The sequence below is a fragment of the Acinetobacter sp. YH12052 genome, assembly GCF_013419835.1.
In the GTDB taxonomy this organism is placed as follows: Bacteria; Pseudomonadota; Gammaproteobacteria; order Pseudomonadales; family Moraxellaceae; genus Acinetobacter; species Acinetobacter amyesii.
Genome location: NZ_VOZI01000007.1, coordinates 115343 through 173013, shown reverse-complemented (window position 1 = coordinate 173013; position 57671 = coordinate 115343). Strand labels below are relative to the sequence as shown.

At 42.4% G+C, this 57671-nt stretch carries 56 protein-coding genes; 35 read left to right on the top strand and 21 right to left on the bottom strand.

Annotated features, from left to right (window positions below; translation table 11 throughout):
* The first annotated feature begins 116 nt into the window (after positions 1 to 116).
* Entirely contained in the window at positions 117 to 365 is a 249-nt protein-coding gene (locus FTU06_RS07195; RefSeq protein WP_180063054.1) for a hypothetical protein, read from the top strand.
* Positions 366 to 369: 4 nt separating this feature from the next.
* Here the strand turns inward: FTU06_RS07195 and nadC are convergent, their stop codons facing one another.
* Positions 370 to 1215 carry a carboxylating nicotinate-nucleotide diphosphorylase gene (nadC, locus tag FTU06_RS07190; protein ID WP_180073339.1) on the bottom strand — a complete coding sequence of 282 codons (846 nt, stop codon included), beginning with the start codon at positions 1213 to 1215 and terminating at the stop codon, positions 370 to 372.
* Between the two features lie 198 nt (positions 1216 to 1413).
* Between nadC and ampD the strand changes: the two genes are divergently transcribed.
* Positions 1414 to 1986, top strand: a complete 573-nt coding sequence (gene ampD, locus FTU06_RS07185) for a 1,6-anhydro-N-acetylmuramyl-L-alanine amidase AmpD (protein ID WP_180145772.1) — start codon at positions 1414 to 1416, stop codon at positions 1984 to 1986.
* 86 nt (positions 1987 to 2072) lie between these two features.
* Positions 2073 to 3614 carry a murein biosynthesis integral membrane protein MurJ gene (murJ, locus tag FTU06_RS07180; protein WP_180145769.1) on the top strand — a complete coding sequence of 514 codons (1542 nt, stop codon included), beginning with the start codon at positions 2073 to 2075 and terminating at the stop codon, positions 3612 to 3614.
* A 171-nt stretch (positions 3615 to 3785) separates the two neighbouring features.
* Here the strand turns inward: murJ and FTU06_RS07175 are convergent, their stop codons facing one another.
* Entirely contained in the window at positions 3786 to 3944 is a 159-nt protein-coding gene (locus FTU06_RS07175) for a DUF1328 domain-containing protein (protein ID WP_005006601.1), read from the bottom strand.
* Between the two features lie 167 nt (positions 3945 to 4111).
* Here FTU06_RS07175 and FTU06_RS07170 point away from each other — a divergent pair, with 167 nt between their 5' ends.
* Positions 4112 to 4564 carry a YcgN family cysteine cluster protein gene (locus FTU06_RS07170; protein ID WP_168379729.1) on the top strand — a complete coding sequence of 151 codons (453 nt, stop codon included), beginning with the start codon at positions 4112 to 4114 and terminating at the stop codon, positions 4562 to 4564.
* Positions 4565 to 4591: 27 nt separating this feature from the next.
* Here the strand turns inward: FTU06_RS07170 and FTU06_RS07165 are convergent, their stop codons facing one another.
* Positions 4592 to 5068, bottom strand: a complete 477-nt coding sequence (locus tag FTU06_RS07165; RefSeq protein ID WP_180108883.1) for a DUF523 domain-containing protein — start codon at positions 5066 to 5068, stop codon at positions 4592 to 4594.
* Positions 5069 to 5088: 20 nt separating this feature from the next.
* The gene (locus FTU06_RS07160) at positions 5089 to 6885 is read right to left on the bottom strand and encodes an EAL domain-containing protein (RefSeq protein WP_180145767.1); all 1797 of its coding nucleotides are present in this window, start codon (positions 6883 to 6885) and stop codon (positions 5089 to 5091) included.
* A gap of 252 nt (positions 6886 to 7137) precedes the next feature.
* Between FTU06_RS07160 and FTU06_RS07155 the strand changes: the two genes are divergently transcribed.
* Complete coding sequence (locus tag FTU06_RS07155; protein ID WP_180145764.1) at positions 7138 to 8409, top strand: replication-associated recombination protein A; 1272 nt, start codon at positions 7138 to 7140, stop codon at positions 8407 to 8409.
* A gap of 339 nt (positions 8410 to 8748) precedes the next feature.
* On the opposite strand, the gene purC is transcribed toward FTU06_RS07155, so the two are convergent.
* Genes purC through dapA form a run of 3 tightly spaced genes read right to left on the bottom strand, consistent with a single transcriptional unit; the run spans position 8749 to position 11025 of the window.
* Positions 8749 to 9468 carry a phosphoribosylaminoimidazolesuccinocarboxamide synthase gene (gene purC, locus FTU06_RS07150; protein WP_078190626.1) on the bottom strand — a complete coding sequence of 240 codons (720 nt, stop codon included), beginning with the start codon at positions 9466 to 9468 and terminating at the stop codon, positions 8749 to 8751.
* A 36-nt stretch (positions 9469 to 9504) separates the two neighbouring features.
* Complete coding sequence (locus FTU06_RS07145; RefSeq protein WP_078193263.1) at positions 9505 to 10110, bottom strand: lipoprotein-34 precursor (NlpB); 606 nt, start codon at positions 10108 to 10110, stop codon at positions 9505 to 9507.
* Positions 10111 to 10125: 15 nt separating this feature from the next.
* Positions 10126 to 11025 carry a 4-hydroxy-tetrahydrodipicolinate synthase gene (gene dapA, locus FTU06_RS07140; protein WP_180145761.1) on the bottom strand — a complete coding sequence of 300 codons (900 nt, stop codon included), beginning with the start codon at positions 11023 to 11025 and terminating at the stop codon, positions 10126 to 10128.
* Positions 11026 to 11748: 723 nt separating this feature from the next.
* On the opposite strand from dapA, the gene mhpT reads away from it, so the two are divergent.
* The 5 genes from mhpT to ppk1 all read left to right on the top strand — a co-directional run bounded on the left by mhpT (position 11749) and on the right by ppk1 (position 17533).
* Entirely contained in the window at positions 11749 to 12960 is a 1212-nt protein-coding gene (gene mhpT, locus FTU06_RS07135) for a 3-(3-hydroxy-phenyl)propionate transporter MhpT (protein ID WP_180004342.1), read from the top strand.
* 151 nt (positions 12961 to 13111) lie between these two features.
* Positions 13112 to 13501: a hypothetical protein gene (locus FTU06_RS07130; RefSeq protein WP_180145758.1), complete on the top strand. Its 390-nt coding sequence runs from the start codon at positions 13112 to 13114 to the stop codon at positions 13499 to 13501.
* Between the two features lie 70 nt (positions 13502 to 13571).
* Positions 13572 to 14222, top strand: coding sequence for a bifunctional nicotinamidase/pyrazinamidase (pncA, locus tag FTU06_RS07125; protein ID WP_180145795.1), 651 nt, complete (start codon positions 13572 to 13574; stop codon positions 14220 to 14222).
* 73 nt (positions 14223 to 14295) lie between these two features.
* Entirely contained in the window at positions 14296 to 15264 is a 969-nt protein-coding gene (locus FTU06_RS07120) for a bile acid:sodium symporter family protein (protein ID WP_180145755.1), read from the top strand.
* 205 nt (positions 15265 to 15469) lie between these two features.
* Positions 15470 to 17533: a polyphosphate kinase 1 gene (ppk1, locus tag FTU06_RS07115; protein WP_180145752.1), complete on the top strand. Its 2064-nt coding sequence runs from the start codon at positions 15470 to 15472 to the stop codon at positions 17531 to 17533.
* Between the two features lie 49 nt (positions 17534 to 17582).
* On the opposite strand, the gene FTU06_RS07110 is transcribed toward ppk1, so the two are convergent.
* Positions 17583 to 18839, bottom strand: coding sequence for a hypothetical protein (locus FTU06_RS07110; RefSeq protein ID WP_078190618.1), 1257 nt, complete (start codon positions 18837 to 18839; stop codon positions 17583 to 17585).
* A 77-nt stretch (positions 18840 to 18916) separates the two neighbouring features.
* Here FTU06_RS07110 and serB point away from each other — a divergent pair, with 77 nt between their 5' ends.
* From serB to FTU06_RS07095, 3 genes are all read left to right on the top strand, one after another.
* Positions 18917 to 20137, top strand: a complete 1221-nt coding sequence (gene serB / locus FTU06_RS07105) for a phosphoserine phosphatase SerB (RefSeq protein WP_078190617.1) — start codon at positions 18917 to 18919, stop codon at positions 20135 to 20137.
* A 413-nt stretch (positions 20138 to 20550) separates the two neighbouring features.
* Complete coding sequence (gene aciT, locus FTU06_RS07100; RefSeq protein WP_180145749.1) at positions 20551 to 20883, top strand: AciT family ciprofloxacin tolerance protein; 333 nt, start codon at positions 20551 to 20553, stop codon at positions 20881 to 20883.
* Between the two features lie 156 nt (positions 20884 to 21039).
* The gene (locus tag FTU06_RS07095) at positions 21040 to 21519 is read left to right on the top strand and encodes an SCP2 sterol-binding domain-containing protein (RefSeq protein WP_078190615.1); all 480 of its coding nucleotides are present in this window, start codon (positions 21040 to 21042) and stop codon (positions 21517 to 21519) included.
* A gap of 80 nt (positions 21520 to 21599) precedes the next feature.
* Here the strand turns inward: FTU06_RS07095 and dtd are convergent, their stop codons facing one another.
* On the bottom strand, positions 21600 to 22040 hold the full coding sequence (dtd, locus tag FTU06_RS07090) for a D-aminoacyl-tRNA deacylase (protein WP_180145746.1): 441 nt from the start codon (positions 22038 to 22040) through the stop codon (positions 21600 to 21602).
* A gap of 229 nt (positions 22041 to 22269) precedes the next feature.
* On the opposite strand from dtd, the gene FTU06_RS07085 reads away from it, so the two are divergent.
* The 5 genes from FTU06_RS07085 (at position 22270) to asd (ending at position 27677) form a co-directional block, all read left to right on the top strand.
* A complete protein-coding gene (locus tag FTU06_RS07085) occupies positions 22270 to 23787 on the top strand; it encodes a catalase (RefSeq protein ID WP_180145743.1) in 1518 nt (505 codons plus the stop codon).
* A gap of 184 nt (positions 23788 to 23971) precedes the next feature.
* A complete protein-coding gene (locus tag FTU06_RS07080) occupies positions 23972 to 24472 on the top strand; it encodes an ankyrin repeat domain-containing protein (protein WP_180025873.1) in 501 nt (166 codons plus the stop codon).
* Between the two features lie 146 nt (positions 24473 to 24618).
* Entirely contained in the window at positions 24619 to 25827 is a 1209-nt protein-coding gene (gene pncB, locus FTU06_RS07075; protein ID WP_180088689.1) for a nicotinate phosphoribosyltransferase, read from the top strand.
* A gap of 153 nt (positions 25828 to 25980) precedes the next feature.
* Complete coding sequence (locus FTU06_RS07070; protein WP_180145792.1) at positions 25981 to 26829, top strand: sulfurtransferase; 849 nt, start codon at positions 25981 to 25983, stop codon at positions 26827 to 26829.
* Positions 26826 to 27677 carry an archaetidylserine decarboxylase gene (gene asd, locus FTU06_RS07065; RefSeq protein WP_180145740.1) on the top strand — a complete coding sequence of 284 codons (852 nt, stop codon included), beginning with the start codon at positions 26826 to 26828 and terminating at the stop codon, positions 27675 to 27677. Before FTU06_RS07070 ends, asd begins: the two co-directional genes overlap by 4 nt.
* Before the next feature lie 146 nt (positions 27678 to 27823).
* Here asd and FTU06_RS07060 read toward each other — a convergent pair whose 3' ends face one another.
* Complete coding sequence (locus FTU06_RS07060; RefSeq protein ID WP_180145737.1) at positions 27824 to 28423, bottom strand: SPOR domain-containing protein; 600 nt, start codon at positions 28421 to 28423, stop codon at positions 27824 to 27826.
* A gap of 244 nt (positions 28424 to 28667) precedes the next feature.
* Positions 28668 to 30458 (bottom strand): arginine--tRNA ligase, encoded by a 1791-nt coding sequence (gene argS / locus FTU06_RS07055; RefSeq protein ID WP_180024652.1) that lies wholly within the window; start codon positions 30456 to 30458, stop codon positions 28668 to 28670.
* 177 nt (positions 30459 to 30635) lie between these two features.
* On the opposite strand from argS, the gene FTU06_RS07050 reads away from it, so the two are divergent.
* Entirely contained in the window at positions 30636 to 30923 is a 288-nt protein-coding gene (locus tag FTU06_RS07050; protein ID WP_372491143.1) for a DUF2798 domain-containing protein, read from the top strand.
* A 59-nt stretch (positions 30924 to 30982) separates the two neighbouring features.
* On the opposite strand, the gene FTU06_RS07045 is transcribed toward FTU06_RS07050, so the two are convergent.
* From FTU06_RS07045 to FTU06_RS07030, 4 genes are all read right to left on the bottom strand, one after another.
* Positions 30983 to 31576: a hypothetical protein gene (locus tag FTU06_RS07045; protein WP_180088693.1), complete on the bottom strand. Its 594-nt coding sequence runs from the start codon at positions 31574 to 31576 to the stop codon at positions 30983 to 30985.
* A gap of 106 nt (positions 31577 to 31682) precedes the next feature.
* Positions 31683 to 32993: a DUF445 domain-containing protein gene (locus tag FTU06_RS07040; protein WP_180145789.1), complete on the bottom strand. Its 1311-nt coding sequence runs from the start codon at positions 32991 to 32993 to the stop codon at positions 31683 to 31685.
* 26 nt (positions 32994 to 33019) lie between these two features.
* Complete coding sequence (locus FTU06_RS07035; RefSeq protein WP_180145734.1) at positions 33020 to 33577, bottom strand: hypothetical protein; 558 nt, start codon at positions 33575 to 33577, stop codon at positions 33020 to 33022.
* Between the two features lie 59 nt (positions 33578 to 33636).
* A complete protein-coding gene (locus tag FTU06_RS07030; RefSeq protein ID WP_180101683.1) occupies positions 33637 to 34176 on the bottom strand; it encodes a DUF924 family protein in 540 nt (179 codons plus the stop codon).
* A gap of 210 nt (positions 34177 to 34386) precedes the next feature.
* Here FTU06_RS07030 and gshA point away from each other — a divergent pair, with 210 nt between their 5' ends.
* Both gshA and FTU06_RS07020 read left to right on the top strand, forming a co-directional pair.
* Positions 34387 to 35964: a glutamate--cysteine ligase gene (gene gshA / locus FTU06_RS07025; RefSeq protein WP_168379700.1), complete on the top strand. Its 1578-nt coding sequence runs from the start codon at positions 34387 to 34389 to the stop codon at positions 35962 to 35964.
* Between the two features lie 21 nt (positions 35965 to 35985).
* Complete coding sequence (locus FTU06_RS07020; protein ID WP_078190602.1) at positions 35986 to 36513, top strand: disulfide bond formation protein B; 528 nt, start codon at positions 35986 to 35988, stop codon at positions 36511 to 36513.
* A 68-nt stretch (positions 36514 to 36581) separates the two neighbouring features.
* On the opposite strand, the gene FTU06_RS07015 is transcribed toward FTU06_RS07020, so the two are convergent.
* Complete coding sequence (locus FTU06_RS07015; protein WP_180025879.1) at positions 36582 to 37913, bottom strand: alpha/beta hydrolase; 1332 nt, start codon at positions 37911 to 37913, stop codon at positions 36582 to 36584.
* Positions 37914 to 38156: 243 nt separating this feature from the next.
* Between FTU06_RS07015 and FTU06_RS07010 the strand changes: the two genes are divergently transcribed.
* The 7 genes from FTU06_RS07010 to urtE all read left to right on the top strand — a co-directional run bounded on the left by FTU06_RS07010 (position 38157) and on the right by urtE (position 46821).
* On the top strand, positions 38157 to 38756 hold the full coding sequence (locus FTU06_RS07010; RefSeq protein ID WP_180049795.1) for a YqiA/YcfP family alpha/beta fold hydrolase: 600 nt from the start codon (positions 38157 to 38159) through the stop codon (positions 38754 to 38756).
* Between the two features lie 188 nt (positions 38757 to 38944).
* Entirely contained in the window at positions 38945 to 40825 is a 1881-nt protein-coding gene (parE, locus tag FTU06_RS07005; protein WP_180145731.1) for a DNA topoisomerase IV subunit B, read from the top strand.
* Between the two features lie 374 nt (positions 40826 to 41199).
* Entirely contained in the window at positions 41200 to 42486 is a 1287-nt protein-coding gene (gene urtA, locus FTU06_RS07000) for an urea ABC transporter substrate-binding protein (protein ID WP_180004371.1), read from the top strand.
* Positions 42487 to 42581: 95 nt separating this feature from the next.
* Positions 42582 to 44216, top strand: coding sequence for an urea ABC transporter permease subunit UrtB (gene urtB / locus FTU06_RS06995; RefSeq protein ID WP_180145728.1), 1635 nt, complete (start codon positions 42582 to 42584; stop codon positions 44214 to 44216).
* A gap of 4 nt (positions 44217 to 44220) precedes the next feature.
* Positions 44221 to 45294: an urea ABC transporter permease subunit UrtC gene (urtC, locus tag FTU06_RS06990; RefSeq protein ID WP_168379684.1), complete on the top strand. Its 1074-nt coding sequence runs from the start codon at positions 44221 to 44223 to the stop codon at positions 45292 to 45294.
* Positions 45291 to 46112, top strand: coding sequence for an urea ABC transporter ATP-binding protein UrtD (urtD, locus tag FTU06_RS06985; RefSeq protein ID WP_068532837.1), 822 nt, complete (start codon positions 45291 to 45293; stop codon positions 46110 to 46112). Before urtC ends, urtD begins: the two co-directional genes overlap by 4 nt.
* 10 nt (positions 46113 to 46122) lie before the next feature.
* Entirely contained in the window at positions 46123 to 46821 is a 699-nt protein-coding gene (gene urtE / locus FTU06_RS06980) for an urea ABC transporter ATP-binding subunit UrtE (RefSeq protein WP_068532840.1), read from the top strand.
* Between the two features lie 101 nt (positions 46822 to 46922).
* Here the strand turns inward: urtE and FTU06_RS06975 are convergent, their stop codons facing one another.
* A complete protein-coding gene (locus FTU06_RS06975; protein ID WP_180066482.1) occupies positions 46923 to 47624 on the bottom strand; it encodes a phospholipase D family protein in 702 nt (233 codons plus the stop codon).
* Positions 47625 to 47903: 279 nt separating this feature from the next.
* Between FTU06_RS06975 and FTU06_RS06970 the strand changes: the two genes are divergently transcribed.
* Positions 47904 to 48386: a DUF1877 family protein gene (locus tag FTU06_RS06970; RefSeq protein WP_180088705.1), complete on the top strand. Its 483-nt coding sequence runs from the start codon at positions 47904 to 47906 to the stop codon at positions 48384 to 48386.
* Positions 48387 to 48403: 17 nt separating this feature from the next.
* Here FTU06_RS06970 and FTU06_RS06965 read toward each other — a convergent pair whose 3' ends face one another.
* Both FTU06_RS06965 and FTU06_RS06960 read right to left on the bottom strand, forming a co-directional pair.
* Complete coding sequence (locus tag FTU06_RS06965) at positions 48404 to 48904, bottom strand: GNAT family N-acetyltransferase (RefSeq protein WP_180088707.1); 501 nt, start codon at positions 48902 to 48904, stop codon at positions 48404 to 48406.
* Positions 48905 to 49005: 101 nt separating this feature from the next.
* On the bottom strand, positions 49006 to 49767 hold the full coding sequence (locus FTU06_RS06960) for an outer membrane protein OmpK (RefSeq protein WP_168379688.1): 762 nt from the start codon (positions 49765 to 49767) through the stop codon (positions 49006 to 49008).
* Between the two features lie 494 nt (positions 49768 to 50261).
* On the opposite strand from FTU06_RS06960, the gene FTU06_RS06955 reads away from it, so the two are divergent.
* From FTU06_RS06955 to FTU06_RS06935, 5 genes are all read left to right on the top strand, one after another.
* Positions 50262 to 50627 carry an HPF/RaiA family ribosome-associated protein gene (locus FTU06_RS06955; protein WP_180088709.1) on the top strand — a complete coding sequence of 122 codons (366 nt, stop codon included), beginning with the start codon at positions 50262 to 50264 and terminating at the stop codon, positions 50625 to 50627.
* Between the two features lie 129 nt (positions 50628 to 50756).
* Positions 50757 to 51299 carry an ankyrin repeat domain-containing protein gene (locus FTU06_RS06950; RefSeq protein ID WP_180088711.1) on the top strand — a complete coding sequence of 181 codons (543 nt, stop codon included), beginning with the start codon at positions 50757 to 50759 and terminating at the stop codon, positions 51297 to 51299.
* A 14-nt stretch (positions 51300 to 51313) separates the two neighbouring features.
* Positions 51314 to 52084: a transporter gene (locus tag FTU06_RS06945; protein ID WP_180022329.1), complete on the top strand. Its 771-nt coding sequence runs from the start codon at positions 51314 to 51316 to the stop codon at positions 52082 to 52084.
* A gap of 53 nt (positions 52085 to 52137) precedes the next feature.
* Positions 52138 to 53934 carry a protein-disulfide reductase DsbD gene (dsbD, locus tag FTU06_RS06940; RefSeq protein ID WP_180088713.1) on the top strand — a complete coding sequence of 599 codons (1797 nt, stop codon included), beginning with the start codon at positions 52138 to 52140 and terminating at the stop codon, positions 53932 to 53934.
* Positions 53935 to 53936: 2 nt separating this feature from the next.
* Positions 53937 to 54605, top strand: coding sequence for a glutathione S-transferase family protein (locus tag FTU06_RS06935; protein WP_180145722.1), 669 nt, complete (start codon positions 53937 to 53939; stop codon positions 54603 to 54605).
* Between the two features lie 34 nt (positions 54606 to 54639).
* On the opposite strand, the gene FTU06_RS06930 is transcribed toward FTU06_RS06935, so the two are convergent.
* Positions 54640 to 55806, bottom strand: a complete 1167-nt coding sequence (locus tag FTU06_RS06930; RefSeq protein ID WP_228145159.1) for a GGDEF domain-containing protein — start codon at positions 55804 to 55806, stop codon at positions 54640 to 54642.
* Between the two features lie 281 nt (positions 55807 to 56087).
* Here FTU06_RS06930 and FTU06_RS06925 point away from each other — a divergent pair, with 281 nt between their 5' ends.
* A complete protein-coding gene (locus FTU06_RS06925; protein ID WP_180113669.1) occupies positions 56088 to 56657 on the top strand; it encodes an FMN-dependent NADH-azoreductase in 570 nt (189 codons plus the stop codon).
* A 73-nt stretch (positions 56658 to 56730) separates the two neighbouring features.
* On the opposite strand, the gene FTU06_RS06920 is transcribed toward FTU06_RS06925, so the two are convergent.
* A complete protein-coding gene (locus tag FTU06_RS06920) occupies positions 56731 to 57642 on the bottom strand; it encodes an alpha/beta hydrolase (protein ID WP_180145719.1) in 912 nt (303 codons plus the stop codon).
* Positions 57643 to 57671 lie beyond the last annotated feature (29 nt).

Below are 57671 nucleotides of genomic sequence, written 5' to 3'. Positions count from 1 at the left end.
GTAACGTGTCTTTGACTCAAATTAATAGAATCAGGATGCTTTGAAGGACTAAAAATGAAAAATTGGATGATGCATTTTTCTTTATTCAGCGTATTTTTGATCAGTGGTTGTGATTTTTGGGAAATCAGGTTCAAGAGCGTGAAGGTGGTCGTTTTTCTGAACAAAGTGAAAACTCAAAAGATCATGACGATGATCAAGATGAGCGCGAGCAGCATGAAGACGATGCGGAGCATGAAAAGGACTCTGAACATGAAGATGAAACTGAACGAGCTAAACAACAGCAAGATGATGATTACGTCATGCTAGAGGTTAAGCATCAAAAAGGGTGCAATAGCACCCTTTATTTATGTTTAGAGCAAGTCTAGAGCGTTAGGCATTAAAGCGCATAGATAAATCAATCGCTGTGACATCTTTGGTGAGCACACCCATCGAAATATAATCGACCCCTGTCGTTGCCACTTCACGTAAGTTTGCAATAGTGATATTGCCTGAGGCTTCAAGTTTGCAGCGACCATTGACGTGTTTAACGGCATCAATCATTTGTTGCTGACTAAAGTTATCCAACATCACAATATCCGCACCTGCTTCTAACGCTTGGTTGAGTTCATCCCAAGTTTCGACTTCAACTTCCACAGGTTTACCCGGAGCAATGGTATGCGCTTTAGCAATAGCTTGGCTAATGCCACCTGCTGCCATGATGTGATTTTCTTTAATTAAAAACGCATCAAATAAACCTAAGCGATGGTTTTGACCACCTCCGACAGCAACTGCATATTTTTGTGCAATACGTAGGCCTGGTAAGGTTTTACGGGTATCGAGTAAACGAGTATTCAAACCTTCAAGCTGCTGGACATAGGCAGCAGTTTTAGTCGCTACTGCAGATAATGTTTGTATAAAATTTAAGGCTGGACGCTCAACCGTGAGTAAACTACGCGCAGAACCTGCGAGTTTTAAAAAGGCTTCGCCTGCGGCAACACGGTCACCATCATGTTTCAACCAAGTGACTTGGACAGCGGCATCGTAAGCCTGAATGAGTGCATTAACCCAAGGCTGACCCGCCAAGATCATCTCTTCACGGCTGATAATCGTTGCAGTGGCTTGTTCATCTTCTGGAGTTAACAGGGCTGTAATATCGCCTTCGCCAATATCTTCTTGTAGTGCGTGTTGAATATTGATTTGGATTGATTGTTCAAGCAAAGATTGCGATATGCTCATAAGAAGTTCCGTATCTTTTTAACCCAGGAAAATGTGCGCGTTATATTAGCATTGTTCCTTAAAAATGAGCGATTTTTAACTCCTTTCACAGACTTGAATTGAGATTTCAATGTGAAAGTTTTAGCATTAAACCTTTCAAGTAGGGCTCGGCGTTTTGATCTGCAGCATTGCAGGCCGGCTTAGACACAGGATTTTTTTATGTCACAAGCAACAACATTTCAGGTGCAGGATGGGCAATTGCTAGGTGCGCGTCAAATTCCATCACCGAATTTTAACCAGCGTCCCGCAGATACCGAAATTCAGCTTGTCGTCATTCATAATATTAGTTTGCCACCTTCTCAGTTCGGCGGTGGTTATATCGAACAATTTTTCCAAAATCAGTTGGATTGGTCGAAACATCCTTATTTTCAAACCATTGAAGGTATGGAGGTTTCTACCCATTTATTGATCTTGCGTACAGGTGAAGTACTGCAATTTGTGAATTTTAACGATCGTGCTTGGCATGCAGGGCGTTCTACCTATTTAGCACAAAAAGAATGTAATGATTATTCGATTGGGATTGAGCTGGAGGGCAGTGATGACTTGCCTTTCGAACCTGTGCAATATGAGGTATTGACTCAAGTGGTGGCATGTTTGCAGCAGGTTTATCCAAAAATTCAACAACATATTGCAGGGCATTCAGATATTGCACCGGGACGTAAAACTGATCCGGGTCCATTTTTTGAGTGGAACGCTTTTCGTCAACAGCTGCATCATTTTAAAAACAAATAAACAATACATACTGCGTTTAATAAACCAATGAAATTCCTTGACGAGTTTCATTACAATAGGCGCACTTTCAAAAGTGAGAAATACCGATGGCGCTTTGGCGTTCGACAGTCATTGTCAGTGCAATGACTATGTTGTCCCGTGTATTGGGACTGGTACGGGATATTGTCCTGTTAAATGTATTTGGTGCAGGTAAAGACTTCGATACCTTCGTGGTTGCCTTTCGTATTCCTAACTTTTTTAGGCGCTTATTCGCAGAAGGGGCATTTTCACAAGCCTTTATTCCTGTATTGACTGAATATAAAACCAGTCGAACCCATGCCGAAGTCCAGATTCTGATTAGCCGTGTTTTTGGCTGTTTAGGTCTGGTGATGACTAGTTTGACGTTCATCGCGATGGTGGCGGCACCCGCGATTATTTATATCTATGCACCGGGTTTCCATGGTGATGCAGACAAGTTTAAGTTAGCTACCGATATGTTCCGCCTAACGATTCCTTACTTACTGTTTATGTCCCTAACGGCATTTGCCAGCAGTATTTTGAATAGTTATGGCTCATTCAGTACACCTGCGTTCGCTCCAGTGTTACTCAATGTCGCGATGATTGCCGGTGCGCTATGGTTAACCCCTTATATGGCCGAGCCAATTATGGCTTTAGGTTGGTCTGTTGTCGCTGCAGGCTTTTTACAATTGGCGATTCAGATTCCAGAGCTATGGCGTAAAAAATTACTGATTCCACCGAAAGTTGACTTCAAACATGAAGGTGTTGATCGCATCATGAAGTTGATGCTGCCAGCGCTGTTTGGTGTCTCAGTGACGCAGATCAACCTACTGTTGAACACCATTTGGGCGTCTTTCATGCAAGATGGTTCGGTGTCATGGTTATACAGTGCCGAACGGATGACCGAATTGCCATTGGGCTTAATTGGTGTCGCGATAGGTACCGTAATTTTACCTTCGTTGTCTGCGCGTCATGCTGAACAAGATCAAGAAAAATTCCGTCGTATGATTGATTGGGCAGCTAAGGTCATTATCTTGGTGGGTGTGCCTGCAAGTATTGCGCTGTTCATGCTTTCGACACCTATTATTCAGGCCTTATTTGAACGTGGTCAATTTAGCTTTGAAGATACACAGATGACCGCATTGGCATTGCAATGTATGAGTGCCGGTGTGATTTCATTCATGCTCATTAAAGTGTTTGCACCAGGGTTTTATGCGCAGCAAGATACCAAAACTCCAGTACGTGTAGGTTTAATGGCGGTCGCAGCCAATGCTATTCTGAACGTGGTGTTTATTGGGTTCTTTAAACTGATTGATTGGCATGCTGAGCATATGGCCTTGGCATTGGCATCATCAGGTTCCGCTTTAGTGAATGCAGGGATGCTGTACTTTTATTTACATAAGCGCAATATTTTCCGTTTTGGTGCGCATTGGAAAAAGTTGGTGATTCAGTTTGCGATTGCCAATGCTGTGATGATTGCTGCACTGTGGTATGGCTTAACATGGTACAACGGTGATGTGTCTGCGTGGATGCGTGTCGCGGAAGTGATCATCTTATGTGTGATTGGTGTTGCTGCTTATGGTATCGCCTTAATTGCAACAGGCTTTAGACCACGTCATTTAAAACCATAAAGCTAAAACCATACAACGTAGTAAGTTTACGTGGATGTAAAAAAATAAGAGCCCATAGGCTCTTATTTTTTTGATTGAGACTCAAGATGATAAAAACATAGGTTTCTGATTCATGAGTCTGAGGGGAGTAATTTGTAGTTTAAAACGACATTGAATCAGTCACTCAGTCGCCTAAACTTTTCCTCGAGAGAGGAAACCAACAATTGCGAGAATGACTGCAATAACCAAAAGAATAACAGCAAAGTCTTTGGATAAGCCTGCAACACCACCAAAACCTAGCAGACTCGCAATCAATGCAATTACAGCGAAAATAATAGCCCAGCGGAACATAGTTTTATCTCCATGTGATTTTTTATTCTGTCTCATCAGTATAGGAGTCACAGAAAGCATGCTATGTATTCTTTTGTTTATTTAATGTTCAATATTCGGTAACTTAAACAAGGAATTTATGTGCGGGTTCAGTTAATATGCCTGCCACCTTCGTTGCGAGCGAGAAGATGACCGATACTCTACGCCCACATTTTTGGAAAAAGCATGCTTTGACTGAACTCACTCATTTGGAGTGGGAGTCCCTCTGTGATGGTTGCGGGCTGTGTTGTTTAATCAAGCTTGAAGATGAAGATACGCAAGAGGTGGCATACACCAAAGTGGCATGCAAACTTTTAGATTGTGAAACTGCCAGTTGTTCCGATTATCCAAATCGCAAATCACACGTTGCAGACTGCATACAGCTGACACCTGAACAAATTCACCAATTTCATTGGCTACCGCCGAGCTGTGCTTATCGTAGAATTTCTGAAGGTAAAGATTTACCGCGTTGGCATCATCTCGTGACGGGAAGTCGTGACAGTATTTTGAAGGCACGAAAGTCTGCCGCAGGGCGTTGCATCAGTGAAGAAGACGTCAACCCTGATGATATTGAAGATTATATTGTGCGTTGGGTACGCTAAAGGACATAGATACGCTCTATCTTGGGGCTAGAGTTGATCTTGTATCATGGCCAGAAAGTCTTGTTCTGACAGAACCTGAAAACCATGCTGTTTGAGGAGTGCTGTGGTTACTCCATAGCCTTCAATTTTTGTACGCGTAAAGGTGCCATCATAAATATAATGACTGCCGCACGACGGGCTACGATCCTTCAAGACCACCACATCAACCTTATGCAATTGGGCCAATTCCAACATGCGGTGGGCACCCGCGATAAATTCAGCACTGACATCTGTCCCCAAAACATCTTTGACTTGGGCTGTGCCATTGAGCACATCACTGGCTTGACCATTTTGAATTTCTGCAGGAAAACGTGGACAGCTAAGGCCACCCATCATTTCAGGGCAGGCGGTAATGACTTGGTGGGTCTGCATGAGTTGGCAAATCGCAGCTTGTGTATTTGATTTGGCATCATAGCGAACCGGTTGGCCTGCAAGACAGGCACTGACTAAATACTTCAGTGTCATCGTGTCATGCTCCACAAGTTTTAGCGACTTAAAAGTTCCATCGCATGGTCATAACTGAGCGGGCGATAAAAGTAAAAACCTTGTCCAGTATGACAATTACATTCTTTTAAGGTATCGACCTGTTCAGGTTTCTCTATACCTTCGACCAGTATATTCAGGGAAACACTGGCACCAATTTGGGTAATCGCTTTGACAATGGCCAGTGCTGAACAGTCGGTATGCATGCGTTCCACAAAATTACGGTCGATTTTAATACAGTCGACAGGGTAATTACTCAAACGTGTTAATGATGAATGACCTGTACCAAAATCATCTAAAGAAATGTGTATGCCATGCTCTTTTAATAAATGGAGAGCGCGAATCACATAATTTGAGCCACGTTCTGACAGGCTTTGCTCGGTAATTTCGACCTCAATAATATCTGGTGATATACCAAACTGCTTTAAGCGATTCAGTAGTTTTTCCGCATAATCATCACGTAAAAATTCGACAGGTGCAGCATTTATTGAAATCGGTAGCGGTTGCAGTCCAAGTTCAATCCATTTTTGAATATCTTGAAGGATTTTAATTTGCATTGTTTCACTAATGCGTGAAGCCAATTCATAATCTTGAAATGCAGCAAAAATTTGAGAAGGTAATTGTAATTGTTGGTCTTTATCATACCAACGTAACAAGGCTTCAAAGCCGATAACTTGACTGTCAGAAAGACGAACTTTGGGCTGATAAAACGGAATAATTTGATTGGACTTAATCAAGCTGCGTGCAAGCGTTAATTGGCGAGTAGTATTTTCAAGGGTTTTTAACATAGTATGGTTGAACATTCGTACACCACCACGACCACTGCTTTTTAAATCATTTAGCGCAATATCAGCACATTTAAGTAAATTGGAGGTATTTTGTGCATCGCGTGGGTAGATCGCACAGCCAATACTCATACCAATATTGATACTTTGCCCATTATAGAAAATGGGCATGTCCATTTGCTGACAGGCGATGCTGGCAAAATTCTGTAATTGTTGTTGCGAATTTAAATTTGGAATAGAAATGGCAAATTCATCGCCACCTAAACGTGAAACTACAATATTTGTATCAAAACATTGCTGAAAACGCTGCCCAAGGGTATGCAGTAAATGGTCTCCTGCACTATGACCTAAGGTGTCGTTAATATGCTTAAAATAATCTAGATCGATTAATAACAAACCCAGTTGTTGCTGATGTTCTCGCGCCACTTTTAATTGGCTTTTAAATACTCGACTAAACGCACGGCGGTTTAATAAACCTGTTAAATCATCTCGTTCAATGATGCGTTGAAGTTTATTTTCTGCAAGTCGCTGTATCGTAATATCACGTGATACACAGAGGATTTCTTTGACTTGGCCATATTCGTTGAATACTGGGCTGAGCATATTATCCCAATAAGCCAAGGGTTCATCTGCTACTTGGCTCATGCCAACAAAGCGAGATATTTTACCTTCTTTGGCTTCGGCAAAAGCATTCAAACACGCGTCACGGACTTCTTCAGGTAGTAATTTATGCCAAGACATACCAAACTCAGTTTCAGTTAGAGGTACGCCCAGAGCTAAACATCCCGCGCGGTTCATATGCAGAACATGACCGTCTAGACTTAATAATTTTATACAGTCGACACTAGCATCTAACATTTGATTACGACTATTCAGTTTTTCTCGTAATTCAGCGCATTGATTATGTTGTAATTGTATATTCTTGGCTTGGGGCATTTTTTGAAATAAATTTATAGGTAGATCAATGCCTTGTTGAACTTGAACGATTCGCTTTTGCTTTGTTGATTGCTTCATACAATCTGTCCAATTGGGTCAGGCAAGTCTAAAATGGGATATCTTGCTGATGATACTTTAATTTGATCAATAAGGGCTAGGATGTCTTGTTACATTATAGTTAACATTCGCCTAAGCTTTTTTACATGCAAGATACTTAAATAACGACATTAAACCACCCTCCTAAATTGAATACCGAATAAAGCAAAGATTCTGCCAAGGCAGTGTTAGAATAGAAAAAACGTCCCCAATTGCCGGAAACGAAATAATAAGATGTCAGACAGCCAAATTCCTCTTCCTGAGCGCATGCGTCCTCATGATTTATCTCAAATTATTGGACAAGATCACCTTCTGGGTGAAGATGCACCGTTACGCCAGATGATTGACCAAGGGCATTTGCCATCGATTATTTTTTGGGGACCTCCGGGTGTAGGTAAAACCACAATTGCATTGTTGTTAGCGCAGGCCGTTGACCGACCATTTATTAGTTTATCTGCGCTCAATACTGGGGTGAAAGAGTTACGTGAAATCATCGCCGATGGTGGAGATTTATTGACACCTGTGGTGTTTATTGATGAAATTCATCGTTTTAATAAGTCACAACAAGATGCCTTACTGAATGCGGTTGAAAAGGGCAAAATTACTCTGATTGGTGCAACCACAGAAAACCCTTCATTTGAAGTTAATAATGCCTTATTGTCCCGTTGTCAGGTGTATACCTTAAATGCTCTGGATAATGACGCAATTCAGCGCTTACTGGATCAAGCCATTCAGCAAGATTCGTTTTTAAAAGAGCGTTATATTCAAATCGAAGAATATGAAGCTTTATTTCAATTTGCCGCAGGTGACGCTCGTAAAGCATTAAATCTTTTAGATTTAATCGCCAGTACGTTTGAGCCAGACTTAGAGAATATCATTAACAATGCGGTGGTAGTCAAAGTTGCGCAGCAAAATATTGCACGCTATGACAAATCGGGCGAACAGCATTATGATCTAGTTTCGGCTTTTATTAAGTCGATTCGAGGCAGTGATCCAGATGCCGCTTTGTATTGGATGGCTCGAATGCTCAAAGGTGGTGAAGATCCTGTTTTTATTGCCCGTCGTATGTTGATTGCGGCATCTGAAGATATTGGCAACTCAAATCCAAATGCTTTACTGTTGGCTGGAGAATGTTTCCGATCTGTGCAGGCAATTGGTATGCCTGAATGTCGAATCATTTTGGGGCAATGTGCGGTGTATTTGGCAACCAGTGCTAAAAGTAACAGTACTTATTTGGCCATCAACAAAGCCATAGATTTGGCAGAAAAAACATCGAATCTACCTGTGCCACTACATTTGAGAAATGCACCAACCAAATTGATGAAAGAGCAAGGCTATGGCGTGGACTATTTATATCCACATAATTATCCTGAGCATTTTGTCATGCAGGATTATATGCCGCCTGAACTGAAAGGCACTAAGCTGTATGAGTCTGCACGTAATAAACGTGAAGTTGAAGGTGAGCGTTTGCAGCAACGACGTTGGATGCAACAACAACAGCAGTAATAATTTGAATGATCATAATGGGAAGGCGCTTCGGCGCCCTTTTTTATGTCTATTTCATGCAAAAAAAAGCCCAACTCAAGGCGAGCTGGGCTGAAAAAATAGGATGTCTTTGGGGAAATATATCCTAGAGGGTAGATGGAAAATCTGGTCGGCATACACATTGGAAACTTATAGATCCTCGTGCTGCCTGGTATGTAGCTATCTTAGTGTGAACGTGGGTAAATGTGAAACAGAGGATTTTTATGGTTAACATTTGTTTTTTCGATCATGGATTAATCGAGTAATATTTAATTAAAAAAACCGAGCTAAAGAGCTCGGTTTTTTAAATCGATGAACGACTTAGATATCAGAAAGGTCGATACCTAAACGTGCAGCAACTTCTTCATACGCTTCAACTACACCGCCTAAACCTTGACGGAAACGGTCTTTGTCGAGTTTTTTCTTAGTGTCTTTGTCCCATAGACGGCAGCCGTCTGGAGAGAATTCGTCACCCAGTACGATACGGTCGTGGAACACACCAAATTCAAGTTTAAAGTCAACAAGCAGCATGTTGCCTGCATCGAATAGACCTTTAAGTACTTCGTTTACTTTATAAGTCAATTCTTTCATTTGAGCGAGTTGTTCAGCAGTCGCCCAACCTAATGCAATCGCTTGTGATTCATTCACCATTGGGTCGCCTAACGCATCGTCTTTGAAGAACAATTCGAAAGTTGGCGGAGTAAGTTCTTTACCTTCTTCAACGCCTAAACGACGGCAAAGTGAACCTGCTGCATAGTTACGAATTACGCACTCTACAGGAACCATGGTTAATTTTTTCACTAAAACTTCAGTTGGAGAAAGAAGTTTTTCGAAATGAGTTTCGATACCAGCCGCAGCCAATTTTTCCATGATAAAGGCGTTAAAACGGTTGTTCACCTTACCTTTGCGATCCAGTTGTTCAATTTTTTCACCGTTGAATGCAGAAGCATCGTCACGGAAAACTAGGATGAGGTGGTCAGAACTATCTGTTTCATAAACAGATTTCGCTTTACCAGTATAGAGCAAGGTTTGTTTTAACATGAGGGAACCTTTTTCGAGAAAAAATGCCTAGTACGACTAGGCTGGCCAATTTTGGTAAATCTGAGCTAACAGATCTGCAGCTTTTTCTTTGTCTGCAAAACTGTTATCGGCATTGAACACAGCGATGTTATTGCTTGAACCTACAGAAGAAAGTCTTAAAACATAGGTCTGCTGATCGACCTTGACGGTTACTTCGTAACGGTTTTTGCTCTGACCAACAATGGTATGGTTAAGGCTGCTGAGGGTAGCAAGTGTGTATTGCCAAATTGTAGCAGAATTTCCTTCAACTTTGATCAGTGGATTTTGATTTCCATCCACCAATAGTTGAGGGCGGCTAATATTTGTACTGTCTGTTGAGGAATCTGCAACGACATTATTTTTTTCCGCGGCTGGACGCGGAAGGGCATAGCGATTGCCGCGCTTATTTTCAAGCTTTGGTGCATGCTCAATTGCTAGTGGGTCAACAGATGGAGCAGGATACAAAGGCGTTGCAGGACGAACCATCGACCCTTCAGGGTATTTCAGCGGTTCAACATCTGTGGTTTGTTTATAGTCCAGTGTGCCATTATTAAAGGCAAGTGAACTACAACCGGCTAATGTAAATACTGAAAGTGCCAGGCTAAGTCCTAAACGTAATTGCATGATGTTTGCTCTTCTTTATTTGATAACGCCCGCAGTGATGAGTGCTTCACGAAGCGGAGTACGATATTGTTCTGCAAGGGGTGTTAATGGTAAGCGAATGCCTGTTTCAATCAGGTTCATCTCATAAAGTGCCCATTTCACAGGAATTGGGTTCGATTCGCAAAATAAAATTTGATGTAAATTTGCAACAGTATTGTTTTGTTGCTCGGCTTGGACTGCGTCACCCGCCAAAGCGCTTGCACACACTTCGCTCATTTCTTTTGGCGCCACGTTCGCAGTAACCGAAATGTTGCCTTTAGCACCTAAACCCATTAACTGATAAGCCGTTGCATCATCACCTGAGTACACCACCATATCTTTGCCTTTAAGGCCTTCAATGAGTTCTTGACCACGAGGAACATCGCCAGTGGCGTCTTTAATGCCCACGATTTGTGGAATATCAGCAAGACGGATCACGGTGTCGTTGTGCATGTCTACACCGGTTCGGCCAGGTACATTGTACAAAATTTGAGGTAAATCAACAGCTTCAGCAATCGCTTTGTAGTGTTGATACAGGCCTTCTTGGGTGGGTTTGTTATAGTATGGTGTAACTAATAATGCCGCATCTGCACCTAATTCTTTGGCTTCTTTGGTGAGTTCAATTGCTTCGTGGGTTGAGTTTGCACCTGTGCCGGCAATAATTGGAATGCGTTTGTTCGCCACACGTATGATTTCTTTGATCACCTGAGTGTGTTCGGCCATGCTCAAGGTAGAAGCTTCACCTGTAGTCCCTACAGCAACAATACTATTGGTGCCTTGCTTTATATGCCACTCAACCAGCTTCTCGAGGCTCTTCCAATCTACGCTGCCATCTTCAAACATTGGGGTGACGATTGCGACAATTGAACCTTGAATGGTCTGAGCTTGCTGAGTCATTTTGAAAAGCTATCCTATTTGTCCATCCGACAAGATGAAATATTGATTTCTGGATGGTTTCGAATTTTGATTTGTAGCATGTTCATTGGGCTATACCCAAATTGAATAATGCTTACGCAAATTATGACTGATCAAACGCATAAGAACAATATGCTTTGGTCAAAGCCATAAAATTCTTTATACAAATCAAACTTAAAACAATCAAGTGTAAAATAGCGGTTTTTTTGCAGCCTGAAAATTGTTCAGCAAGGGCTGAATCTTGAAAATGTTTTATTCAATCGAGAGGGTTGGCATGGTTGATGGGATTGATTAAATCATCAGCAAAAGGTTGATCTATGTGTATTCCGTGCTTTTTAATCAGAATTTAAGATTAAATAACAATGACTAAAGATTTAAAAACTATATCAATTCGCTCGGGTTTTATTACAAATGATTGTTAAAAACTTGGGTAATAATCTTTTTTATATCTAATAGAAATAGACATGTTTTTATGAGTGTTTAAAAAGATCGCTTGATTTGACTGTTCATTGCACGATTCATATTTTTTTATTTTAAATTTTTAATTGTTTTTACGACTTTGTGACTTAAAGCACAAAAACTATTACACCATGCACGTAATCCAATTTTGGACAAAAGGCTTCAACTTATTGGTAGTTATATCCTTTATAAGGCTCAGCGATGATGCGACTTAATTTGAACGCTGATGACAACAAGGATTCTCCAATGGAAAAGTCAGATAATAAGCATGCTATTGTCACGGTAGCAATCTGCTTCCTTATTGCCGTAATCGAAGGTCTGGATATTCAGGCTGCAGGTATTGCAGCAGCAGGGATTCGTGAATATTTCGGGCTGGATAGCTCGCAGCTAGGGGTGTTTTTTAGTGCCGGTATTTTAGGATTATTACCTGGTGCTTTGGTGGGTGGTCGGATTGCAGACCGAATGGGCCGTAAAAAAGTATTAATTTGGTCTACGGGGATGTTCGCCATCTTTACCTTATGTACGGTATGGGTAAATAGCTTCCATAGCTTACTCGCTGTACGTTTTCTTGCAGGTGCAGGTTTAGGTGCAGCAATGCCAATTTTAATTACCTTGGCATCTGAAGCGGTAACGCCACAAAATCGTGGTCGTGCAGTCGGTTTGATGTACTGTGGTATGCCTGTGGGTGCGGCAATCTTATCATTGGTCGCAATGACGGACTTCGGTGCAAACTGGAAAAATATTTTCTATTTAGGCGGTTTATTACCGATTGTTGTGATTCCATTGATGATTTGGTTCCTGCCCGAATCGCGTGAATTCTTGAAAGCCAAAGATCAAGCGGTTCAAGCGACCGCCAATGGCGAAGTGCAACAAGGTGCTTTCAAAAACCTCTTTAACACAGAAAACCGTTTACGTACTTTCTCAATTTGGGTGAGCTACTTCTTCACCTTGATGGTGGTGTACATCATGTTGAGCTGGTTACCGTCGTTGTTCACCGAACTCGGTTTCACTCGTAAAGATGGTGCAACTGCGCAGTTCTACTTCATGGTGAGTGCAACCATTGGTACGATCATTTTAGGTATGTTGACTGATCGTTGGAAGAAAGCTTATGTGATCATTTTGATGTACGGCGGTATTTTGGCAGGTCTATTTGCGCTGAATGGTGCAGGTTCATTGACTCAAATGTACATGGCGTCAGCTTTAGTCGGTGCATTCGTGATTGGTTGCCAAGGTGTATTGTATGCCTTCGGTGGTATCGTGTATCCGACACAGTTACGTGGTACGGGTGTTGGTGTAGCTTCAGCCGTTGGTCGTGTCGGTGCAATGTTAGGCCCTGCAATTGCGGGTCAGTTATTGGCAGCAGGTTTTGGTGCGGCAGGGGTGATTACCGCGGCAATTCCATGTATCGCAATCTCTGCAATATTTATGTTGTTATTGGTACGTCGTATTCCATCATAAGGAACATGCCATATCAAAAAAAGCCCGCATATTGCGGGCTTTTTTATGGCGACAATAGAAGTCGCACTAATGCTCTAAACCAATATAAATAAATGTATTTTATGTAAAAATACAGCAGAAAGAGAAAACAAAAAATCAACGTAGAGGGGCTATGTCAGCAAGAAAACTGGTCGCAATTTTTAAAGTTGATCAACGTGAATTCAGTTTGTATCTACATCAATACGAACTTATCTTGGAACTCAAACCTGTATTTCAAAGACATCGCCAACAGCCGAGACAAAATGCGTGGTTGGCCTTTGCCGATGAACCTACCCTAGAAGATGTTGCTGAAAAGATTAATGCGTTTGAGGTCATGCAGCAGACACGCAGCCATTTATTAAAATATATCTTTCAACATCAACCGCGATATTTTTATTTTCATGCTTCGACTCGGCGAAAAGCCCGTATTTACCCACGCTTTGCACAATGTTTGGTTGAGCATTTGCCCAAGTATCGGTATTGTCAGGAAGGACAGTCATTTTATTTTTATGCACAGGACTGAATACTAAGGCTTTTAAAATATGAGCGAATCAGTAGAGTCGCCGAAAATGCATGACAACGGATGGAGAGATATGCAAAAAAATACAGCGCTGATTGTGGTCGATGTACAAAATGGTTTTACCCCGGGTGGTCAGTTGGCTGTTGCCAATGCCGATCAAATTATTCCAGGGATTAATCAACTGGGGCAATACTTTACGAATATTGTGCTGACTCAAGATTGGCATCCAGCCGACCATATCTCTTTTGCTGAAAATCATCCTGAGCATGTACCTTATGACAGCATAGAGCTGAATTATGGAACGCAAGTATTGTGGCCGACGCATTGTGTACAAGGCACACAGGATGCCGAATTGCATCCTGATTTAAATTTACCAACGGCGCAGCTAATTATCCGTAAAGGTTTTCATCAGCATATCGACAGCTACTCTGCTTTTATGGAAGCAGATCAGAAAACTTCAACAGGTTTGGCGGGCTATTTGCGCGAACGTGGTATTGATGCAGTCTTTGTGGTGGGCATTGCCACGGATTTCTGTGTTGCATGGACGGCAATGGATGCACGTAAGCTTGGTTTTGAAACTTTTGTGATTGCTGATTTGACCAAAGGGATCGATTTACAGGGTTCGCTTCAGCATGCATGGCAAGACATGTTGGCGAATGGGGTGAAGCGTATTTACCTGAAAGATATTGTGCAGCAGCATGCACAGGCATTATCTTTGGCATGACCCAGTGGGCTCAGTTGAGAAAAGGCACAAGGGTGTGCCTTTTTTTGTCCCTGTTTTTAAATGGAAGATGCCTATGTCGGCTTTCTTAAAATTCACTCAATTTGTGCAGAAAACATTTGCGATTTGGGTGGTGCTGTTTGCAGCGCTCGCCATGTTTTTTCCCGATGTATTTGTTTGGTTAAAAGCATATATCCCATGGATGCTAGGCATCATTATGTTGGGTATGGGCATGACCATGACACTGCAAGATTTTAAAAGTGTATTGCAAAGTCCTAAAGCTGTGATGATCGGGGTTTTGGCACAGTTTATTGTGATGCCGGGATTGGCTTTTTTCTTGTGTAAATTATTACAACTGCCGGCAGAGATCGCGATCGGGGTCATTCTTGTCGGTTGCTGTCCGGGTGGAACGGCCTCTAATGTCATCACCTATATGGCAAAAGGCAATACCGCATTATCTGTTGCTTGTACCTCTGTTTCGACATTACTTGCACCGGTTTTAACCCCTGCGATTTTCTATTTGCTGGCAAGCCAATGGATTGAAATTAATGCGGCATCGATGTTGGTTTCAATTTTACAAGTGGTTTTATTTCCGATCATTGTGGGGTTAATGATTCGAACTGTCTTTAAGCATCGAGTGGATGCCTATATACAGGTCATGCCACTGGTTTCTGTTGTGGCAATTGTGGCGATTGTGGCGGCAATCATAGCGGGTAGCCGAACACAGATTTTGCAATCAGGTTTACTGATTCTGGGGGTAGTGGCCTTACATAATGGCTTGGGCTATCTATTGGGCTTTTGGGCCAGCCGCCTATTTAAATTGCCCTATGCAGACTGTAAAGCAGTGTCGATTGAAGTCGGGATGCAAAACTCAGGTCTGGGTGTGGCATTGGCAGCCACCCACTTTGCCGCTTCACCACTGACTGCTGTGCCGAGTGCGATTTTTAGTTTGTGGCACAATATCTCTGGGCCAGCATTGGCAACCTATTGGGCAGCACGGACGAGTGAGCCCAAAGCATCGGAACAAAACAAGCCTGTGCAATAAACAAAAAACAATTCAGTAAAATAGAGGGCAATGTCCCTCTTTTTTTATGTTGAAAATAAATTTTATGATTTGATGAACAGGGCTTTAGGGAATTGCATGCTTTTTTAATTGATTAATGCTATTTGTAACATAAGTGTCATATCCGCTGCCTAACATGCCGGCAAACACTTTAGATATAGACTGTTTCAAACAGCATTGAGAGGGTATGCAACATTTTCAGCATTCATCAGAGACCTATTATAATCGTGAATTGTCACTTTTAGATTTTAATCGGCGGGTCTTGGCTCAGGCACTCGATTCAAGTTTACCTTTACTTGAACGCTTGAATTTTCTCATCATTTTTTCACGCAATTTAGATGAATTCTTTGAAATTCGCATTGCGGGGCTAATGAAACAACGAGATTTGAATGCGATTGCACGGACGCCAGATGCCATTCCCACCGAAGTGGTCTTAGATGAACTTTCCCAAGTGATTCATGACACGGTTGCACAGCAATACCAAACCCTCAATCATGCTGTATTGCCTGCATTACAAAGTGAAGGCATTCGCTTTATTCAATTTAAAGATATTTTAGAAAAACATCGGGCGTGGATTAGCCATTATTTTAGTAAAGAAGTTCAACCTGTCTTAACGCCGATTAGCTTAGATCCATCTCATCCGTTTCCACGCTTGGTTAATAAAAGCCTCAACTTTATTGTGAGCCTAGAAGGCAAAGATGCCTTTGGTCGTGCCATTGAAATGGCGATCGTGCCTGCGCCACGTTCTTTGCCGCGTTTAATCAAAATGCCCGCTGAGGTTGAAGGCAGTTCAGAGACACAAATTTTCCTGACCGCCATTATTCAGCAACATATCAATGATTTATTTCCGGGGATGAAAGCGACAGGCTGTTATGCCTTTCGAGTGACACGCAATGCAGATTTGGTTCTGGCTGAAGATGTAGATGACTTGGCGGTGGCATTAAAAGATGAATTGTCTTCACGCCGTTTTGGTCGGGCAGTTCGCTTAGAAATTGAAGATGATTGTCCACAAAGCATTATTGATTATTTGTTAGATGAATTTGATTTGAGTGAGCAGGAGCTCTATCGCATTGAAGGCCCGATCAATTTATCACGTCTCAGTACTAGTTTTAATCGACCTGAACTGAAATATCCGGTCTATACACCGATTATTCCTAAAGTTTTTCGTAAACAAACCGCGATTTTTGATGTATTAAAAACACAAGATGTGTTGTTACATCATCCGTTTGACTCCTTTCAACCGGTCATCAACTTATTACGTGAAGCTGCAAAAGACCCTCAGGTATTAGCCATTAAGCAAACGCTCTATCGTAGTGGGCCAGATTCGGACATCGTACAAGTTTTGGCGGAGGCGGCACGCAACGGCAAGGAAGTAACCGCCGTCATCGAACTTCGGGCGCGGTTTGATGAAGAATCCAATATTACCGTGGCCAATATATTGCAAGAAGCGGGCGCTGTCGTGGTGTATGGCATTGTGGGCTATAAAACCCATGCCAAGATGATTTTGATTGTACGCCGTGAAAATAATCAGTTGTTACGCTACGCCCATTTGGGAACAGGTAATTACCACGCAGGCAATGCGCGGATGTATACCGATTATGGCCTGATGACGACGCATTCCGATATTTGCGAAGATGTGCATCGTATGTTTCAGGAACTGACCGGCATGGGCAAGATGGCGAAGCTGAAAGCCTTACTGCATGCACCATTTACCCTGCATACTGAATTACTGAAACTGATTGAACAGGAAATTGTTGCCGCACAAGCGGGAAAATACGCAAGAATTATTGTGAAGGTCAATGCACTCACGGAACCGCAACTGATTGCTGCTTTGTATCGTGCATCGCAAGCAGGGGTACGTGTAGATTTAATTATCCGTTCGATTTGTTGTTTGATTCCTCAGGTCAAAGGTATGTCTGAGAATATTCATGTGAGATCCATCGTTGGGCGCTTCTTAGAGCATACCCGAGTGTATTATTTTGAGCATGCAGGCGAAAAACGATTGTACTGTGCCAGTGCCGATTGGATGGGACGTAACTTATTTTCACGGGTCGAAACCTGTTTTCCAATTTTAGAAAGCCGTCTGAAAAAACGCATTATGAAAGATGGTTTACTTAACTATTTGGACGATAATCAAAATGCATGGGAAATGCAGTCGAATGGGCAATGGGAGAAAGTCGCGGTTGTAGCAGGTACCGAACCGCATAACGCGCAAAAATATTTGATTGCACAGAAAATTTCGACCGTTTAAGACAAAAAAATCCCGACTCAAGTCGGGATTTTTGATTGCGCTAAAACCTTTACGAGGCTTTTGACTGTTTGGATTTTAAAATTTCAGTTCTGAAGTTTTGAGCCAATTCAGCGGCATCACTGTCCATTCCATTGAGCATAAACGCATGACGCGTCAACACATTGGTCGGATTTGGCAAGCTGACCAATTGGAAATGATCTGAAATCTCTTTGAGCAAAGTTGTCGGCACATGAATGGCACTTTCTTTGGCAACCAATTGTTGGACTAAACGTTCAGCCGCTTGTACAGAAGACAATTGCATGGCTTCGACAGAGCTTGAAATTGCACTACGGGTTTGTAAAACGAAACGTTTTTCTTCACGGTAGCGTTTATATAAAACATCAGAAAGCAATTGGAATACTGAGCTGATCATGGTGAGGCAACGCAGCGCATCTGGAGTGTCAGCGGTCATGCTGATGGTTGCGCCATGTTCATCAAACTTATGTACCGTACTGATGTCAGAACTGTTCAATTTGTAATGTTGAACACAGAGTTCTGTGGTTTTATTTAAGAAAATTTGGCAGAGATTAAAATACGGCACAGACACGGTTTTGTTGACGCTATCGAGCAGCTGTTTCGGATCATAAAATTGAATATTTAATGCCAAGCTGTTGCTGTCGAGAACCACTGGTTTCATGTCTTTATGTTGTTTTGCTTTGGCTTGCGCATTTTGCTGTGCTTGAGCAATCGCCACAGCGGCATTATGTTTTTCTTGTTCTAAAGCCTGCGCTAGCGTTTGAATTTCATGTTTTAGACGTGATTCATTGTTGATTCGCGCTAAATATTCAGTACGACTTGGACGTGCAATTGCACGATACGCCAACCATAACAAGCCATGTAAGAATAATGAAAATAGAATCGCAGCCCATTGCGTACGTAAGATTTCACCAATACTTGGTTTAATTAAGGTGATTTCAACCGTTCCGACTTTCTTTTCGTTTTGCAGGGCATCTCGAACAAAGATTTCACCGTCACGGGTTTTGGTCAAACCGCCTGTGGCTAAAACTTGATTATTGGCATTTAAGATGCGGATGGAAGCCACGCTCGGGTTGGTTGCATAGCGGTCAGCAAGTAAGGCTAATGATACAGTATTGGCCGGCTCAAGCTCAGATAGGCTGTCTGTAACCAATTGACTGGTCATCAGTTGTCCCTGACTGGCACGGTTTTCGTTCAGTTGGTGGGTTGTTGCCAATACCAATAAAAAGGTATGCAAAGCAAAACAAACTACTAATAGGCTAGCAAATAGCCCTTGTCTAGGCGCATTCAACGTAAACTTCCAAGGCAATTCTATTCAATTTAGATTATGATTCTTACATTAGTTGTAGCTCAGACCCGAGTCAATTCATGCGAGAAATCATTCTTATATCACTTTTAGGACCTGACCAACCTAATCAATTTACACGATTAATGCAGGTTTTGTCCGCACATTCCTTACAGATTTTAGATGTCGGACAAGCAGTCATCCACAATCAACTGACTTTAGGTATTGTTGTTTCGTCGGAAGACCAAACTGCGACAGCATTAGCCATGAAGGAGATGTTGATTTTAGCACATGATATTGGCTTAACTGTGCGCTTTAAACCAATCTCTACAACAGAATATCAACAATGGGTAAATGAGGGAGGCCGCACACGCTATATCGTTACGGCACTTGCGCCAGAATTACAGGCGTCTCATTTACAGGCAGTTACAAATATTGTGTCGAGCCAAGGCTTTAATATTGAAACTGTGACTCGTTTATCTGGCCGTCCAGAATTAGATGGATCGAGCGAAGGTCCGCGCCGTGCCTGCGTTCAATTTGGTTTAAAAGGCCAAATGTTGGATGCCACTGCGATGCGTGCAGCATGTTTACGTCTATCTACCGAACTTGGAGTAGATGTTGCCGTTCAAGAGGACAATGCTTACCGTCGTAATCGTCGTTTAGTCTGCTTTGATATGGACTCGACGCTGATTGAGCAAGAAGTGATTGACGAATTGGCGATTGAAGCGGGTGTCGGCGCTCAAGTGGCTGAAATCACTGAACGTGCTATGCAAGGTGAACTCGATTTCCAACAAAGTTTCCGTGCACGTGTGGCACTGCTCAAAGGTATGGATGCTTCGGTATTGCCTAAGATTGCAGAACGTCTGACTGTCACAGAGGGTGCGGAACGTCTTATTTCAACGCTTAAATCATTGGGTTATCGCACGGCTATTTTGTCAGGTGGTTTTCAGTATTTTGCTGAATATCTACAAGCAAAACTGGGTATCGATGAAGTGCATGCCAATGTACTGGACGTCCAAGATGGCGCGGTAACCGGTGAAGTGAAAGGCCATATTGTCGATGGTGCCCGCAAAGCCTACTTGTTGACTCAAATCGCTGAAGAAATGGGGATTTCATTAGAACAAGCTATTGCAGTCGGTGATGGTGCGAATGACTTGCCAATGTTGTCTTTAGCCGGCTTAGGCGTTGCCTTCCGTGCGAAACCTTTGGTACGTCAAAATGCTAATCAAGCCATTTCAAGCGTGGGTCTAGATGGTGTTCTTTACCTGCTTGGGGTGCATGATAAAGATTTAAATCGTGCTTAAAAGCATTTAATTCATACTAAAAAACGTAGCCAAAAGGCTGCGTTTTTTATGCCAAGAATTCAGCCCATCCGATGAGCGGTAGAAGAAAATTGTCGATAAAAACAACAATTAACAGCATTCGAAAAATTAATTTTTTTAGCCTAAAACCAGCTGTTTTTTTTGTAATGACACTCGAAACGAGATGCCATCATTGTTCTAGAAATTCTTTAAAAAGAAAAAATGTAATGACAAAATAATGTTGCGACAAGGTGTGTCGCATGGACAAAAAACGAGACTTTTTTTATGCAAAAAACTCAGCATAATGCTTGCAAGAGATTGAGATCGACCAAATCTATTTACTGAAGATACAGTAGTGAAACGGCTCAGCATCCTGTAAGACAAGAGATGTCAGCTGTCAAATGACGGAGGTTTTTATGTTAACAGCGAATTTAGCAACAATCGTTGGCCTGAGCTTGGTATCGGCGGCTGTGATTGCTGTTTTCTTCTCGCCTTATCGTCGCTGGTTAAGTTTTATGCTGGCGGGGATGCTGGTGTGGGGACTCATTGAAGTGATTCGATTTTGCACACAAACCATGTTTGAATTATCAGTAACTTATAGTTATTTAACGGCATTAATGGCCGCAATGGTGGTATTCACTTTAGTATTGTTACGTGAAGACCGCCGTGCAGAGCGTGCGATGGCAAAGCGCCAATGTATAGAGCACACGCCTGTATATGATGAAGAACAGCAATGTTCGAGCCGATAAGTGCCAGAACAAAATTTCAATGAAAATGCGCCTAAGGGCGCATTTTTTTATGAACGCATTAGTCCGATTTGAGATACAAAGCCTTACTTCTCAAAAGCCAAGTTATGGTAGGATGAAGCCAGTCAATTTTCCAACAATTACAATAGGCTTTAAGTCATGAAACTATCATCAATTCCTGTCGTAAAACTACCTTTAGTTGATGTCAGTACGGATCCACTTGATTTACTCGTGGCAGGTTTAGCGCTTCGTATGAAACAGCTTGCACGTACTAGCCCTAAATTCATTGAATTAGTTCATGAACGTCAATTCCGTATTCAAATCGGCACGGATTTAGGTGTTGCACGTCAAATTATTGTAAATAACGGACAGATTGATACTGTTTCAGGCGATGCTGAAAAAGCAGACTTTATTTTGCAATTTGCGGACAGTGAACAGGGCGTGAAAACCCTAATGAAAGGTGACCCAACTGCATTCATGACGGGTATGCAAAATGGCAGTATTAAAATGGAAGGTGATTTTGGTCTACTGGTTTGGTTTAACCAAGTGGCGAAGTTAATTCCACCTAAACTTCCAAAACCGGTTAAAGAAAAAATCAAAATCGCACGTGCGTTTATTAAAGAAAAAACAGGTAAGTAAGATTTACGCCTTGTTCTCCTCCTTTAGGGGGGAGAATTTAAAAAAGCCCTCTTGTGAGGGCTTTTTTAATGCTTCAGTGGTTATTCAACTTCTAAATTAAAGGTCACTGGACCGTCATTGACCAAATGCACTTTCATGTCGGCAGAAAAGATGCCTGTTTGTACATGGTCATATTGGCTCTTGGTGTAATCGACCAGCTGTTCATACAGTGCTTTGGCATCGCTTGGCGGCATGGCAGGGCCAAAATCAGGGCGCAGGCCTTTTTGCGTTTGTGCCATCAGAGTAAATTGAGACACCAAGAGGATACCGCCGCCAGCTTGACTGACATTCCAGCCCATCTTGCCTTGTTCATCATCAAAAAAACGGTATTTCAAGATCTTATCGATCAGTTTTTTGCCCTTTTCTAAATCGTCAGCTTTACCAAGTCCTAAAAACACTAAAATACCGTGATTGATTTCACCCGTGATCTCACCATCGACCACCACTTTGGCTTCCAAAACACGTTGTAACAAGGCCCGCATAAATTCTTCCGAGTAGAAAATTGAACATAGGGCAGGGATTGTAGCAAAGACAGCATTCTTTCGAAGCGATGTTTAGAAAATTTTGGGCACAAACATTTGAAAATGAAATGTATATTTTTTATAAATCTAATAATACGATTGAATTTATGAAAATAATCTGTTTTGTCTATTTATTAAATATCAGTATCTTTGCGGGGCAGGAAAGGTATTTAACAGAGAGATTAAGACGATGTTTAAGCGTTCTTTATTGGTTGCGATGTTAGCAACAGCAACAGCGGCGACTCAAGCAGCGCCATTAACAAAAGACAATGGTGCACCAGTAGGCGATAACCAAAACTCGATTACTGCGGGTCCAAATGGTTCAGTTCTACTTCAAGACGTACAATTGGTTCAAAAATTACAACGTTTTGGTCGTGAGCGTATTCCTGAGCGTGTGGTACATGCCCGTGGTACAGGTGCGTATGGTGAATTCGTTGCAACTAAAGATTTATCTGATCTCACCATTGCTTCATTGTTCAAAGCAGGTACTAAGACTCCAGTTTTCTTACGTTTCTCGACTGTAATTCACGGTAAACATTCTCCAGAAACTCTACGTGACCCGCACGGTTTCGCGATCAAGTTCTATACGCAAGAAGGCAACTGGGATTTAGTGGGTAACCAAACTCCAGTCTTCTTCATTCGTGATGCAATTAAATTCCCTGACTTCATTCACGCAATGAAGCCAAGCCCAATTGACAACGTTCAAGACGCAAACCGCGTATTTGACTTCTTGTCTAGCCAACCATGGGCAACCAATATGTTGACTTATGTGTATGGTAACCAAGGCGTGCCTACCAGCTACCGCGAACAAGACGGCTTTGGTGTACATGCGTACAAGCTTTATAACGACAAAGGCGAATACAAATACGTTAAATTCAACTTCCGCTCTAAACAAGGCGTGAAAGGTCTGAACGTTAAAGAAGCTGCTGAGCAACAAGGTAAAGATTTTAATCACTTGACTAACGATCTTTATAACAACATCAACGCTGGTAAATTCCCGAAATGGGATCTTTATATCCAAGTGTTAGATCCTAAAGATTTAAACAGCTTTGATTTTGACCCGCTTGATCCAACAAAAATCTGGCCGACGAACCTAGTTCCAGAAACTAAAGTCGGTACGTTAACGCTGAACCGTATGCCGAAAAACTTCTTCAATGAAACTGAACAAGTGGCATTGGCTCCAGGTAACTTAGTTCCAGGTATCGAGCCTTCAGAAGACCGTCTATTACAAGGTCGTATCTTCTCTTACTCAGATACTCAAATGTACCGTTTAGGCGCGAACCACCAGCAAATTCCAGTCAACCGTCCGCTTGTTGCTGTTAACAACAACAACCAAGATGGCTACATGAATGTTAGCGAGCGTGATTCTGACGTGAACTACGAGCCAAGCCGTAAAGTGCCTAAAGCTGCCACTGAGAAAGCACGCGCTGTTCAAACTCCGCTGACAGGCACAGTTCAACAGATCGGTACCAAAGAGCAAAACTTCAAGCAAGCGGGTGAGCTTTACCGTTCATACTCTGCTAAAGAAAAAGACGATTTAATCATGAACTTGGCTGCGGATCTTGGCAACGTAAAAGATTCTGAAACCAAGCACATCATGTTGTCTTACTTCTACAAAGCAGATGCAGACTACGGTATGCGTATGACTAAAGCAGTAAACGGCAACCTTGCAACAGTAAAAGCTAAAGCAGCACAACTGAAAGACTAATTTCGATCAGTCTGAAGGATTGGTAACTAGGGTCTAGAACGTTACCTCAAAAAAGTCCTATGAAGCTCCATACCTTTCCTGCACCCTAGGGGGAGTTTCATAGGCACTCCTTAAATATTCATTTTTTTAATGAAATGAATTGTTTCCAATTCAATTCTACATTCGATTTCTGTTGGAGTTCATCATGAAAGTTATGCAGCATTTGACTTTAGCCAGTCTTCTTGCGTTTGGTTCCGCATTCGCAAACGTGGCAATCGCGGAAGATATCTCCCCCGCTAAAGCAACTGCAAGCGATCAGATGACCTCACAACAGGAATTGATCGCAATTTTCTTTGCTGCAGCCAAAACTGGCAATGAAGAAGTCATCAATGAATTTCTTAAGCACGGTTTTCCGGTCGATGTGCGCAATGCTTCGGGTTTTACACCACTGATGATGGCGACCTATTATGGTCATCAAAATATTGTGACTCGTTTGCTAGAACAAGGTGCAGACCGCTGCGCACGTGACAATAAAGGCAACACCGCATTGATGGGTGCCATGTTTAAATTAGAATGGGCGATTGCAAAGCAATTACGCCAAGTGGATTGCCATGCAAATGCCAAAAAAATGGGGCAAAAGACTGCAGAACAGTTTGCGCGTGAATTTGGTCAAGAAGAAAAATATCGACAGTTACTCAAAAAATAGTGAGCTTGATCGCGCTCAGCTTCAGCAAAAAAATTGAAAAAAGTCGATGAATCGCGGTGATTTATAAGTTATTCCACTAAATCAATCGGCTTTTTATCAATAAAGTATGCTTTAATGCAAAGAGTTGATAAAAACTGAAAGTCTTTATGTCTCCAATCATCCAATCTTTATTAGACACAGATCTGTATAAATTCACCATGCTTCAGGTGGTGTTACACAAATTTCCGCAAACCCATAGTGTGTATCACTTTCGCTGCCGTAACTTGGACGATACAGCCTATCCACTGGTTGAAATTTTGGATGATTTAAACATGCAGCTCGACATGCTTTGTCAGTTGAAGTTTAAAGAAGATGAATTGCAGTATTTACGCAGTTTACGTTTTATTAAAAGCGATTTTGTTGATTATCTTGAATTATTTCAGCTTAAACGCCGTTTTATTAAAGCGGGTATTGATGATGAAGGTCGACTGGACATTTGGGTAGAAGGCCCAATGGTTCAAGCGATGATGTTTGAAATCTTTGTTTTAGCCATCGTCAATGAATTATATTTCCAACGTATTCGTACACCAGAAGTTTTAGCCGAAGGTGAGCGCCGTTTGCAACATAAGATTGCCTTGCTGAAGCAGTATGAAGCACGGCAAAATCCAAATGATCCACCATTCTTGGTCTCTGATTTTGGCACGCGTCGTCGTTATAGTTATGCATGGCAAAAGCATGTAATTGAAGAATTAAATCAGGCTTCACCGTATATTTTCCGCGGTACAAGTAATGTTCTGATTGCCAAAGACTTGAACATTACTCCAATTGGTACAATGGCGCATGAGTTCCTACAAGCATTCCAAGCGCTTGATGTTCGTCTACGTAACTTCCAGAAGTCTGCGCTAGAAACATGGGTGCAGGAATACCGCGGTGACTTAGGAATAGCCTTAACGGACGTTGTCGGTATGGATGCGTTCCTACGTGACTTCGATTTGTACTTTGCCAAACTATTCGACGGTTTACGTCATGACAGTGGCGACCCGTATGAATGGGGCGATAAAGCCTATGCACATTACAAAAAGCTTAAAGTCGATAGCAAAAGTAAAATGCTGACCTTTAGTGATGGTCTAAATATCGAAAAAGCGTGGGATTTGCATAATTACTTCAAAGACCGTTTCCAAGTTAGCTTTGGTATTGGCACCAACTTGACCAATGATATGGGGCAAACTGCGCTGAATATCGTACTGAAACTGGTTGAATGTAATGGTCAATCTGTGGCAAAAATTTCAGATAGTCCGGGTAAAACCATGACGGATAATGATACTTTCTTAGCGTATCTACGTCAGGTATTTGACATCCCAGAAGTTAGCGCTTAAACACAGCATTAGATAAAACTAAAAAAGCCGAATCAATGATTCGGCTTTTTTATATCTAAAATATTGCTAAAGGAATGCAAAAATTCAGAATAATAGTGAAAATGACTTATGCTAAGATCGAATTTAATCGCACAAAATACAACACGAACAACGATGACAGCATCTACACTGAATTTTGGTCTGCTGATTGAAGCGGAAGAATTGGTTCCACATCTTGGTAATGAAGAACTACGGATCGTCGATTTGAGTCGTCGTTCGGTTTATGACCAATTGCATATTCCACATGCACTGCATGTGCAGCCGAAACTGTTAGTGCGCCAAGAAGAACAAGCGATGGGGCTTTTACCTGACCAAGCCGGTTTAGAACAGCTCATCAGCTATCTGAATATCAGTCCAGAACATCATGTAGTAGTGTATGACGATGAAGGTGGGGCATGGGCTGGTCGACTGATTTGGAACTTACATTGCCTCGGTTTTGAAAATACCAGTCTCCTCAATGGTGGCATCCATGCTTGGCTTGGGGCAGGCTTACCAACCTCGTCTGAAATTGAGCAATTTGAACCCGTGAGCCCATTGGTTGAAGTAAGTGCAGAGGCGCGTGCTCAGTATCAAACAGATTATGATGAGCTATTGGCTTGTGTGCAGCAGGAGCAAATCCAAGTATGGGACTGCCGTACCGAAGATGAATATACAGGCCTACGTTTGGCTGCGCGACGCGGCGGTCACATTCCGGGGGCACGACATTTCGAATGGAGTACTGCCCTTAACCGGGAAAATCATTTAAAATTGCATCCTTTAGAACGCACACAACAACGCTTAGAACAATTGGGATTCAATTTAAACGAACCTGTGGTGGTATATTGTCAGTCCCATCATCGGTCGGGCCTAGCTTATATACTGGGACGTTTACTCGGTTGGAATATTCGAGCTTATGATGGTGCGTGGAGCGAGTGGGGCAACCGACTCGATAGTCCTGTGATCACCGGAGAGTTGCCGTCTTGAGCCTTACATCTCAGTTAAAAAAACAAATTTTTATTCAAGCTCAGCGTGTTGTTCCACAGCACAAATTATCACGTATCGTGGGTAAATTGGCTGCGAGTGAAAACCCTGTGGTGAAAAATGCTGTGATTACCGCATTTAAAGCACAGTATGGCGTCGACATGTCGATTGCTGAGCAAAGTAATGCCCTGAAATTTAAATCATTCAATGAATTTTTCACTCGCTCTTTAAAAGAGGGTGTGCGTGAAATTGATAGCAATGCCAATAGTGTTGTTTCACCCGCAGATGGTGCAATTTCTCAACTGGGTAAAATTGAAAATGGTGACGTATTTCAGGCCAAAGGGCAGAAGTTCACCGTTGAAAACCTGATTGCCGATCCACAATTGGCAGAGCCGTTTAAAAATGGGCAGTTTGCTACGGTTTATTTGTCACCAAAAGATTACCACCGTGTACATATGCCATTTGCAGGGACATTGACAGAAACTTTGTATGTACCGGGTGAATTATTCTCTGTAAACCAAACCACTGCTGAAAATATTCCGGGTTTATTCGCTCGTAATGAACGCATGGTCTGCTTATTTGATACAGAAGTTGGTCGTATGGCGGTTGTACTGGTAGGTGCAATGATCGTGGCAGGTATTGAAACCGTGGCTACAGGTAAAGTTAAACCGACAGGGCGTTTGGAACTGAATCAACACGATTTATTCTTAGTAAAAGGCGCAGAATTGGGCCGTTTCTATTTAGGTTCAACAGCGGTTGTATTGTTTGAAGAAAATAAAATGCAATGGGAAGCGACCTTTAAAGCCAACTCCACTGTGGTGATGGGCGAAGCTTTAGGGCATACCATTTAATGAATTCCCTGTCCCTTTAGGAGAGGGTTAGGGAGAGGTTTTTGAGCTAAGCTGATGTATTCAAAAAAAGAATCCCTTCTAACCTCCCTTTATTAAAGGAATGAATAAAAAAAAGCGCCATCAGGCGCTTTTTTTAATTGCAAAATTTAGCGTTTTACGACAATCGAGTCGATACTGCTATGACGTAAAGTTTGCTGTGCAATCACAGCAGCTTCTTGTGAATCATAGGGGCCAGACACGACGCGATACCAAACTTTGCCATTTTCATTACTTTGGATCACATCGGCAGATAAGCCATTTAAAATAATTTCTGCACGACGGGCATCGGCTTGGTCAGGGTCATCATAGCTACGCACTTGCAAAATATAGCTGGCAGGAGCTGGTGTCGTTTCTGTGGCTTCAATACCCGGCTCAGTCGGTGTAGTGGTATCCGTTTCAGGTGCTTCAACGATCACCACGGTTTCTTTGGTATCTGTTTCAGGCACAGCTTGATCTGGAATCGGGGTGACTTGTTGCTGAGGCAACAGATCATAAAAACGGTAATCTTTATTGGTTTCTTCTTGGTAGTGTTCAGAGGTAATTTGACCTTTCGGTTTTACCGGCTCCCATGGTTTCCATAACATCAAGGCCACCAAGAAACTCAACACGATTAAAATGATGACAAGTGTACCTAACCATGCAGGAATCAATGGTTTTTTAGGCTGATTTGGCCGCTCTGATATACCGCGTTGCGTTTTTCCAAACACGAGGAAACCTCTTTAATTGTAATTGTTACGAACCTAGTAGGAACTGACCCAAAACCAAGTTCTGATTATTATATATTACATGACTGTCATGCTGTTTATGTTTAATTTTCACAATTTCAACATCTTCAATTTTTCATAAAAAGATGACTGAATATCCATGAAAATACAGGCTCATAAAGAGCCTGTATAGGCGTCAATGTATATGGTCATACATGGACGGATTCTAACGTATGCTAAGAATTGCTTACATTGATTCAGGCGCACTCACACCCAATAATTCAAGACCATTGCGTAAAACTTGCTGTACATTTACAGACAGTAATAAGCGCGCTTGAGTCAGTTCTGCATCATCACCCAAGACTTTATTTTCGTTATACCAACCATGGAACAACGCCGCCAACTCTTTCAAGTAGTTACCCACTTGGTGTGGTTCATAGCTGTTTGCAGCACGAACCACAATTTCAGGGTAAGCCGCAAGTTTAGCAAGAACTTCAGTTTCAGCTTCTAACTCAAGTTTAGCTGCAAATTGACGTGCAGCTTCAGCAGAGAATTGAACGTCTGTCGCAGCGGCTTTTTCGAGCATACGGCAGATACGTGCGTGTGCGTATTGGATGTAGTACACCGCATTGTCTTTGCTTTGAGACACAGCAAGGTCTAAGTCGAAGTCAATGTGTTGTTCTGATTTACGCATGACATAGTAGAAACGAGCAGCATCGTTGCCTACTTCTTTACGTAAGTCGCGTAAAGTCACGAATTGACCTGAACGAGATGACATTTGAACCATCTCGCCGCCACGCCATAGGCTCACAAATTGAACCAAAAGCACCGTCAATTTTTTAGAATCATAGCCAAGCGCATCAATCGCTGCTTTCACACGTGCGATATAACCGTGGTGGTCTGAACCCCAGATATCAACGATATCGGTATAGCCGCGTTGTAGTTTATTTAAGTGATAAGCAATGTCGGATGCGAAGTATGTAGTTTGACCATTACGACGTTTCACAACACGGTCTTTTTCATCACCAAAATCAGTTGATTTGAACCAGATGTTGCCATCTTTTTCGTATAAGAAACCACGTTGATCGAGCATTTGTAATGCTTCATCAATTTTTTCAGTCAAGGTTGCTTCGCTGAACCATTGATTGAAAGTCACGCCAAATTCACCGAGGTCATCTTTAATGTCATCAAGAATGGCTTTCAGCGCAGCTTGATGGAACACACGATAACCCGCAGCCAAATGGTTTTGTGAATTATGAATTAGGCCATCAATGTGTTTTTCTTTATCGCCTGAAACAACGACTTTATTGCCTTCGCTATCGAGTTCAGCGGCATATTGCACATCTTCTGGAACATCTTTGTAGATGTCGGCAACAGGGCGTACATAAGCATCGCCATCTTTGTCGATAATGCTTTGTGCGATTTCTTTAACGTAGTCGCCTTGATATGCATTTTTAGGGAAGACCAGTTGTTGACCGGTCAATTCTAAATAACGCAAGTAAGTCGATGTCGCCAAGATATCCATTTGACGGCCAGCATCGTTGACATAGTATTCACGGTCAACTTTAGCACCTGTTGCTTCAAGAAGATTGGCAACGGTCATACCGTAAGCTGCGCCACGACCATGACCAACGTGTAGGCTAGACGTTGGGTTGGCTGAAACGAATTCCACTTGAACACGTTTTTCAGCATTGGCCTGAGTGCGACCGAACTGATCTTTCTGAGCTTGAATTTGGTCTAAGACAGCAAAACGTTGGTCAGCATTTAAAAAGAAGTTAATAAAGCCAGGACCTGCAATTTCTGCTTTGCTGATATCTGCGACTTCTGGAAGATTTGCCAGAATTTTTTCGGCTAAATCACGCGGCTTCATACCTGCAGCTTTAGAGGCAATCATGGCAATGTTTGACGCAAAGTCACCGTGGCTTCGGTCTTTGGTTCGGGTCAAATTGCTAGTATTGTTCCAGTCAGTTGGGAGTACACCTTCAGCTTGAAGGGATTGCACTGCATGATCGAGCGCTGCTTGTATTGCCGTATTCATAATCAGTCGAAAAATAAATGTCGCAGAAAAACGGTAAATATAGCAAATTTCAGGCTCTTTAGGTGAACCCATTTGTTGCGAATAAAAAATATTCGATAAAAGTGAAGCATTGCTTATATCGAAGTAAAGCGATATAAGTGGTTTAGCGATTCAGGATCACTGCTTGAGTATATGGACATGTCACAACCCACCCCTAAAATTTTTGGCAATGTGCCGAAGTTAGCTGCACGCTGGGCGCTGATTATCGTGCCGTTTATTTTATCCTGTCTTATGAGCGGTATTATTTCGTTTATTAATATGCTCAGAAATTTAGGGTGGTTTGAGGGATTTCTGACACTATGGCTGCATAATTGGATGATTTCATGGGCAATTGCTTTTCCCATTGTGCTGATTTTATTGCCATTTGTTCGAAAGTTTACAGGCCTGCTGGTTGATATGTCAGGGCCACAGCCACCTGCAAAATAAGACTGCATGTAAGTCACAGTTGAGTAAAACGGTGACTTACTGCATTTCGCTTTAAATATTTATAGGCTATCGCGACAACTTACTGCTTTAGAGAGTAATTCGGCTTTGTTGTTTTGGAAGGTATAGAGTTTTGAGGAATTAAACACTTTAATGACTTTGGCCTGAGCGACAGCGGTTTTAAAGCTTTGGAACTTTTGCTGATGGGCTGTCTCAAACGGATTTCCAAAGTTTTTATTGTCGAGCAGAATTTGAATTTGCCCCACATTTGTATCATGTGCTTTTAGGATCTCTTGGCCATCCGCGTTGCTTATACTGAAAGTTGGGCGCTGAGTGCTGATTTTGCAATTCAATTTGAGGCTCAAGGTAAAATTGTCTGCCGATTTATTTTTGAGGGTAGATGTGCCTTGTTGATCATTTTCAATATAGACCCACTGATTTTTCGGCATATTGGTCAGCAGAGTTTCTAACTGTTGTTGGGTACTTTTGCTGATATCGATAGTGCCTTTTTTATCGATTTCAGGGGCTTTTTCTTTACCGAGCATGCCCATCACTTTGTCACTGACTGTGCTGCTGGTTTTGGAAATGGTCTGGCAAGCACTTAAGCTACTGATGATTAGAATGAAAGGTAGGGTATAGATGGCAGGTAAATGCATAGATTTTATTGTTCTATTAAATTTTCAGATCGGCAAAGTTTAACGGTTCTACGCATAAAGCTCAAACCTGCGGCCAATCTCCTTTGAGGAGGACTGCTGCAGGCGGCTAAAGCAGCCATTCTACACAGGCACGAATAACCCCCAGTGCAAGGCCAATAAAACCACCGACCACGACACCATTGACTCGAATCATATGCAGGTCGCCACCGACTTCGTTTTCGATCTTATCGATCATTTCACGTGAGTCCCATTCGTGTATACGTTCACTGATAAACCGAATGACTTTTTCACTGTATTGGTCGGAGAGATTGATGGCAATATCACTCATTTTTTCATTCAGCAATTGGCGTACAGCAACGTTAGAGACAAGATTTTCGCCTACTTGTTGAATGGCGACACGTAGGTTTTGTGCAATCCCAGAGTCGGGTTTTTCTAAATCAGAACGAATCGCATCGCATAAAATCACCACTGCACCACTGATAAAATTCAACATTTGTGGACTATCGAGCATGGCATCTTTGGTGCTATTTAGGCTTTGGCTGGCAACACTCTGATTGTCCGCCAGTTGCTGCATAAGCTGCTGTGCCATGTCCTCGATTTTACGGCGCCACGGATGTTCATGGTCGGCAAGCATGGACTCGACACGACTGACCAGTGAATCAATGGTGCGCTGTTGTACATCAATACCAATCCAACTCGCACCTTTGGCGAGCTTCCAAACTCCAAGTTCTTTAAACAATTGACGTGATAAATCACGGGTTTGTTCAGGGTGTTGTAGCATCCAATCATGGGCTAAATCCAGTCCACGTTGCAGGACATCTTGATGGAAGTCATTTTCTAAAACTGCCCGTAGCATTTCACTGGCAAGATGGTTGACTTGCGTATTGCGTACCCATTGCACGCTGTTATTTTGGATAAATCGTCCAATTTGTTCCTGACCGACAAATTCAAAAATTTTCGGTACCGTTTGCTGAATGACTTGGGTCACTTGAGCATTATTGTGCGGATTGGCCAACCATTTCCCGACGGCAAGAGAGAGATCCGTCTCCGCTAAGCTTTTTTCAACCACTTGTGGTGAAAGAAAATTCTCCTGAACAAAGCGGCCCATTGACTCGGCAATGCGTGCTTTATTACGAGGAATAATTTCTGTGTGGTCACGTAAAAATTTAGGAATCGGAATCCGACCAAAGGGATTGCGAAATAAAACGGTTATCGCATACCAGTCTGCCAAACCACCAACCACTCCAGCTTCTGCTGAAAGCATCAAAATATGAATGAGCCAGACGTATTCGGGCAGCAATTTAGCTGCGATCATCAATGCAATCCACGCCAGCACAGCCACCACCAAAGCAATGGTGGCAAAGCGTTTACTGCGTTGCAGACTGGGTGAAACAGCGGGCTGTTCAATTGGGTTCATCAATGATCGGGTCTCTATGGGTTGACTTATTTGGTGGCAGGCTCAGCGGCTACAGGCAAAGGATTTCCTTGGCTGTCTAAACCATATTTAGCCCCGAGTGATTGCAAAATCAAGCGAGCATCAAAGGCATCCTGAGGGGCTTTGGCACGATCTTTATAGCAAGTAATACTGTAGGAAACTTGAGTTGGATCGAGTGTGACCACCTGTGGAACGTCATAAAACGGGCCTGGCCAAAAACCAGGATGGCGACGGTAATAGCCATATGGATAAGGCATTGGGTCTGGGTAAATCACCGCTTGGCGCGGCGGTTTTTGACTCCGATTACTCGGGTCATCCATGACTTTAAAATATTGAAAGCCATTGTGTAGGGTGGTTTGAGCGGCTTTAACCAAGGTGATTTCTTCGGCAGTACCATAGCTCATATTGGGTCTAGCTTGAAAGCTAATACGATAGCTTTGCGCATTTAATGGTGTCGCAGAATATTGACCGAGTTGTTCAAAGGTCAAAGGTTTTGATGGGGTGCTTGCACAGCCGGTGAAGCCCAGTGCTGCGGTTATGGCTGCTGCGATAATGAGTTTGTTCATGCGCATACTCCTGTTTAGTCGGTTCATGGCAAGGGGAGATACTGGCCAAAAGCCGTCAATTAAAAGCTAGAATTGGGCTGGGTTAAAAATTCCAATTCCTCTGCTGTGGATGTTCTGCCCAATACCGCATTGCGATGAGGGTAACGTCCAAATCGATCGATAATCACTTTATGCTTTTTTTCAAATTCTAAGTTGATCGGATTGCCCAGTTGCTCAAATAATTTTAACGCGCTTTGATGGATTTTTGTCGATTCGCTATGCATAAAGGGCATATATAAAAATGAGCGCTGTTGAGGGCTTAATTGTAGATCTAAACCCTGCGCGATAGCTTCTTGTGCAAGCGCCAAAGCCAGTGCATCTTGGGCAAAAGCCAAGCCAGAGTCACGGAATAAATTTCGAGAAAATTGATCTAAAACAATAATTTCAGCCAATCGACCTTCGGCAGTAGTACGCCATTGCCACAGTTCTGCTTGACTGGCCGCTTGATGGATGTCTTTAAACTTTTTTTCGATTAAAACATCAAAATTATTGCTTTTAGCGAACCAATTGGGCTGATTTTCTGGGTTAAACCAAAATTCGAGAATATCTTGATAATTCATAAGTTTTAAGCATTATTAGCATATATTTGTTTATAAAATCACAAATTTCAAATGTCATATAGAGTAAGTTTGTGATAAAAAATTGCCAAAATAAAATCACGGTTTGTCTCAAAACTATACAGTGGGTCATATGCCCACTTCAAATCGCGTTATACTGATATAAACTGATGATTTTATTTTAGTAGTTTCTTCCATTTAAGCGAGATAGCAATGAGTCAACCCGAATCGACCTCTCAAGACATTTTACCGACTTGGGTAGATTCTTCGCTGATTAAAGGAATGTTGCGCGGTATTGAGCGTGAAAGCTTACGTATGCAAAGCAACGGTTTCTTGTCTCAGGCCGACCATCCCCAAGCCTTGGGTGCGGCTTTGACTCATCCGCATATTACGACAGACTATTCTGAAGCTTTAATGGAATTTATCACACCGCCAAAAGAAACCATTACAGAGGCGTTGAATTATCTGCAAGATATTCATGCTGTTGCGCATACGCATTTGGAACATGGTGAAAAACTTTGGCCTTTGTCGATGCCATGCATGTTGGATAAAGACGAAGACAGTATTCGTTTAGCGCAATATGGCAGCTCGAATATAGGACGTTTTAAAACCTTGTACCGTCGTGGTTTAGGGGTGCGCTATGGTCGCCGTATGCAGACCATTTCAGGGGTGCATTATAATTTATCCTTCCCAGATCATTTCTTTGAAGCACTACAACAGCACGAAACTGACGATGCCCTCAAAGCATTGAGCTTACAGGATTATCGCAGTCACCGTTATTTTGGCCTGATCCGTAATTTTATTCGTTTAACGCCATTGGTGATGTTTTTGGTTGGGGCGAGCCCGTCGGTGTGTAAATGTTTTATGACTGGACGTGAACATCAGCTGTTACCGCTCTTAAAAGGCACGTTATTTTTACCTTATGCAACGGCACTGCGTATGGGAAATTTTGGCTATCAAAATTCAGCACAAAAACAGTTAGGGATTCACTACAACGACATTCAGGCGTATTTAGAAGGTTTGCAAAAAGCGGTGCATACCCCATATGCCGCATTTAGTCATTTAGGTTTAAATGATGAACAGGGCGAACCGATTCAAATTAATGACCATGTGTTGCAAATTGAAAATGAATACTACAGTTTGGTTCGTCCGAAACAAGTGCCGCAGGATGGTGAAACACCGTCTGAAGCCCTGCAAAATCGTGGCGTAGGTTATGTTGAATTACGTGCGGTAGACGTCAATCCTTATAGCCCGATTGGGATCAATGAAGACACGGCAGGCTTGCTCGAAGTGGTGGCTTTATACTGTTTATTGCAAGACAGCCCAGCATTGTTAGATGCCGAACAAAATGAAATTGAGAAAAATCAGGCGGAAGTAGTAAACCGTGGTCGTGCGCCAAACGCAGTGATTTTACAGCAAGGCCAAGCGATTCCAATTGAAACATGGTGTCGTACACATGTTGCAGCGATGCAACCGTTGGCTGAATTGCTGGATGATTCTTACAACACAGATATTTACACTCAGGCAATGGCTGTGATGCAATCACGCATCGATGAAGTCGATGAAACATTGTCGGCACGTATGATTAGCGATACTTTAGAACAAGGTGGAACTTGGGGCTTTGGTAGCTTTATGGCCTTACAACATGCTGAAGTGTATGAGCAGCATGTCTTGAGCCCTGAAACTGCAGCATATTTTGCACAAGCTGCTGAGCAGTCTTTAGAAAAACAGGCTCAACTTGAGCAAGATTGCACCTTGAGTTTTGAAGAATATTTGAAAAACTTTAGATAAAAAATTTTAAGAGGATTTACCATGAAATGGAGTTTCCGCTTCGTGAGTGGTTTGTTGTTTTTAGCCAGCGTGATCGGTATGTCTTTTGCGCTGTTTTTAGAACATGTACAAGGCTTAGAACCTTGTCCGTTATGCGTATTCCAACGTATTGGTTTGATTGGACTCGGCATCATTTCATTGATTGCATTGATTCACAATCCAGCATCGAATTGGGGTAAACGCATTTACGCATTGTTGGGGACACTATCAATTCTATGGTCTGCTGGGGTGGCTGCGCGTCATATTTGGCTGCAAAACTTACCGCCAGACAAAGTACCTAGCTGTGGCCCAGGACTGGATTATTGGGTAGAAACGCTGCCTTTAAAATCGGTCTTTGAGCAAGTACTGACCGGCTCTGGTGAATGTGCCAAAGTGGATTGGACCTTCTTGGGACAATCCTTACCGGTTTGGTCATTGGTGTTTTTTGCAGTCTTAACTTTGCTCAGTCTTTGGCAGTTATTGCGTAAATACCCAAGCAAACCAGTGCCACGTTTACGTGATAAATTTTAATTCAGTGATACTAAAAAAGCCCTCAGTTGAGGGCTTTTTTTACGCATACACATGGTAGAAATTTTACTTTAGGTTAGGGCAATGCCTTCCATACTTTCCAAGTCCATCATAAATTCATAGATATGATCACAAGCTTTATCGTCATTGTTTGGATAGAACCAATGCACGATTTGCTCGGCCACTTGAGGGTGATGCTGAATTTCAAAATGGTTCAGGCCATAAAAAATCGCTTTATGTGAATCTGGCACTTTAAGCTGATAACGTGCATTTGGGTGTTCCCCTAAGGCACTTTTCACGCTGACCAAGTAATCTCCAATCACATGTCGCGTTTTATTGCGACGATGTTCATATTCAATGGTCCCTGCCACGAGGTAGGTATTGATATGTGATGGAATCGGGGCAGGTTTACGGTTGTCGTCCATGAGTCCAATGCGGACATCATTATGTTCCCAATCATCATCACGCACGCTGCCATAGCGCAAATCTAAAATGCCGTTACTGCGAATATTCACCACGTGACCTACGATTTTGACCAAGGGGAAACGCCCCAATTGATCTTGCAAATGAAATCCGACACGTTCAAGTACCGCACCATGATGTGGTGAGCCCAAGCAGACTAGATTTTCAACTTGATGAATCCATTGATACATATTTTGTTTGCCATAAAAAATGGCACTACGGGACACTAAGCCCCCCATACTATGACCAATTAAGTCGATACTGGTAATACCGGGGTTGCGACGGACCAAATCTTCTAATGTATTGGCAAGGCTGCGGCCATTGGTCGAAATACGACGACCCGTGTTGTAATTTAAATACAGCATGGTGTTGTGGTCACGTTGTGACAGTAATTTTTCACCAATGCCGCCATATTTGGCTGTCGACCATGACAGATGATTCATGCAGAGCCCATGAATCAACAGGGTAATACGACCGGTTAATTCGCCTTTTTGTACCGCACCATAATGGTCGTAAACCACCATTGGTAAGGCCATCGGGTTGTGATATTTCAGTAAATAGTCGCCCAAGACCCCATTCAGCGCGCCCACTAAAAAATGTAAAGACGGCGTGAGCGGTTTGTCGTGTAAGCGTGGGAATTTTTCAATAATGCTACGCAGCGTTGGTGCGAGTAAATAATTGCCATAATTGAAAAAGGTGTTGTAAGAAAATTCGTAAATCCGTGCAATGGTCGGCTGCTTATGAAAGGCTTTCGAGCCTTGTTCGCTCATTCCAAAAATACTGATTAAAATTTCACGTTGAATGTTTTTGATCAAGTCATGCACGACATCACTAAAACGCATTGTCACGAGTTGTGCCAAACCTTCCAGCACATCTGCTTGACTGGGTGGTGTGCGGTCCCATTTACAATAGGTTTCATGCAATGGTGTTAAGCTAGGCATAATGTTCCTATCCTTACATTCAATGCTATCCCTCGATTGTATTTATTACTGGAATAGCCTGAAGTTTCATTGTTTATTTTATAAAATTCTCACGAACAGCTTTTACAATACCGATAACAGACCTGTCGGTGAATGCCTTTTGTCTGACAATTTTACTAAAAATTCAAATTTAGAAAATGTGACGCAGTTAGCACTTATATGCCACTTTTAAAGCAATTTAAAGATCAATTTGGAATCAAAATGATGAATATTGTGTATTTGCATGGTTTTCAAAGTAACTCAAATTCAGTGAAAGGACAGATACTGCGGCGCCATTGCGCAGACTTAAATGGTGTGCACGTGCATTTGCCAGATTTGAATATGCCACCGCTACAGGTAATGCAGCAGATGTCAGAGCTGATTGAAGGTTTGGATGATGTGGTTTTGGTGGGCAGCAGTTTAGGTGGTTTTTATGCGACGCAGTTGATGGCACGGCATCATATTCCTGCAGTGCTCATCAATCCTGCGGTCTATCCATGGCAATTATTTCGTGATTTATTTGGCGAGACGGCATTACCCTATCAGGTGACTGAAACGTGGTGCTTGGATGATGCACAGCTAAATCAAATGCAGGCTTTGGCGGTATCTAAGGTTGAGAACGCAGATCAACTGTTGGTCTTGCTCCAACAAGGCGATGAAACCTTGGATTATCGAGATGCCGCTGGTTTTTATAGTGCGGCTCAAGCCGGCATGGCCATGTTGATCACTGAGGTGGGTGGAACACATGGCATGGATGATTTTGCAGAAAAAATACCGATGCTCTTGCAGTTTTTGTCCGATGCTGTCAAAAATATGCCTAAATAAAATGATCCAATCCAAATGCTGAAAAGCTAGATCCAACATACAAAAAATGGGCAGTTACGACATCATTTGACGTTTAAATTGTTTAAGAAAATGGCGGCTGATCGCAAGAGATATGCATTTTAATAAAAAAGCATATACTGTAGCGCTTGAAGAAATGTTTTAACCAAAAAAGCAGGGAATTTTGCAACGTGACGCAATATACGGCTCAATCACTTGAAGTTTTATCTGGCCTAGATCCGGTACGTCGTCGTCCGGGGATGTATACAGACACTACACGACCAAACCATTTGGCGCAGGAAGTGATAGATAACGCCGTCGATGAAGCGCTTGCAGGACATGCCAATAAAATTACCGTGACAGTGTATAAAGATGGCTCATTGTCAGTTGAAGATAATGGTCGTGGGATGCCAGTTGACATCCATCCTGAGTATGGTCAAAGCGGGATTGAAATCATTCTGACCAAACTGCATGCCGGCGGTAAATTCAGCACAGACAATTATCAATTTTCAGGTGGTCTGCATGGTGTAGGGATTTCTGTCGTCAACGCATTGTCCAACCGTGTTGAGGTGGAAGTTCAACGTCATGGCAACCTGTATAAAATGGCTTTTGAACACGGTGAACCAGTTGCGTCACTGGAAGTGTTAGAAGGTAAATGTGCCAAACGTGCGACAGGAACGACCGTGCATTTTTGGCCTGAAGCGAAATATTTTGACTCACCTAAATTTGCCTTAAAAGCGCTTAAACATAATTTAAAAGCCAAAGCAGTATTGGCAGCCGGTCTACAAATCATTTATGTCGATCAAATCAATAACGAAAAAATTGAATGGCAATTTGAAAATGGTCTGGTCGACTATTTGATGGATGAGCTACAAGACCGTGACATCGTTCCTGTTCCTGCATTTGTGGCGACTAGTGAAGCTGAACGTGCTAGTGCTGAATTTGCCATTTGCTGGAACGTTGAAGGCGGCGAACAGATTCAAGAAAGTTATGTCAATTTGATTCCAACTGCGCAAGGCGGTACACATGTCAACGGTTTACGTTCGGGTGTGACAGATGCGATTCGTGAGTTCTGTGAATTACGTAACTTATTGCCGCGTAATATGAAGCTGTCTGCTGAAGATGTGTGGGATGGCGTCAACTTTATTCTGTCTTTAAAATTCCAAGAGCCGCAATTTTCGGGTCAAACTAAAGAACGACTTTCAAGCCGTGAAGCCTCTGGTGTGGTGTTAAATATTGCCAAAGATGCCTTTGCACTGTGGCTGAATCAAAACTCCGATATTGCTATGCAACTGGCAGAAATGGTGATTGCCAAGGCCGGTCGCCGTTTAAAAGCTGCGAAGAAAGTTGAACGTAAAAAGATCGTTTCAGGTCCAGCTTTACCGGGTAAATTGGCTGACTGTGTGGGCCATACCCTCGAAGAATCAGAACTGTTTATTGTGGAAGGGGATTCTGCAGGTGGTTCTGCCAAGCAAGCACGTGATAAGAACTTCCAAGCGATCATGCCGATCCGTGGTAAGATTTTAAATACTTGGGAAGTGTCATCAGACGAGGTCTTAGCATCGCAAGAAGTACATGATATTGCGATTGCGATTGGTGTAGATCCAGGCAGTGACGACTTGTCAGAACTTCGTTATGGCAAGATTTGTATCTTGGCCGATGCGGACTCTGATGGTTTGCACATTGCGACTTTACTCTGCGCATTGTTCGTCAAACATTTCCATACTTTGGTTGAGGAAGGACATCTGTTTGTGGCGATGCCACCGCTGTTCCGTATAGATGACAATAAAGATGTGCACTATGCCTTGGATGAAGATGAACTAGAAAGCATCTTAAAGAAATGTAAAACCAAAAATCCTCAAATCACACGATTTAAAGGATTGGGCGAGATGAACGCGAGTCAGCTGCGTGAAACGACTATGGATCCCGATACACGTCGTTTAGTGCAACTGGACTTGGATGACGTACAGTTTACTTCAGGTTTACTCGACAAATTATTGGCGAAGAAGCGCTCTTCAGACCGTAAATATTGGTTGGAACAGAAGGGTAATTTGGCCGATTTAGCGGTTTAAAATTGCAACAAGGAAAAAACCACGCAAGTGGTTTTTTTTTGCTTCAAATTTAGGAAAAGCTGCATGATTTGTGTGCCAAAACACCGTGTTTTTTGAAAAACGTCGCAAAATTGTTCAATTATAGGTCAAATGTTGGATACAAGTTTGTATGCATCTTTGCGGTGATTTTACGATTTTTGAATCGACCCATAAAAAATTAAAAGCAAATTTTATGATTGTAACTATGTGAAAAATAACATTTAAAAATAAATAAAAGCACTCAATCAAAATAAAAAATAAGGCTTGGCACAGTTATTGAATTGCTCTGTTGTGATGAAAGACAACAAATGCATTTTAAAAATGTGAATTACAAGCTTAGGTTGGGAGTGTGAATAATGTTTCAACGCAATGTATTTGCTAAAAGTATTTTAGCGGCAACGATGACTGGGGCGATTGCTTTAACGGGCTGTTCAAAACCTGCAGAAGAAAAAACAGAAAGCGCTACATCAGAACCAAAAGCCGCTGCAGCAAGTGGCGATACTATTAAAGTCGGGATCTTACATTCGCTGTCAGGCACGATGGCGATCTCAGAAACTTCTCTAAAAGATACGGCCTTGATGGCGATTAATGAAATTAATGCCAATGGCGGGGTATTGGGCAAAAAACTAGAACCTGTGGTGGTGGATCCGGCATCGGACTGGCCACTATTTGCGGAAAAAACCCGTCAGTTGATTACCCAAGACAAAGTAGCCGTGATTTTTGGTTGCTGGACGTCGGTATCTCGTAAGTCGGTTTTACCCGTGGTTGAAGAATTAAATGGCTTATTGTTCTACCCTGTTCAGTATGAAGGTCAGGAACAGTCTAAAAATATTTTCTACACAGGTGCAGCACCGAATCAGCAAGCGATTCCTGCTGTTGAATATCTGATGAGTGAAGAGGGTGGTAAGGCAGAACGCTTTGTACTATTGGGCACAGACTATGTTTACCCACGTACCACCAACAAAATCTTACGTGCATTTTTGAAGTCGAAAGGCATTGCCGATGCAGACATCATGGAAGAATATACCCCATTTGGTCATAGCAACTATCAAACCATTGTGGGCAATGTGAAGAAGTTTGCGGCAGGGAAAAAGACTGCTGTGATCTCGACCATTAACGGCGATTCAAATGTGCCGTTCTATCGTGAATTGGGCAACCAAGGCATCAAAGCTGCGGATATTCCAGTGATGGCGTTCTCTGTGGGTGAAGAGGAATTACGCGGTATCGATACCAAGCCGCTGGTAGGACACTTGGCGTCGTGGAACTACTTCATGTCGGTGAAAAATCCAGTGAATACTGAATTCACCAATAAAATGAAGCAGTATGCCGTGGAATACAAACTGCCAAATGCCGATAAATTTGTGACCAATGACCCGATGGAGGCTACCTATGTCGGCATCAATATGTGGAAACAAGCGGTAGAAAAAGCAGGAAGCACAGATGTCGATAAAGTGCGTGAAGCTATGGCCGGCCAAGAATTTAAAGCGCCATCGGGCTATACCTTGCAAATGGATGCGTCGAACCATCATTTGCATAAACCAGTCATGATTGGTCAGATCCGTGCCGATGGTCAGTTTGATGTGGTGCACAAAACCGCAAAAACCATTGCTGCAGAGCCATGGAGCCCGTACATCCCGAAATAATTCAATCCAAATGCCTACTGCCATTGTGTAGTGGGCATGTTTTGATGTGATCCCTAGATGGGGTTGTTCTATTACTCAATAGGGATGCTTATAAGATGAAAAAATTACGCAATTTCCCGATCCTTTTTCTATTCCTGAGCCAATTATTCTGTCTGCAAATCGTGCATGCAGAAACTGCAGCGGATGTGGTGTCTACGGTGCAATCTGTGCAGCAAGGTGACGCCATTCAGCAATTTGTTCGCGGGAGTTTTACCGAGCGCCGCAGCTTACTCAATCAATGGCCGGGCGATATTGAATCCTTAGATCAGTTGGCCGCATTGGTCGAAAAAGACCAGTTATATAGTGGTCAAAGCGGTCAAACCTATATTTTAGAAACTGACGAAAAATTATTGAGCTATCCTGATTTGCAAACCGTGACGGATTGGCCTGCCGATTTATCTCAAGTCACCTTGGTGAATACCCTTCGTAAAGCCTTAACGTTTGCGCAAGCGAAAGAAAAGCTGCAATCGGATGATTTAAACCAACGTTTGGATGCAATTGATATTTTAGAAAATAACTTGGCTGAGTTGGATGTTAAAAATATTAATCAATTGTATTTAAATGAAAAAAATAACAAAGTTAAAGCCCGTTTAGCGCAGCTCAAAGCACGCTTGGATTATCAAAACCCTGATGTTTTACAAAAAATACAGGCGGCCAAAGTGCTGCAAGATTCTAACCGTCCCGATGTGTTGGCGATGGTGGAACAGGAATTACAACAAGCCAACCTGCATCCTGAGTTAAAAGCCGCACTGACAGAAGCCAAGAGCAATATTAAAACTCGTATTCAGGCCAGTGAATGGACTGGACATGTCTTTTCAGGTCTCAGCACGGCCAGTATTTTACTACTGGCGGCGTTGGGCTTAGCCATTACGTATGGTCTGCTAGGCGTGATTAACATGGCGCATGGTGAACTGATCATGATCGGGGCCTATACCACTTATGTGGTGCAAAGCCTGTTTAAGAGTCTTCTCAGTAGCTATGTCGATTGGTACTTGATTGCCGCGATTCCTGCTGCATTTATTGTAAGTGCTTTGATCGGCATGTTGATTGAACGTACTGTTATTCGTCCCTTGTATGGCCGTCAATTGGAAACACTATTAGCCACCTTTGGTGTGAGCTTAATTTTAATGCAAGTGGTGCGCATGGTTTTTGGTGCGCAGAACGTTGAGGTGTCGAATATTTCATGGCTGTCAGGGGGCATTGCTGTGACACCGAGTCTGATGCTGCCTTATAACCGTATTGCCATTATTGGCTTTACCGTTGCGGTACTCCTATTACTGGTTTACTTGCTGAATAAAACCCGCTTTGGTTTATTTGTTCGTGCCGTGACGCAAAACCGTCAAATGGCACAGGCCGTAGGTATCCGTTCTAGCCGCATTGACATGATGGCTTTTGGTTTAGGTTCGGGGCTTGCAGGTCTAGCAGGCTGTGCCTTAGCACAAGTCGGCAATGTCGGTCCTGATTTAGGACAAAACTATATTATCGATGCGTTCTTGGTGGTTGTGGTGGGTGGTGTTGGCCAAGTATGGGGCGCAGTACTGGCTGCATTAGGTCTAGGTGTTAGTGGCACAGTGCTGGAAATCGGCATGGGTGCAGTCTTAGCGAAAATTATTCTACTGGTTCTTGTGATTTTGTTTATTCAAAAACGTCCACAAGGTTTGTTTGCCATCAAAGGCCGTTTTGTGGAGTAAGCGCATGAAAATCACTTCGTTATTATCGGATAAACCCTATAGCGGTATGGCGATTGCCGTGTGCTTTGCCATTTTGCTGATTTTACCTTGGTTACATGTATTACCCGCCGATTCAGCACTGCATTTATCAGCGTATTGGGTCACGCTCATTGGCAAAATTATGTGTCTCGCCTTGGTGGCATTGGCCTTAGATTTGGTTTGGGGCTATGCCGGCATTTTAAGCTTGGGGCATGGTTTGTACTTTGCCTTGGGCGGCTATGCCTTTGGCATGTATCTCATGCGTGAAGCGGCAGGCGATGGCTTACCCGACTTTATGCGCTTTTTGAGTTGGACCGAGCTACCGTGGTACTGGATGGGTACTGAACATATCGTGTGGGCATTGGCTTTGGTGGTTTTGGTCCCAGGACTGATTGCCTTCATTTTTGGCTTCTTTGCCTTCCGCTCAAAAATTAAAGGCGTGTATTTTTCAATTATTACCCAAGCCATGACCTTTGCTGCGGCGCTACTGTTTTTCCGCAATGAAACCGGCTTTGGCGGTAACAACGGCTTTACCGGTTTTAAAACCATTTTGGGTATGGATATTACCTCTGCACCAATGCGTGCAACCTTATGTTTCCTCACTGCGCTGACTTTGCTGGTCTGTTTTGTCGGCTTACGCCACCTGATGAATAAACCCTATGGTCGTGTACTCGGTGCAATTCGTGACAGTGAAAACCGTTTGCAATATTTAGGTTACCGCACCTTATGGTACAAGCTCTCTGCATGGGTGTTGTCTGCCGTGATCGCAGGGATTGCAGGCGCTCTGTATGTACCCCAAGTTGGCATTATTAACCCGAGTGAGATGAACCCTGTCAATTCGATTGAAATGGCGGTGTGGGTGGCTGCAGGTGGTCGCGGTACGCTGATTGGCCCGATACTGGGTGCAGGTTTGATCAACGGGATGAAGACCTATTTCACGGTGGCTTATCCAGAGGTATGGCTATTGATTTTAGGTGCGCTGTTTATTGTGGTAACGATATTCCTGCCAAATGGCGTGATTGGGCTATTAGAGCGGTTTAAAAAGGAGCGCAGCGAATGAATGATCAATGGGTTCAACCGCATGGCGGTCATGCCGCAGAAGGTTATGGACGACCGAAAGAGCAGGGTGCGGACTTCAGTCACGGGATAGCCCTGTATTTGGAAAAAGTCAGCGTCTGGTTTGATTCTTTCCGCGCATTAAATGATTTATCGTTATATATCAAAGAAGGTGAGCTGCGCTGCATCATTGGTCCCAATGGTGCAGGCAAAACCACGCTGATGGATGTGATTACCGGTAAAACTCGTCCGACAGAAGGTTCGGCTTTTTTTGGGCAAACCTATGATTTGGCAAAAATGAGCACGGAGCAAATAGCAGAAGCCGGAATCGGTCGTAAGTTTCAAAAGCCAACCGTATTTGAAAATTTTACCGTGATGGAAAATCTGTTATTGGCTGCACCTAAAGATAAACGGGTGAAAAAGAGTTTTTTCAGCAAACTCGATCCAGATGCGCAAAACGCCTTGGACGAATCTTTAGCACAAATCCGCTTAGAAGAATTGATCCATAAACCGGCAGGGCTGTTGTCACATGGTCAAAAGCAGTGGTTAGAAATAGGCATGCTACTGATGCAGCGCCCAAAGTTGATTTTGCTGGATGAACCTGTAGCAGGGATGACCGATGCTGAAACAGAGCGCACTGCAGAGCTATGTTTAGAGTTAAAAAAGAACCACACCCTTATCGTGGTTGAACATGACATGAGCTTTATTGACACCATCAGTGAAAAAGTCACCGTGTTGGCGCAAGGTGCGATTTTGGCAGAGGGTACATTGGCCGAAGTCCAAGCCAATGAAGATGTCATTGAAAAATATCTCGGACGTTAAGGAGCAGACCATGTTAGAAGTCAAAGACGTCAATCAGTTTTATGGTGGCAGTCATATTTTAAGAGATGTGACATTTGCCGCTCCTGTGGGCGCATGTTCGGTGGTGCTCGGGCGAAATGGTGTGGGTAAAACCACCCTCTTAAAATGTTTAATGGGCATTTTACCGATCAAGTCAGGGCAGATCCTACTGGATGGCAAAGATATTTCTAAGCTAAGTCCAGAACAGCGTGTACGTGAAGGCTTAGCTTATGTACCGCAAGGGCGGGATATTTTCTCGACCTTGACCGTTGAAGAAAATATTTTGATTGGGATGGCAAAATTTAAAGGCGCTAAAACCCGAAAAGTGCCAGAACATCTCTATGAGATTTTCCCCGTATTGGATGAAATGAAACATCGACGAGGTGGAGATTTATCTGGAGGTCAGCAGCAGCAATTGGCGATTGCCCGTGCGCTTGCTTCCGAACCGCGGGTATTGATTTTAGATGAACCGACTGAAGGCATTCAGCCCTCGATTATTAAAGACATTGGTCGTGTGATTCGTCAGTTAGCTGATGGCGGAGAAATGGCGATTGTTTTGGTTGAACAGTTTTATGATTTTGCAGAAGAACTGGCAGATGAATATACCGTGATGGCGCGGGGGCAAGTGATTGCACAAGGTGTCGGTAGTGAAATGCCCGAAAAAGGCATTCGGGAACTGGTGGCGATTTAGGTTGTTTAATACCCTCTTTTGCTCCATATTTTGGGGCAAGAGAGGGGGTAGGTATTTTACTCACGGCTGTAATGCTTAAAGGGAGGAAATTTTTATGTGGATTAAAGTTCAATGTTTTCAGGCCAAAGAAAATAGCCACCATATTGATTGGGCTTGAATTCTCCTCCAATGAATTTACCTGAATCTGTAAGCGTATGCTTACCTTCTGCTTTTTCTTCAAGTAACCCTTTACTCACCAATAGTTCTAATAATTCAGGGGTTTTTAATTTGTGCTTTGCGGCGAGTTTTGAACTGGTTAATTTAGATTGTAAAAGTGATTCTTCTTCATTTTTTTCAATAGTAGGTTTTTCTGCTTTCACCTCATCTAAAGTAATGCGTACTTCATCACTGATGCGAATAATACGTTGGGCTTCTTCATAGGCATCTTTAAAGACTTCATCATCTTCGTATTTACGAACTAAAATCCCCATTTCATTGTTATTTACTTGGCTAAATTCATAAAGATTTAAACTTGAAATAATGCATTCACCTTCATTTAAATAGCACTTTGCATGCAAATTTTTACAAAAGCTCACGCGGACATAATCCAGTTTTTGCATCCATTTTATTTCATCTGGATGTAAGTCACTCTTACCGTAGACAATACGAATATCAATTTTCATACGGTCTTTATCTTCAAGAAGCTCCTTAATACGGTCATTTAAACGTAAATAGGGGCTGATTAAAATCAAACGCTCTTTGGCATTTTTGATTAACTCTTCAAGAAAGAAGTTAGTGCCACTGGTATTTAAGAATTTTGCCATTTATCCCCCTGATTAATTTTGATAATTTTAAATTTTAGCGCATAAAATTCATACTTTGAAATAATTCGCTTTTAAACTTTAGACATGCATTTGTTTTTTGATAGCAGGTGGTCTAATTGAATTGGCGGTAAGCATAGTAATAGTGAGTTACTTATGATTTCAGTCGGAATAGATTGGGCTATACATGAATTGAATAAGTCAGCTGATATACAAAAAATTGTATAATTATTGCTCAATAAAAGTTAATCTTAACTAAATACATAACAAGAAGATAAGAATATGGACGCGATATTATATTTGATCCCACCGAATGATTTGGAAACTCTGATTTTAGAAGCAGAAACCCCTCAAGATGTCTTGGATTCACCTTTTGTACAACACTCCTTTTTTTTAGGGGAAGCGTGGCAAGAGTTGAATCCATTATTAAGCGTGAACAGTGATTCAGCTGCGGCACTGAGTTATGCCATTCAGGCAGAACATCCTTTGTCAGAGCGACGACCGGGACTGAGCCTTGCAGTGCATTACAATACTGTAGTTCGCGTTGCAGAAATCCATCCGGCATTACAACAGTTAAGCGTGGATGAAATCAAAAAACGTTATTTGGTCACGATTGCAGAAACCGCACCTGAGCAAGAGCTCAAATTGGCCGAATTAAAACTGCTTTTTTTACAGTTACAAGACCTTTATCGTGATGCAGCGCGTCATAATTTATCGGTGCTGAGTGTGATTCAAGATGGTATTCGTTTGGATAAATTACCATAAACACAGCTCAACACGGGCTATAACTGAAGTTGCATCAGGACGAGATCACGCCATTCACCAAACTTTTGTCCCACTTCAGGCATATAACCTGTTTGCTTAAAGCCTAATTTTTTGTGTAGGGCAATCGAGGCGCTATTGCCGTGGTCAATGCCTGCAATCATGACATGCATATTTTGGCTTTTGGCATGCTGAATCAGATGTTCTAATAATTGCTGACCAAGACCGAGTCGAGCATAGTTTGGGTCAATATAGACAGAGTGCTCAACAGTATGTCGATAGCCAGCAAAATGACGGAATGAACCATAGTCAGCATAACCCGCGATTTGATGCTGTTCTTGATCTTCAATCACCACAAAAGGAAAATTTTGCTTTTGAAAATCCAGCAATTTCTGTTGAAAAGAGTCAAGGGTATAAGCTTGATCATTCCATGTCGCAAAGCCGTTGAGAACTTCATGATTATAGATTGCGAGAATGGCCGCTAAGTCTTGTGGAGTTGCAGGTCGAATGAGAAAAGACATGCGCAAATTTCTGATAAAAATAAAGTCAATTTAAAAACTTAGGCATAAAAAAAGCAAGGTGATGAACCTTGCTTTTTTCTTCATAGCGTTCTGAGTTGAACTTAGAAGTGGTATTTCACCAAAGCGCTGACATCGTTTTGGTCCTGACCTTTCAGGCCATATTTGTTGTTCCAAACCGAGTGTTCAACACCTACGTAGAGCTTAGTCTTAGGAGAGATATGCTTACCGATATTCCATTTATATTGGCTTGTCCAGTTTAATTCACTAGCTTGCGCCCCTTTTTCAGCTGTTGACCAGTCAAGGAAAGCATCTACTAGAAAATCTTCAGAGCCAATTTTAAATGGCACAGCATAAGTGATCGTCATTTGATAATCATCTTTAGTACCGGCTGATTTAGAATCATTATCGGCTTTATAGAAGTTGATGTTTGCATACTGTGTATATGGAATGTCTAAAGCAAAGCCAATACCATACAAGAAGTTATTAAACTCAGAATTTTTGTCGTAGCCGGCATTATGTTCCCAAGTCGTTGCAATCAGAACGTCTTTGATCGGCCCCATAGAAAGGTCTTTACCAGAAACTTCGCCTAAGCTAAGGCGCGGTGCAAGCTCAAGGTAAGTCGATGCTTCATCATCTTTGTCCCAAGCTTGGTCAACGAAGAAGAATACATCTGAATATTTCAGTTTAGCGGCATATTCTGCTGTGATCGTTTTCTGTTCATTGTTGTCACCATCAAAAGGCACAACATAATTTTCACCATATAGGCCAGTTAAGCTGAAATCTTGCCATACGATAGGTGAAGCTTGAGTGAAAGCAGCAGCAGATGCTAATGCACATGATGCAACGATTTGTGTAAGTTTCATTAAAAAATATCTCCCCCGAGAAGCACTGAAAGCATACAGATTATTAAGCAAAAATAAAGCCAAATTTTACTCAACGGCAAAATTGTTTTGTAATTTGAAGGTGAAATACGCTGTGAATGATCGATGATGGTAAAGCGAGATTTTGAGTTGGAATGGAATTGTGCAAATTGAAGGTGGACGTCGATGAAATGCACAAAAATATGACCCAAATCAATTAAAACAATGCAAATCTACAATAAAGTCTTACTTTTTGTATGTATATTAAAAAAATATCAAAATAGCACTTGCAAAATTCTAACTTAAGACCGATATTCGAAGTATAAGGACACGGATCTGCAGACTCTAAAGTGTTCATCATTCAATGTGGAGGACGACGTTCCATACAAAGTTGAAGATGGTCATTGCTGTAACATTTACAGCAAATGTAACGTGCCAAGATAATAAGTTTTGCACAAATTTTTATAGCTAATACAGATAGATATGAGGATGATATTATGAACATTGAAATCCGTACAGATAAAAACATTATAAACAGTGATCGACTAATTACATACGTTCGTGCAGAACTTAATGAAGAATTTCAGCGCCATAGTGAACGCATTACCCACTTTTCGGTGCATTTAAGTGATGAAAATGGGGACAAGGGCGGCAGCGACGACATAAAATGTATGATTGAAGCACGTCCAGCAGGTTTGAAGCCTGTCGTGGTCAACCATCGTGGTCATAATGTAGATACAGCTATTCACGGTGCAATTGATCGACTTAAACGTAGTCTTGAACATGTGTTCGAAAAGAAAGAGAACCCGCGCAGTACGCAACCTGCTTTTGCTGATGCGGATGACAGCGTAGACGACGAATAAGTCTCAAAATTTAAAAAAAGCCCTGCGGGGCTTTTTTTGTGTGTTTTGTATTTTGTTTTACATGAAATTCAAACAAACGCAGCTTTATTCGGCATAATAGATCAAAATAAATTGAAGTGAGCTTTCCAGATGTTAACAGCGCAACAACAGCTTTTTGTGCAAGCGTTAGAAGAACAAGATCTTGCACAGGTGCAACGCCTGTTGGCAGATGGTCTTAATCCAAATTTTATCGACTTTGAAAAAGGACCTGCGGTTTCTGTATGGTCTGATGGTTTGTTTCAATGGTGGGAAATGGTTTGCGAAGCGTATGAAGCAGGCCAACCTTTAACAGCAGAACAGAAAACACAACATTTAGACGTACATATGCAAATCTTGGAAGCGCTGATTCAAGCCAAAGCCAATGTGCATTTATGGGATGCTGAAGAAATTTATGGTCCATTATGGGACGCCGCGAGTGCAGCATGTGTCCCTGCGGTACAGCGCTTATTGGATGAAAAAGTGAATCCAAATATGATTGATAGCGATGGTTTAACCATTTTATCGTCGATTAGTGAATTATTTTTTGACTGTGATTTTGACGCGGTAAATTGGTCAGAAGCATTGGAAGAAGAAAAACAAACCTTGGAGCTTTTGCGTAGCCATGGCGCAAAAATGACCAAAGAATTAGCATAATTGTGAGTAAAAACATGACTGTATTTAAAGTTTTAAGCATTGCAACATTATCCAGTTTGAGCCTGTCTGCATTTGCGGCGGATTTTTCATTTGACCGTCCGGGTGCGGGTATGGGTACAGGCATTACCCCTGTTGGTCGTTTGGCATGGGAACAAAGTTTGCCAGCAGCGAGCTATAGTGAAAGTCGTGATGAAAATGGTGAAAAAGTAAAAAACACCACTTTAAATGCAGACATGTTGTTCCGTACTGGTTTGGCAAAAGATTTGGAATTGCAATTGGGTTGGCAAGGTCCGGCATGGTCTAAAACCAAAGTTGCGGGTCGCTCAGTTGAAGACGATGGTTTGGGTGATGTCAGCATTGGTCTGAAAAAAGCCATTGATTTGAATGATGAGAAATTGTCGATGGCTATTCTTGCTGAAGCGATTATTGCAACAGGCAATGAAGGTTTTAGTGCTGAGGACGATATTTATAGTCTGACTTCCGCTGTGGCTTATGATTATAGCGATACAATTGGGACTTCAATGACCATGCGTTATGAAGTTCAAGATGGTGATTGGGCTGTGAGTGCCATTCCAGGAATGGAATATCAAATTGCGGGTAATTTATCGGGTTTTTCTGAGCTGGTTTATCGCAAAGCAGAGAGTACGGATCAGGAAGTGTCTTTGGCTTCCGGTCTAACGTATGCCGTTTCGGATCGTATGCAGTTGGATGCGAGCGTCGGTCTAGAACTCACTGGCGGTCATAAAAATTATCAGTCAGGTTTGGGTGTATCTTACCTGTTCTAAAAAAACCTAAATTTTAAAACGTAAAAATACAGACTGAGGATGAATTCAGCTGAATGAAACAATGGACTTATGTTGCGGCAGCGGCTGTGCTGTCGTTCAGTATGGGCGTCTCTGCTCAGGATGCATTACTTTCAGCTGAAGATGCTTTTCCTTTCTCAGTGGTCTCTGATCGTGCAGATCAGGCGGAGCTGAGTTGGGATATTCCAGCGCATTATTATCTATATCAGCACAAAATAGAGGTGAAGCAGGGCAATCAAGTTTTAGCTTTGGATTTGCCTGCTGCTGAGGATTTAAAAGACGATAACTATGGTCATACGCAGGTGTATTACCAACAGTTGAGTTTTAAAATTCCGACTCAAAAACTGCAGACCTATCAAGTCAGTTGGCAAGGCTGTGCCAAGGATCGGGTGTGTTATCCACCACAGAGCATCAGCTTTGAAACGGATGCTTCTGGCTTGGTCACACAGCAAAATCTTGCCAGTCCAAATAAACGCTTACTCGATTTTGCAGCAGAAAATACTGCCGAACAGCCTACGGCGAATCGTTTAGATCAGCAGCGGGCAGATAATGCTGCACTGGCTTCTGATCGCTATACCGCAAGTGACCAAATGTGGTCTGAAAAATTAGCACAAAGCTCCATATTTTATGGCCTTTTCCTGTTTTTTGGCTTGGGTTTTTTGTTGGCCTTTACCCCTTGTTCATTGCCAATGCTGCCGATTTTAACCTCACTGATTGTCCGCGACAGCCGAGGTTTAAAAGCGTGGATGATTGCACTGACTTTTGTCACCAGTTTGGCGATGGTGTATGCCATTCTTGGCTTGGTGGCCTCGTCAGCAGGTTTGAATTTCCAGCGTTGGTTGCAACAACCCTCGACTTTAATTGCCTTTAGCGTGCTCTTTGTGGTTTTTGCCCTGAATTTATTTGGTTTATTTGAGCTGAAATTGCCACGCAGTTGGGTCAATCGCTTAGACCAAGCTCAGTCGATGCAAAAAGGTGGTAGTCTCGTTGGCGCAGGGGTCATGGGGATGATTTCTGCATTGCTGGTCGGTCCTTGCATGACAGCACCGTTGGCAGGCGCATTATTATTTATTTCGCAAACCCAAAGCCAGTGGCAAGGTGCATTATTGTTATTCACTCTCGGCTTTGGCATGGGTACACCGCTATTGTTGGCCAGTGTCCTTGGCTCACGGGTATTGCCTAAAGCGGGTTTGTGGATGAATCAAATCAAGGTGCTTTTTGCTTTCATCATGTTGGCATTGGCTTTGTATTTTATTCGACCATTGATCAGTGAAGCTTGGTTACAGTGGTTATCCCTTGCTCTGGGTCTGGTGTTTAGCGCTTATGTGCTTTGGCGCATTTTATGGCGCAGTACTCAGCTCAAATGGTTGTATATCTTGGTGTTCTGTGCAGCCGTACCTTATATTGTGTACAGTCAATATCAACACAGCCAACGTTTTTTAGTCGAAGAAAACCAACAGCAAAGTGCTTGGCATGTGGCACATACAGCGGAAGAGTTTCAACGTTTGTTAAGTGAAATTCCTCAAGGTCAATCCGCAATTATTGATGTCTATGCCGATTGGTGTGTGGCCTGTCAGCCGATTGAACATAAAGTTTTAAAATCGGCAGCAGTACAACAGGCTTTGGCACCGTATTATTTAATTAAGTTGGATTTGAGTCAGTATGATGCAACCCATCAAGTACTGCTTAATCAATGGGATATTTTAGGGCCACCGACCTATTTATTTTTAGATACAGCACATCAAGAGATACGTGGACTGCGTTTGACGGGTGCTTTTAGCGAGAAAGAATTGCTAGCGCAATTGGAAAAATTTAAATCGCGTGGAGAATAAAAATGATGCAATTATATATTGCCAATAAAAACTATTCGACGTGGTCTATGCGACCGTGGTTGGTGTTACACGCGTTTAATTTACCCTTTCAAGAGATCTTGATTCCTTTTTCTGAAGAAGCAGATGGCGGAGCATTCAAGCAGCAAATGTTAGCCCTACATGCCAATGGCAAAGTGCCCCTACTGCAACATGACGGTGTGATGATTTGGGACTCATTGGCGATTTGTGAATATTTGGCAGAGCAGTTTCAAGAGCTTCCACTGTGGCCAAAAGATGCTACACAACGTGCATGGGCACGGAGTATTTGCGCGGAAATGCACAGTAGTTTTATGCAATTGCGTAGCTTATGCAGTATGAATCTTCAGGCGGATTATGGTCGGCATGGTCAGAGATTATGGTCTGAACATGCCGAATTGCGTGCTGAAGTGACTCGAATCGAGCAGATTTGGTCGAGTCGTACTGCGGTGGATGGCTTTCTATGCGGTGAGTTTAGTATTGCTGATGCGTTTTTTGCACCCGTGGTAACACGTTTACAGACCTTTCAGTTACCCTTGAGTGACAACACACGTCGTTATATGCAAAAGATTTTGCAGCATCCTTCTGTGGAGGCATGGATCACGGCTGCTCAACAGGAACAGCCAGTCCGTCGAATGGAACAGTATCCACGTTAAAAGCTCAACGACGCATCTGAGCTGTAGAAAAGTTTTAAACCAAATGGCTAAAGCTTTGTTGTTCGGTGTAGGCCATCACCATGTTGCGGCCACCAGCTTTAGCTGCGTATAGCGCTTGATCTGCATGGGTCAGCAATTGTTGCGGTACCAATTCTGGCGTAGAAATCGCAATGCCAAAACTGGCTGTCACATGAATTGACTGACCATCATGTCCCCAAATTTCAAGCTGCTCAATGGCTTTTCGACAGCGCTCTGCAATGAATATCGCTTGTTCTAAGTTAGAATTTTTTAGCACCAAAATAAACTCTTCCCCGCCAAACCGCCCAACCACATCACTACCGCGTAAATGTTGGTTTAATACTTGGCTGACGAGAATCAAGGTTTCATCGCCTTTATCGTGTCCATATTCATCATTGATGCGTTTGAAATGGTCTAAGTCCAATAAGACCAGTGCATATGTATCTGTTTTAGCACTATCGAGCTGTTCCAAACATTGATTGATACTGCGTCGATTAAATAAATTGGTCAGTGGGTCGACTTGACTAAGTTTTTGAATCAGATGCTCTCGATGACGCCATTGGCTGAGTAAGATTTCAAATAAAGCCAAACAGGTTAATAAAATAGGAACAATGAAAAAGATCATTGAGAAGAGCCAAAAACTATTTTGATAGCCATAGGCATGAGGTTGAAAAATCGGGGCATAGGGGATAATGCCGCGGATGCTTAAATACATGCAAATAGATAAAAAAATCGTGGCTGGGATCAGCATGCTATAGACGATTTTTCGTGTAAATAGTACCAATCCAACGGTCACAAGGCTCACGTAGGAGATCATGGTGGCTGGACTCATAACGCCAATTAAATAACCATCACGACATAAAGAAATGACGAATAAGCCGACCGAAAGATAAGGTAAAATTAGCTGAATCTTGGGATTATCTTTTCCAGCATAGCAAGGCCAAATCAGCAGGACCATTAAGCAAAAAAAGACGATATTGGTCCACAATTGAGAGTGGATGAGATCAAGGTTAACCCACTGCCAAAGTTCTGGCGTGACATAAACATAAAATTTCCAAATGATCCAAAGCAGATGAATGGCTGAGCCAAGCATCAGCATGAGCATACACTTTTTCAGGATACTCCAATTCATCACCACTTCATCTTCCAGCAAATACTGGGCGATTCTATTGCGGAGGATCATGTCACGTATGCTTGATTTCACCGTCATCCTGTGTCATTGCCCTGTTCGAGTTATCAGTTTTTTTCTTAAAGTTTATATAGATATCATTTTATAGGCTTACATTAGCATGAAAATTTACACTTGATAACGGTCAAGAACCGCTCAGTAATTTTAAATTTTTTGCGAGTTCAAAATGATTGTTCTAAAAATAAAACATAGTGTCATAAGGATCGGGATTATTCTATTTATGAAAAATGATTAGACTAGGCTCAAGTTAATAACAACAGCTTTAGGTTTTAGTCATGAAAATTCTGCATATTGATTCAAGCATCATGGGCGACGCTTCAGTTTCACGTCAACTCAGCGCTGAAATTGTACAACAGCTACAGCAAAAACATGGTGATGCGGCACAGGTTCAACATCTCGATTTAGCTGTACAGCAGATTCCACATCTCAGCAGTGAAATTTTGATGGGTCAAAATGCAGAACAATCGGCTTTAGGCGAGCAGTTGTTACAACAGTATTTGGATGCTGATGTGGTTGTGGTTGGTGCTGCTATGTATAACTTCGGTTTGCCATCAACTTTGAAAGCATGGATTGACCGTATCAGTGTTGCAGGTCGTACCTTTAAATATACAGAACAAGGTCCAGTGGGCTTGGCAGGTGACAAAAAAGTTTATATTGCCAGCAGTCGTGGCGGCGTGTATGGCGATAACAGCCCTGTAGATTATCAAGAAGGTTTATTAAAAGCCGTATTTAATTTTACAGGTGTTAGCGATATTGATGTGATTCGTGCCGAAGGTGTCAATATGGGACCTGACATGAAAGCACAAGCAATGGCGACAGCTCAGACTCAAATTCAAGCCATTTAATAGATTGACATTTCCCTCTTAGGTCAGCATCTGCTGACCTTTTTTTATGGTGGCTTTGATCAGTTTTCAGGGATTAGTCCTGATCCAGTCGGTGTGCAAAATCAGCTAAATCACTCAGCGCACGCTGTCCTTCTCCAAACCATGGGCTAAACATTTGGAAGTTATGCCACATGCCAGTGTACAGCTTAAATTCGACATCTAGGCCGGCATTTTCTGCTTTGACTTTAAAGCGCTGCGCATCATCCAATAAAATTTCTTTAGAACCCACTTGAATATGAATCGGAGGCAGTCCTTTGAGTTCGGCAAAAAAAGGCGAGACCAATGGATCAGCTCGGTCGACCGAGCGTGGTACATAATAATCAATGCCTGTTTCGAGGGCTTCTATGCTTAACAGCGCATCATGCTTGAGGTTATAGCGTAGGGACTCACTACTCAACGTCAGGTCTAAAAACGGTGACATCAACACCAAACCACTGACTTGTGGAAGTTGTTCCTGTTGAATTTTAAGAGCTAAGGCAAGCGCCAAGTTTGCACCACAAGAGTCGCCTGACAAAATAATATCTTTGGCTTGAACCCCTTGATCTAATAACACGGCATACACATCAAAAAGGGCATCGAGTGCTTCAGGAAACTGTGCTTCTGGGGATAAAGGATAATCCAAATGTAACACTTGCATTTGCGTGCGCGCAGCAACTTGAGTCAGAAACGCCCGATGTGTGTTCATCGAACCCAAGAAAAATGCGCCCCCATGAATATGAAAAATTAATTGGGTCGATGCCTGTTGAGGTTTGATTTCTTCGGCTTTTAAGCCGGCTAAGCGAATAGGGCGAATTTGTACATCCGGGTTTTGGGGAAATGCACGACAAATTTGTTCCAAAGCAAAACGTAAAGTATTGGGCGGTAAATTGAACTGGCTCGGCCCACGAATTGTGGTTTTTAAAATGCTTTCTGTAATCAGTTGTTTCGTCAGTGGTGATATCTTCATTGTCTTTCCATCTTTTTCTATTTTTGGAA

Bases quoted from the DNA above. Each gene is read 5' to 3' on its own strand.
- FTU06_RS06925 (WP_180113669.1), top strand. From the start codon at position 56,088: ATGAAAATTCTGCATATTGATTCAAGCATCATGGGCGACGCTTCAGTT.
- pncB (WP_180088689.1), top strand. From the start codon at position 24,619: ATGTCTCCAATCATCCAATCTTTATTAGACACAGATCTGTATAAATTC.
- FTU06_RS07130 (WP_180145758.1), top strand. From the start codon at position 13,112: ATGTCAGCAAGAAAACTGGTCGCAATTTTTAAAGTTGATCAACGTGAA.
- murJ (WP_180145769.1), top strand. From the start codon at position 2,073: ATGGCGCTTTGGCGTTCGACAGTCATTGTCAGTGCAATGACTATGTTG.
- purC (WP_078190626.1), bottom strand. From the start codon at position 9,468: ATGTTAAAACAAACCTTGCTCTATACTGGTAAAGCGAAATCTGTTTAT.
- FTU06_RS07040 (WP_180145789.1), bottom strand. From the start codon at position 32,993: ATGAACCCAATTGAACAGCCCGCTGTTTCACCCAGTCTGCAACGCAGT.
- FTU06_RS06950 (WP_180088711.1), top strand. From the start codon at position 50,757: ATGTTAACAGCGCAACAACAGCTTTTTGTGCAAGCGTTAGAAGAACAA.
- dapA (WP_180145761.1), bottom strand. From the start codon at position 11,025: ATGACTCAGCAAGCTCAGACCATTCAAGGTTCAATTGTCGCAATCGTC.
- FTU06_RS07170 (WP_168379729.1), top strand. From the start codon at position 4,112: ATGACCGATACTCTACGCCCACATTTTTGGAAAAAGCATGCTTTGACT.
- FTU06_RS06920 (WP_180145719.1), bottom strand. From the start codon at position 57,642: ATGAAGATATCACCACTGACGAAACAACTGATTACAGAAAGCATTTTA.
- ppk1 (WP_180145752.1), top strand. From the start codon at position 15,470: ATGCAACATTTTCAGCATTCATCAGAGACCTATTATAATCGTGAATTG.
- serB (WP_078190617.1), top strand. From the start codon at position 18,917: ATGCGAGAAATCATTCTTATATCACTTTTAGGACCTGACCAACCTAAT.
- FTU06_RS07175 (WP_005006601.1), bottom strand. From the start codon at position 3,944: ATGTTCCGCTGGGCTATTATTTTCGCTGTAATTGCATTGATTGCGAGT.
- FTU06_RS06975 (WP_180066482.1), bottom strand. From the start codon at position 47,624: ATGGCAAAATTCTTAAATACCAGTGGCACTAACTTCTTTCTTGAAGAG.
- FTU06_RS07155 (WP_180145764.1), top strand. From the start codon at position 7,138: ATGTCAGACAGCCAAATTCCTCTTCCTGAGCGCATGCGTCCTCATGAT.
- mhpT (WP_180004342.1), top strand. From the start codon at position 11,749: ATGGAAAAGTCAGATAATAAGCATGCTATTGTCACGGTAGCAATCTGC.
- FTU06_RS06960 (WP_168379688.1), bottom strand. From the start codon at position 49,767: ATGAAACTTACACAAATCGTTGCATCATGTGCATTAGCATCTGCTGCT.
- FTU06_RS07120 (WP_180145755.1), top strand. From the start codon at position 14,296: ATGTCGGCTTTCTTAAAATTCACTCAATTTGTGCAGAAAACATTTGCG.
- FTU06_RS07015 (WP_180025879.1), bottom strand. From the start codon at position 37,913: ATGCCTAGCTTAACACCATTGCATGAAACCTATTGTAAATGGGACCGC.
- FTU06_RS07045 (WP_180088693.1), bottom strand. From the start codon at position 31,576: ATGCATTTACCTGCCATCTATACCCTACCTTTCATTCTAATCATCAGT.
- FTU06_RS06935 (WP_180145722.1), top strand. From the start codon at position 53,937: ATGATGCAATTATATATTGCCAATAAAAACTATTCGACGTGGTCTATG.
- dtd (WP_180145746.1), bottom strand. From the start codon at position 22,040: ATGCGGGCCTTGTTACAACGTGTTTTGGAAGCCAAAGTGGTGGTCGAT.
- gshA (WP_168379700.1), top strand. From the start codon at position 34,387: ATGAGTCAACCCGAATCGACCTCTCAAGACATTTTACCGACTTGGGTA.
- argS (WP_180024652.1), bottom strand. From the start codon at position 30,458: ATGAATACGGCAATACAAGCAGCGCTCGATCATGCAGTGCAATCCCTT.
- FTU06_RS06970 (WP_180088705.1), top strand. From the start codon at position 47,904: ATGGACGCGATATTATATTTGATCCCACCGAATGATTTGGAAACTCTG.
- FTU06_RS07030 (WP_180101683.1), bottom strand. From the start codon at position 34,176: ATGAATTATCAAGATATTCTCGAATTTTGGTTTAACCCAGAAAATCAG.
- FTU06_RS06955 (WP_180088709.1), top strand. From the start codon at position 50,262: ATGAACATTGAAATCCGTACAGATAAAAACATTATAAACAGTGATCGA.
- urtA (WP_180004371.1), top strand. From the start codon at position 41,200: ATGTTTCAACGCAATGTATTTGCTAAAAGTATTTTAGCGGCAACGATG.
- FTU06_RS07145 (WP_078193263.1), bottom strand. From the start codon at position 10,110: ATGCAATTACGTTTAGGACTTAGCCTGGCACTTTCAGTATTTACATTA.
- FTU06_RS06930 (WP_228145159.1), bottom strand. From the start codon at position 55,806: ATGATCCTCCGCAATAGAATCGCCCAGTATTTGCTGGAAGATGAAGTG.
- FTU06_RS06945 (WP_180022329.1), top strand. From the start codon at position 51,314: ATGACTGTATTTAAAGTTTTAAGCATTGCAACATTATCCAGTTTGAGC.
- FTU06_RS07165 (WP_180108883.1), bottom strand. From the start codon at position 5,068: ATGACACTGAAGTATTTAGTCAGTGCCTGTCTTGCAGGCCAACCGGTT.
- FTU06_RS06965 (WP_180088707.1), bottom strand. From the start codon at position 48,904: ATGTCTTTTCTCATTCGACCTGCAACTCCACAAGACTTAGCGGCCATT.
- aciT (WP_180145749.1), top strand. From the start codon at position 20,551: ATGTTAACAGCGAATTTAGCAACAATCGTTGGCCTGAGCTTGGTATCG.
- FTU06_RS07050 (WP_372491143.1), top strand. From the start codon at position 30,636: ATGTCACAACCCACCCCTAAAATTTTTGGCAATGTGCCGAAGTTAGCT.
- FTU06_RS07070 (WP_180145792.1), top strand. From the start codon at position 25,981: ATGACAGCATCTACACTGAATTTTGGTCTGCTGATTGAAGCGGAAGAA.
- FTU06_RS07035 (WP_180145734.1), bottom strand. From the start codon at position 33,577: ATGAACAAACTCATTATCGCAGCAGCCATAACCGCAGCACTGGGCTTC.
- FTU06_RS07160 (WP_180145767.1), bottom strand. From the start codon at position 6,885: ATGAAGCAATCAACAAAGCAAAAGCGAATCGTTCAAGTTCAACAAGGC.
- FTU06_RS07010 (WP_180049795.1), top strand. From the start codon at position 38,157: ATGAATATTGTGTATTTGCATGGTTTTCAAAGTAACTCAAATTCAGTG.
- ampD (WP_180145772.1), top strand. From the start codon at position 1,414: ATGTCACAAGCAACAACATTTCAGGTGCAGGATGGGCAATTGCTAGGT.
- urtB (WP_180145728.1), top strand. From the start codon at position 42,582: ATGAAAAAATTACGCAATTTCCCGATCCTTTTTCTATTCCTGAGCCAA.
- FTU06_RS07085 (WP_180145743.1), top strand. From the start codon at position 22,270: ATGTTTAAGCGTTCTTTATTGGTTGCGATGTTAGCAACAGCAACAGCG.
- urtD (WP_068532837.1), top strand. From the start codon at position 45,291: ATGAATGATCAATGGGTTCAACCGCATGGCGGTCATGCCGCAGAAGGT.
- FTU06_RS07095 (WP_078190615.1), top strand. From the start codon at position 21,040: ATGAAACTATCATCAATTCCTGTCGTAAAACTACCTTTAGTTGATGTC.
- dsbD (WP_180088713.1), top strand. From the start codon at position 52,138: ATGAAACAATGGACTTATGTTGCGGCAGCGGCTGTGCTGTCGTTCAGT.
- FTU06_RS07020 (WP_078190602.1), top strand. From the start codon at position 35,986: ATGAAATGGAGTTTCCGCTTCGTGAGTGGTTTGTTGTTTTTAGCCAGC.
- pncA (WP_180145795.1), top strand. From the start codon at position 13,572: ATGCAAAAAAATACAGCGCTGATTGTGGTCGATGTACAAAATGGTTTT.
- FTU06_RS07080 (WP_180025873.1), top strand. From the start codon at position 23,972: ATGAAAGTTATGCAGCATTTGACTTTAGCCAGTCTTCTTGCGTTTGGT.
- urtE (WP_068532840.1), top strand. From the start codon at position 46,123: ATGTTAGAAGTCAAAGACGTCAATCAGTTTTATGGTGGCAGTCATATT.
- urtC (WP_168379684.1), top strand. From the start codon at position 44,221: ATGAAAATCACTTCGTTATTATCGGATAAACCCTATAGCGGTATGGCG.
- nadC (WP_180073339.1), bottom strand. From the start codon at position 1,215: ATGAGCATATCGCAATCTTTGCTTGAACAATCAATCCAAATCAATATT.